A 56309-nucleotide genomic window follows, 5' to 3' on the forward strand; every position below is an offset into this window, starting at 1 on the left:
ACCGTTGGCGAAGATCGTCTGGCCGGTGATCCACCAGCCCTCGGTGACGAGGAAGCGCACGATGGGCGCGATGTCCTCGATGTCGGTCAGGCCCTTCTTCGAGAACTTGCTGAGCGCGGCGGCGCTGCTGTGGTACTCGACGGCTTCCTTGCTCTCCTGGCCGTAGAAGAACGGCGTGTCCATGGGGCCGGGGCCGATGGCGTTGACCGAGATGCCGCGCTCGCCGAACTCCTTCGATGCGGCGCGCGTGTAGTGCTCCACCGCCGCCTTCGAGCCCGGGTAGATCGCATAGAACGGCGTGTAGGCCGCCAGCAGCGAGCTCACCAGCGTGACGATGCTGCCACCGTCGGCCATCGTGCGGCCCGCCTGCTGGATGAAGAAGAAGGCGGCCTTGGCGTTGGCGTCGAAGCTCTTGTCGTAGTCGGCCTCGGTGACGTCGAGGATCGGCTTCTTGATGACCACGCCGGCCGTGTTGATGGCGATGTCGACCTGGCCGAAATGCTTCACCGCCTTGTCGAAGAGGCCGACGCAGTTCTCGACCACCGAGAGATCGCCCTGCACCAGCAGCGTGTCGGCGCCCTTGGCCTTGAGCTCGGCGGCTGTCTTCTCGGCATCGGCGCGCGAGGCGTCGCTGTTGTAGTGGATGGCGATGCCGCGGGCACCGCCGTCGACCAGTTGGTGGCTGATGAGGGCGCCGAGGTTCTTGCCGCCGCCGGCGATGACGGCGACCTTGCTCTTGAGCGTACGTGCGGACATGGAATGCTCTCCTTGGTTGAAGCGTGGATGTGTGACTGGAGCGGCCAGTCTATTGATCGGCATCGGGCAGATAAATAGGACATCCAGGGCTAGACTGTTCAGGAATTCACGAACAATCCGACCTTCTTCCCTTCTTCTCTCCCCCATGGACCGCATCGACCTCCTCCAGGTCTTCGTACGCGTAGCCGAAACCGGCAGCTTCACGCGCGCCGCCGACCGCCTGGGCCTGCCGCGCGCGAGCGTCACCACGGCGGTGCAGCAGCTCGAAACCCGCCTGGGCTCGCGCCTGCTGCACAGGACCACGCGCCGCGTCGGCCTCACGCCCGACGGCGAAGTGACGCTGGAGCGCGCCCGCGCGCTGGTGGCCGACATGGAGGACATGGAGCAGCAGTTCCTGCCCGCGCGCGGCCAGGTGAGCGGCCGCCTGAAGGTCGACGTGCCCAGCCGCATCGCGCGACTGCTGATCGCGCCGGCTCTTCCGGATTTCTTCGCGCTGCATCCGGCCATCGAGCTCGAACTCGGCTCCAGCGACCGCGCCGTGGACCTCGTGCTCGAAGGCATCGACTGCGCGCTGCGCGTAGGCCCCCTGGCCAGCAGCAGCCTGGTGGCGCGGCCCCTGGGGCACTTCACGCTGATCAACTGCGCGAGCCCGGCCTATCTCGAGCGCCACGGCACGCCGCGCACGCCGGCCGACCTGCCGGAGCACATCGCCGTCAACTACGCCTCCCCGACCAGCGGCCGCGCCGCGCCGTGGGAATGGCTGCGCGACGGCGAGATCGCGACACTGCGCATGCGAAGCCAGGTGGCTGCGAACAACGCCGAGACCTACATCGCCTGCGCGCTGGCCGGCCTGGGCCTCATCCAGATTCCAGCCTACGACGTGCGCGAGCACCTCGCTGCCGGCGAGCTGGTCGAGGTGCTGCCCGATGCCCGCGCCGAGCCGCTGCCCGTGCAGCTGGTGTATCCGCACCGGCGCAACCTGTCGCGGCGCATGCAGGCCTTTGCGGGCTGGCTCGAAACGGTGCTGGCCGATTCGCTCGACCGGCCTGCGGCATCGGCATCCGGCCGGCCGCGCAAAGCGCGCTGAAGCGGCGGCTGCAGGCCTCGCTCAGGGCTTCGTGCGGTCCGCGCGACCGTAGGGCACGCTGCGGATGAACCTGAACTTACCGTCGCGCAGTTCGTAGAACTCCACCACGTCCTTGCCGCTGCTGTTCGAGCTGTCGATGTCGCCCGCCTGCACCAGCAGCCGGCTCGACAGCTTGTAGATGAGCTCCTGCCCGTCTTCCTTCTCGTACTGCGGCTTCAGCGGATAGACGCTCATCAGCGCGTTCGGCATGCTGATGGCATGGCCGGTGCTCGCGTCGATCACTGCCCCCACGTTGCAACCGCCCGTGCCGCAGCCCCAGCGCGTGACGATGTAGCGCCCGGCGAAACTGGGCTTGCCGCTGGCGATCGCCTCGCGCAGCCGGGTGCGATAGCTGCGGGCGAAATCGCTGTCGAGCACGAGCGGGTGGTTCTTTCCGGTGTACGGCGCGTCGGCCGGATAGTCCCTGAACTGCGGGACGGCAGGTGGCGTGGGCGGGGTTGGCGTTGTCTGCGCCATGGCAGCCGCGCTGCACAGCAGCGCCAGCAAGGCAGATCGCATCTTCGTCTTCATTCGGCTCCCTCTTCTGTGTTCTTCGGATTGGCGCCCCGCTCGCGCACGAAGGCGATGAAGCGGGCAAGCGCCGGACTGACCGCGCCCTCGGGCCACACCAGGCTGGTCTCGCAGGCAGGCAGCAGGGGCGTATTGCGTCGTCGCGCGGCCGGCGCGAACTCGGAAGCACGCCGGTACACCACTCCCGCGCGGCGGAACTGCGTGACGCTCTCGGGCACCCAGGCCACGCCGATGCCGCCCGAGACGAGGTTCACGATGGTCTGCATCTGGATCGCCTCCTGCCCGAGCTGAGGCGTACGGCCGGCCGCGTGATACAGGTCGAAGATGGCGTCGTGCAGCGAAGGCACGATGCGGCGCGGAAAGATCACCAGCGGCTCGGCCAGCACGTCCGCCAGGAGCAGCCTGTCGGTTCGCGCGAGGGCATGCCGCTCGGGCAGCGCCAGCACCAAAGGCTCCTCCGACACGGCGAGGCGCGCGAGCCCCGGCGGCGCGGCGCCGGGCGAGTGCAGCATCAGCCCGGCGTCGATCTCGCCGCGCGCGAAGGCTTCGAGCTGCACGTCGCCGGTGGCTTCGACAAGTTCCAGCGCCACCTCGGGGCACAGCACGCGGAACTCGCGCACCCAGGCAGGCAACTGCTCGAAGCCCACGGTCGAGACGAAGCCGATCCGCACCCGCCCCACCTGCCCCGCCGCTGCCGCACGGGCCCGTGCCGGGAGAGCCTGCGCGCGCGCCAGCAATTCGCGCACGTCGGGCAACAGCGCCTCGCCGGCAGGCGTGAGCGCCACGCGTCGGCGGGTGCGGTCGAACAGCACCACGCCCAGCGTCTTCTCGAGCTGCGCGATGGCCTGGGTGACCGGCGGCTGGGTCATGTGCAGCCGCAGCGCGGCGCGGCCGAAGTGCAGCTCTTCGGCCACAGCGACGAACTGGCGCCAGGCGCGCAGGTCGATCAGTGCTTCATTCATATGCCGAGCATATCAATCAACGATTGAAAATGGATTGGAAGCAATCAATCAGAAGTCCGATACTTGGGCTCCCCGATCTCCCCACGACTGAAGAGACACCATGGACACCAAGCCAATCCAGATCAACCGCCGCAGCGCCAACATCGTCGAAGGCAAGAGCCGCGCCCCCAACCGCTCGATGTTCTACGCCATGGGCTACGAGGAAGGCGACTTCAAGAAGCCGATGGTCGGCGTCGCCAACGGCCACAGCACCATCACGCCCTGCAACTCGGGCCTGCAGAAGCTGGCCGACGCGGCCATCGCAGGCATCGAGGAAGCCGGCGGCAACGCGCAGGTGTTCGGCACCCCCACCATTTCCGACGGCATGGCCATGGGCACCGAGGGCATGAAGTACTCGCTGGTCAGCCGCGAAGTCATCTCGGACTGCATCGAGACCTGCGTTGGCGGCCAGTGGATGGACGGCGTGCTGGTCGTCGGCGGCTGCGACAAGAACATGCCCGGCGGCCTCATGGGCATGCTGCGCGCCAACGTGCCGGCCATCTACGTGTACGGCGGCACCATCCTCCCGGGGCGCTACAAGGGCCAGGACCTGAACATCGTGAGCGTGTTCGAGGCCGTGGGCCAGAACGCGGCCGGCAACATGAGCGACGAAGACCTGCTCGAGATCGAGAAGCGCGCCATTCCCGGCACCGGCTCCTGCGGCGGCATGTACACGGCGAACACCATGTCGAGCGCATTCGAGGCGCTGGGCATCTCGCTGCCCTACTCGTCGACCATGGCCAACCCGCACGACGAGAAGGCCAACTCGGCCAAGGAATCGGCCAAGGTGCTGATCGAGGCGATCAAGAAGGACCTGAAGCCGCGCGACATCGTGACCAAGAAGGCCATCGAGAACGCCGTGGCCGTCATCATGGCCACCGGCGGCTCGACCAACGCGGTGCTGCACTTCCTGGCCATCGCGCACGCAGCGGGCGTGGAATGGACCATCGACGACTTCGAGCGCATGCGCAAGAAGGTCCCGGTCATCTGCGACCTGAAGCCCTCGGGCAAGTACCTCGCGGTCGACCTGCACCAGGCCGGCGGCATCCCGCAGGTCATGAAGGTGCTGCTGAACGCGGGCCTGCTGCATGGCGACTGCATCACCATCAGCGGCCAGACCATCGCCGAAGTGCTGAAGGACGTGCCCGACGTGCCGCGCGCCGACCAGGACGTGATCCGCCCCATCGACAACCCGATGTACGACGAAGGCCACCTCGCCATCCTGAAGGGCAACCTGTCGCCCGAAGGCGCGGTCGCCAAGATCACCGGCCTGAAGAATCCGGTCATCACCGGCCCGGCCCGTGTGTTCGACGACGAGCAGTCGGCGCTGAAGGCCATCCTCGACGGCAAGATCAAGGCCGGCGACGTGATGGTGCTGCGCTACCTCGGCCCCAAGGGCGGCCCGGGCATGCCCGAGATGCTGGCGCCGACCGGCGCACTGATCGGCGCAGGCCTCGGCGAGAGCGTCGGCCTCATCACCGACGGCCGCTTCTCCGGCGGCACCTGGGGCATGGTGGTCGGCCACGTGGCTCCCGAAGCGGCTGCCGGCGGCACCATCGCCTTCGTGAACGAGGGCGACTCGATCACCATCGACGCGCACCAGCTCAAGCTCGAACTGAACGTGCCCGAAGCCGAGATCGCCAAGCGCCGCGAAGGCTGGAAGGCACCGGCTCCGCGCTACACGCGCGGCGTGCAGGCCAAGTTCGCGTTCAACGCCTCGAGCGCCAGCTCGGGCGCCGTGCTAGACAAGTTCTGAGATCGTTGAAGTCGGTCAGGCCATCATCCACGCGCCGTAGCCGAAGGCAATGAAGCCGAGGCCCACGATCGCGAGGATGCTGCGCGACTGGAAATCCATCGCCGGCGGCAGGCTTTGCACGAGGAAGTGCAGCATGGCGCCGGCGCCGATGGTCATGAAGCCCGCGCCGAACTGCTTCATCGGGCTCGGATCCGGGTAGAGGAACACGAGCGCGAAGCCGGCCAGGAAAACGAGGTTGGCCAGCACGGTGCCGAGCGTGCGCCATCGCTTCTGACCGGGCGTGGGTTCGCGTATCTGCGGCCGCGTGTAGGCGCCCTGCCTTTCGCGCGCGTCCTGCCGCGCCATGCCGATGAAGAACAGGCCGAACATCGCGGGAAAGGCACCGAAGATGCCGAGACCCCAGACGCCGCCCCACATGTTCTGGAAATCGGCCACCAGTGCCTGCGAGGGGTCGGCCACGCGGTATCGCACCTCTACCGGATCGCCCCACTCCTTGTCCGAGAGTCCGCCGCCAAGCCCCTTGACGCGGCGCTTCTGGCCATCGGGCGTGACGTACTCGACGACGGGCGCGCGCGACACCGTGACGCGGCCCTTGCTGTCCTTGCTCTGCTCATCGACGAACTCGACAAGACTGCCCTGCACGCTGACGGTGCCGGCGATCGACTGGTAGCGGCTCCAGCCGAGGGAGGCCGCACCATAGAGGCCGGCGCAGCCGATGAGCAACGCGCCGACGCCCACACCCCAGAAGAAATTCTTGCGCCACCCTACGAGCCCGCCGATGGCCGGACCGAGCAGCAGCGAAAGCCCGAAGACGATCAGCGCGCGGGTGGTGGCTTCCTCGTCCATGGCACGTCTGCGTGTTGCATCCGGTGCGAGGACTTCGGCCCGAGGGAGAAGCGGCTCAGCGGCGCGGGCGCTGCCCGTTGCTGGTCTTCATGCCCATGTTGTTCTTCTGGCGGTCGATGCGCGCCTGCTTGCGGCGGTCTTCCCGCTCGACCACCTTGCGCTTCGTGTAGCCCGACGAATCGGCCCAGGCCCACCAGGCAACCGCCATGGCGAACGGCGAGAGCACGATCCACCAGCTCCAGCCGGCGACCATGCCGACTTCGAAATATTTGAGGGCCAGCGCAAGCAGGCCCAAGCCGAGAAACCACATCGCGAATCCCTCAGGGTTGTATTGGCACCGCATCCGTACGCCGTGCACGGTGCTGCCTAAAATCGCGTTGAGTCGAATGTAACTCAGCCCTTACCAATTACATCCCCATGAAAAGAGTCTTGTTGTCGGCAGCCCTGGGCCTCGGCCTTGCCGGAGCCGCCGCGCCCGCCCTCGCCGACCTGGCGCTGGCGACCTCGAAGAACTGCATGAGCTGCCACGCGGTCGAGCGCAAGGTGCTCGGCCCGTCGTTCAAGGACGTGGCCGCCAAGTACAAGGACGACAAGGGTGCCGTCGACACCCTCGCGAGCAAGATCATGAAGGGCGGCTCCGGCGTATGGGGGCCGGTGCCCATGCCGGCGAACAACCAGGTCAGCGAAGCCGACGCCAAGAAGCTCGCCGCCTGGGTGCTGTCGACGAAGTAGGCCCCGGAGGCCTCAGGCCTGCGGATTGATGTCCGCGGGCACCGGCCGGCGCTCGATGCGGTCCTCGAGCTGGCCGATGTGCGCGGCCATGGTGTTGTCGGTCTGGTCCGAACGCAGGCGGATGGCCGTTTCGAGCTGCTCCAGCCGCGCCAGCACCGCCGACTGGCGATCGGCGTTCTGCGCCATGTGCTTGTTCTCCTGCGCCTCCAGGAAGTTGCGCAGTTCGGTGAAGCGCGACGCCTCCGCCTTGTCGGCCAGGTCGCGCTGGGCCTGCATTTCCTTGGTGTGGCGCTTGGTATCGATCAGCACCGAGCTGTGCAGGTACAGCACGTAGACGAGGAAGAAGGCGGCCAGCACCGTGGTCAGCCCGAGCATGATCAGGCCCAGCGGGGCCGACACGGTCATGAAGCCCAGCCACACGTCGGTGGGCGTGGACAGCGTGCCCCAGTTGAGCGCGGCGAGCGCCACGATCAGCAGCACGACGACGAAAAGAAAAGCGGATCTCACGCCCATTGGAGGCCTCCTTCGACAAGATCGAACACATGGGAAACCCGCGCGCTTCGAGGCGCGCGGTGATCCGATGGTTTTACCTCAGCGAAGAGCCCCGTTCGGCGCAAATGGCCGCATTAACGGCCACGTCCTACAGCACTACTGCTCAGTTGGTCTGAGACAGCTGCTCCAGGATCGCCGGGTTCTCGAGCGTCGAAGTGTCCTGCGTGATCGCCTCGCCCTTGGCGATGCTGCGCAGCAGGCGGCGCATGATCTTGCCGCTGCGGGTCTTGGGCAGGTTGTCGCCGAAGCGGATGTCCTTGGGCTTGGCGATCGGGCCGATTTCCTTGGCGACCCAGTTGCGCAGCTCGTTGGCGATCTGCTTGGCTTCTTCACCGGTCGGGCGTGCGCGCTTAAGCACGACGAAGGCGCACACCGCCTCGCCGGTCACGTCGTCGGGGCGGCCCACCACTGCGGCTTCGGCCACGAGGTCGGTCTTGGCGACCAGCGCCGATTCGATTTCCATGGTGCCCAGGCGGTGGCCCGACACGTTCAGCACGTCGTCGATGCGGCCGGTGATGCGGAAGTAGCCGCGGTCGGCGCTGCGCACCGCGCCGTCGCCGGCGAGATAGATCGTGCCGCCCATCTCCTCGGGGAAGTAGCTCTTCTTGAAGCGCTCGGGGTCGTTCCAGATCGTCCGGATCATCGAGGGCCACGGCCGCTTGATGACCAGCATGCCGCCGGCGCCGTTGGGCAGGTCCTTACCCGTCTCGTCGACGATGGCGGCCATGATGCCCGGCAGCGGCAGCGTGCACGAGCCCGGCACCAGCGGCGTGGCGCCCGGCAGCGGCGTGATGACGTGGCCGCCGGTCTCGGTCTGCCAGAAGGTGTCGACGATGGGGCAGCGCTCGCCGCCCACATTGCGGTGGTACCACATCCATGCCTCGGGATTGATCGGCTCGCCGACCGAACCCAGGATGCGCAGGCTGGTGAGGTCCCAGTTCTTCGGATGCACTTTCTCGTCGCCGTCGGCCGCCTTGATGAGCGAGCGGATCGCGGTGGGCGCCGTGTAGAACACCGACACCTTGTGCTTCTCGATCATCTGCCAGAAGCGGCCCGCGTGCGGGAAGGTGGGGATGCCCTCGAACACCACCTGCGTCGCGCCGGCCGCGAGCGGGCCGTAGGCGACGTAGGTGTGGCCGGTGATCCAGCCGATGTCGGCCGTGCACCAGAACACGTCTTCGGAACGGATGTCGAAAGTCCAGTCCATCGTGAGCTTCGCCCACAGCAGGTAGCCGCCGGTGGAGTGCTGCACGCCCTTGGGCTTGCCGGTGGAACCGGAGGTGTAGAGGATGAAGAGCGGATGCTCGGCATTGACCGGCACGGGCGCGCATTCGGTGCCCTGCCCCTTCAGTGCTTCGGTGAAGCTGATGTCGCGGCCCTCGACGCGATTCCACGCGGTCGGCGTGCGCTCGTACACGAACACGGTCTTGATCGACTCGCAGCCGCCGAGCGCGATGCCGTCGTCCACGATGGCCTTCAGCGGCAGTTCCTTGCCGCCGCGCAGCTGGTAGTTGGCGGTGATGACGGCCACCGCGCCCGCGTCGATGATGCGCTCCTGCAGCGCCTTGGCCGAGAAGCCGCCGAACACCACGCTGTGGGTGGCGCCGATGCGCGCGCAGGCCTGCATGGCGACCACGCCCTCAATGGTCATCGGCATGTAGACGATGACGCGGTCACCCTTCTTGATGCCGCGCGCCTTCAGCGCATTGGCGAACTGGCTCACGCGGGCGAGCAGTTCCTTGTAGGTGACCTTGGTGACCGTGCCGTCGTCGGCTTCGAAGACGATGGCGGTCTTGTTCTCGACCGGGGTGCCGATATGCCGGTCGAGACAGTTGGCGCTGGCGTTGAGTTCGCCGTCGCCGAACCACTGGTAGAACGGCGCGTTCGATTCGTCGAGGGTCTTGGTGAAAGGCTTGGTCCAGTTCAGGTTGTCCTTGGCCAGGCGGGTCCAGAATCCGTCGAAGTCCTGTTCGGCCTCCTTGCACAGGGCCTCGTAGGCAGCCATGCCGGAAATGCGCGCGCCCTGTGTGGCGCGGGCGTCGGGGGGGAACACGCGGTTCTCGACCAGGACGGATTCAATGTTCTTCGATGCGCTGCTGCTCATGCTCTTTGTCTCCAGGATGGGTGCGGCCGTAATGTCGACGGGCCCACTTACGGGTCACTGACGGGTCCGATGTTAGAGCCTGTTCGATAGCCCTCTCGGGGTTATCACGAGTGCGTCACTGGGACACCCCTAGAATTCCCGGTCCTCCACAACCGCCCTGCCGATGTCCGCTCCCGATCCTTTCGACACCCGGAACCCGCCCGTACCGCGCCGTGGTTCGCCGCTTCGCCCCCTGCCCAAGCTGATCTTCGCGAGCCGCTGGCTGCAGCTTCCGCTGTACCTGGGCCTGATCGTGGCGCAGGCCGTGTACGTGGTGCACTTCCTGGTCGAGCTGCTGCACCTGGTGGAGGCTGCATTCGGCAGCAAGGAAGCGCTGAACGCGCTGATCACCAGCATCGGCTACAAGACCACCGCGCCGGTCGGCACGCTGAACGAGACGGTCATCATGCTGGTGGTGCTCGCGCTCATCGACGTGGTGATGATCTCCAACCTGCTCATCATGGTGATCGTGGGCGGCTACGAAACCTTCGTGAGCCGCATGGACCTCGAAGGCCACCGCGACCAGCCCGAGTGGCTGAGCCACGTGAACGCCTCGGTGCTCAAGGTGAAGCTGGCCACCGCCATCATCGGCATCAGCTCCATCCACCTGCTGAAGACCTTCATCAACGCGGACAACTACACCGACCGCGTGCTGATCGCGCAGACCGTGATCCACATCGCGTTCCTGTTCTCGGCGATGGCCATCGCCTACACCGACCGGCTGATGGCGCCTGCCCATCCGCCGGCAGACCCGCACTGAGTTCCTAACCCCGATCCTGGCCGGCCTGCGATGCAATGTCCCAGGCCGGCGGGTCGGTGAAGCGCGCAGCCAGGAAGTCGAGCATCGTGCGCAGCGTGGCCGGCATGTGCTTGCGCGAGGCATACACCGCGTACATGCCCACCACCTGCGGCTCGAAATCCCCGAAGAGCCGCACAAGTTCGCCGGACTGCAGCAGTTGGCATGTGAGATAGGTCGGCAGCATCGCAATGCCGGCCCCTGCCCTCGCCAGGTACATCAGGCTCGCAGCATCGTTGGTCGACACGTTGCCACCCACGGCCACGGAGACCGGCTCCCCGCTCTCCTTGCGCGTGAAGTTCCAGAGGCTGCGCCCGAAGTACGAGTGCGTGAGGCAGTTGCGCTGCGCCAGCTCCTCCACGCTCGACGGCCTGCCGTGCTCCTTCAGGTAGGCCGGTGAAGCGCACACCACCGAGCGGCAATCCGTAAGCCGCCGCGCGATCAGGTTCGGGTCGATCTCCGCCGCCACGCGGATCGCGAGGTCGATGCGCTCGTCGACGAGGTTCACCGCGCGGTCCAGCAGTACCAGGTCGACCGCCACGCCCGGATAGAGCCGCACGTACTCGGCCATTGCGTCGGCCAGTTGGGCCTGCGCGAACGATGTGCTGGCCGTGATGCGTAGCTGCCCGCGCGGCGCCTCGGCCGGATGCCGCACCGCCGCCTGCATGTCGCCCGCGAGCTCCAGCACCTGGCGACAGCGCGGCAGCAGCTCCTCGCCGGCGGCCGTGAGGCTCAGGCGGCGCGTCGTGCGGTGCAGCAGACGCGCGCCGGTCCATTGCTCCAGCTCGGCCACGTAGCGCGTGACCACCGGGCGGGACATGTCGAGCTTGTCGGCGGCGGCGGAAAGGCTGCCCGAATCGACCACCGTCACGAACACGCGCATTGCATTCAATCGGTCCATTCGAACGATTTTAGGAATAAACAAGCGCGCAAATCGAGGTATTTCTTTCGAAACCAGAAACCTAAGATGCGGTTCATCCCTTCCGATCTTTCACAGGAGTCACCATGAGCCACATCGCCATCATCGGCGCCACCGGACGCGCCGGCAGCCAGCTTCTCGAAGAGGCACTGCGCCGCGGCCACACCGTCACCGCCATCGCCCGCAAGGCCAGCGCAAAGCTGGCGGGCCGCGCCAACGTGAAGGCCGTCGACCTCGACGTGCTCGACGGCGCCGCCCTCGAGAAGACGCTGGCCGGCCACGACGCCGTGTTCAGCGCCGCGCACTTCGCCACCGTGCCTCCGGCGGCCATCATCGAGCCGACCAAGCGCGCCGGCGTGAAGCGCCTGCTGGTGGTCGGCGGCGCGGGCAGCCTGTTCGCGGCGCCCGGCCTGAAGGTGATCGACACGCCCAACTTCCCCGACGCATACCGCGCCGAAGCCTCGGCCGGCGGCGTGTTCCTGGACACGCTGCGCAGCGAGAAGGACCTGGACTGGACCTTCCTTTCGCCCTCCGCCGAATTCGTCGAAGGCGAGCGCACCGGCAAGTTCCGCCTGGGCAACAACGACCTGCTCGTGAGCGCCGAAGGCCGCAGCTGGATCAGCTTCGCGGACTACGCGATCGCGTTCATCGACGAACTGGAAAAGCCGGCTCACTCGCGCCAGCGCTACACCATCGGCTACTGAGTCGCAGGCAACAACAAAAAAAGGACCCTCACGGGTCCTTTTTTTGCTTGAGCCGGCCGGATCAGCGACCAGTCATGTTCTCCGGCACCACCCACTGGTCGAATTGCTCGGCCGTCAGGTGGCCCGAGGCGATCGCCGCCTCGCGCAGGCTGGAACCTTCCTTGTGCGCCTTCTTGGCGATGAAGGCGGCCTTGTCGTAGCCGATGTGCGTGTTCAGCGCCGTCACCAGCATCAGCGAACGCTGCACCAGCTCCGTGATGCGCTCGCGGTTGGGCTCGATGCCCACGGCGCAGTGGTCGTTGAAGCTCACCATGCCGTCGGCCAGCAGGCGCACGCTCTGCAGGAAGTTGTGCGCCACCATCGGGCGGAACACGTTCAGCTCGAAGTTGCCCGAGGCGCCGCCGATGTTGATGGCGACGTCGTTGCCGAACACCTGCGCGGCCAGCATCGTCACGGCTTCGCTCTGCGTCGGGTTGACCTTGCCCGGCATGATCGACGAGCCCGGCTCGTTCTCGGGGATGCTCAGTTCGCCGATGCCGCTGCGCGGGCCGCTGGCGAGCCAGCGCACGTCGTTGGCGATCTTGTTCATGCTGGCGGCGAGCGTCTTCAAAGCACCGTGGGCGTGCACCAGCGCATCGACGCTGGCCATGGCCTCGAACTTGTTCGGCGCGGTCACGAAGGGCAGGCCCGTGAGCTTCGCCAGCTCGGCCGCCACCTGCTCCGCATAGCCCTTGGGCGCGTTGAGGCCGGTGCCGACGGCCGTGCCGCCCAGCGCCAGTTCGCACAGGTGCGGCAGCGCGGCGCGCACGTGCGCCTCACCGTGCGCCAGTTGCGCGACGTAGCCCGAGAACTCCTGGCCCAGCGTGAGGGGCGTGGCATCCTGCAGGTGGGTGCGGCCGATCTTCACGATGTCGGCGAAGTCCTTGGACTTCTGCTCCAGCGTGGCGCGCAGCTTGCCGATGGCCGGCAGCAGCTTGTGCGTGATGGCCTCGACTGCCGCCACGTGCATGGCGGTCGGGAACACGTCGTTGCTCGACTGGCTGCGGTTCACGTCGTCGTTGGGGTGAACGAGGCGGCCCTCGCCGCGCTCGCCGCCGAGGATCTCGCTGGCGCGGTTGGCCAGCACCTCGTTGACGTTCATGTTGCTCTGCGTGCCCGAGCCGGTCTGCCAGACCACCAGCGGGAACTCGCCCGGATGCTTGCCGGCGATGACTTCGTCGGCAGCGGCCACGATGGCGCCGGTCTTCTTTTCGTCCTGCAGGCCCAGCGCGTTGTTGACCACCGCGGAAGCGCGCTTGACCTGAGCCAGCGCCTTGATGATCTCGCGCGGCTGCTGCTCGCCGGAGATGTCGAAGTTCTGCAGCGAGCGCTGCGTCTGCGCGCCCCACAGCTTGTCGGCCGGCACGTCGATCGGTCCGAAGGTATCGCGCTCGGCACGGGTCTTGGGGGAAGTCGTCATGAGAAAAAGCTCCGCAGGATCATGAAAGGTCGCGCCGCTTTCCGGCGCGCTTCGGAGTATCGCCCCAATGAGAGTAGCTCTCATCTGACGAGGGCATTGCGCCGCCGCCGACAGAGGCGCCCAGCCGCTCGCCTTGACCTCATCATGTCAAAAAGTTATAATCGACAGCTTCTGACGACCAACTAGTCATGATGATGACACCGTTGGTCAAGCCTTCACTACTCGCGGATCTCCGAATCCCGTCGCGGTGCAAGGTGCTCCCGCCGGGCACTGCCCGGCAAACCGGCCGGATCTTTCCAGCCCCATTGCCACGTCAAGCTCATCCAGTCGGCGCCCCTCGACCAGGCCCGTCGCGCTGCGAATGAAGCATCCGGCGGGCACTGGCTTCGTCGCCCTGTCGTCTTCAGTGCCTGTCGGCAGCCCCTCCATCTGACGGGCTGGGGCGTGGTCGCGTCGCCCTTTCTGAGCTTTCGGAGGGTGGCGATCTGTCAACCCTTCACCCAAGGAGCCCCGACGTATGGCCAAAGGAATTCTCATCGACCATGTCTTCAAGGTGTTCGGCGACGAGCCCGAACAAGCACTGGAGCTGGTCCGGCAAGGACTTTCCAAGAAGGAGATCCTGGCGCGCACCGGCCAGTCGATCGGCGTGTTCGACGCCACCTTCGAGATCCAGGCCGGAGAAATCTTCGTCATCATGGGCCTCTCGGGCTCGGGCAAATCGACGCTGGTGCGGCTGCTGAACCGCCTCATCGAGCCGACCGCGGGCCGCATCGTGATCGACGGTGCCGACATCAACGAGCACTCCGACGTCAAGCTGCGCGCGCTGCGCCGCAAGGACATCAGCATGGTGTTCCAGTCGTTCGCGCTGATGCCGCACATGACGGTGCGCGAGAACACCGCCTTCGGCCTCGAGCTCTCGGGCACCGGCAAGAAGGAACGCCTCGCGCAGGCCGACAAGGCGCTCGCCCAGGTGGGACTGGCCGGCTGGGGCGACAGCTACCCCGACGAGCTCTCCGGCGGCATGCAGCAGCGCGTGGGCCTGGCGCGCGCGCTGGCCTCCGACCCGTCGATCCTGCTGATGGACGAGGCCTTCTCGGCGCTCGACCCGATCATCCGCACCGAGATGCAGTCGGAGCTGCTGCGCCTGCAGCAGGAGCAGCGCCGCACCATCGTCTTCATCTCGCACGACCTCGACGAGGCCATGCGTATCGGCGACCGCATCGCGATCATGAAGGACGGCCAGGTGATCCAGGTCGGCACGCCCGACGAGATCCTGCGCAGCCCCGCCAACGACTACGTGCGCAGCTTCGTGCGCGGCGTGGACGCGGCGGCCGTGTTCAAGGCCGGCGACATCGCGCGCAAGCAGCTCACCGTGGTCTGCGAGCACCCCGAGCGCGGTGCGCGCGCGGCGCTCAAGCAGCTGGAAGACCAGGACCGCGACTTCGCCTACGTGACCAGCCCCAACAGGCGCTACCTGGGCACCGTGTCGGCCGACACGCTGCGCGCCGCGCTCGACGGGCATTCCGGCCCGCTGGGCCTGCGCCACGCCTTCCTGAACGACCTCGGCACCATCGACGCCGATGCGCCCGTGGCCGGCCTCTTCGGCCAGGTGGCCCAGGCGCCGTGCGCGATGCCGGTGGTCGCGGCCGACGGCCGCTTCTGCGGCGCGATCAGCAAGACAACGCTGCTGAAGTTCCTCGACCGCGACACGCCGCCGATCGACCCGGCGCACCAGCCCCAGCAACCCGCTGCCGCAGCCGCCATCTGAACGAACTCGAAGGACACAACCGATGAACGACACCGCACTGCCCTCCGAACTCGCACCGCTGAACGACGCCGCGACGATGCTGGCGACGCCCGCCCCTGCCCCCACTCCGGTCGACCCGTGGGAAGCCCTGTCCGCCGCGCCCGACGCCTCCGCGACCAGCGCCTGGCTCGACGCACCCGCGCAGCTCGACACCGCCCACCAGCTGGCCGGCAACGCCGATGCCGCCACCAACGGCTTCCAGTTGCACCGCCTCTGGGACGGCTCGCTTCCGATCGAATCGTGGATCAACAGCGGCCTGGGCTGGGTGGTCGAGCACTTCCGCCCTTTCTTCCAGACAGTGCGACTACCCATCGACAGCACGCTCAACTGGGTGCAGAGCCTGCTCACCGGCCTGCCGACGCTCGCGATGATCGCGCTCATCGGCCTGCTGGCCTGGCAGTTCGCCGGCCGCGCGCTGGCCATCGGCACCACGGTGGCGCTGCTGCTGGTGGCCATGCTGGGCATCTGGCCCGAGGCGATGGTGACGCTGTCGCTGGTGCTGACCTCGCTGGTCTTCTGCATGGTGATCGGCCTGCCGCTGGGCGTGCTGCTGGCCAGCAGCGACCGGGCGCAGCGGGTCATGCGACCGGTGCTCGACGCGATGCAGACCACGCCGGCCTTCGTTTACCTGGTCCCGGTGGTGATGCTGTTCGGCATCGGCAACGTGCCGGGCGTGATCGTCACGATCATCTTCGCGCTGGCACCGCTGGTGCGCCTGACCAACCTCGGCCTGCGCCAGGTGCGCCCCGACCTGATCGAGGCCGCGCGCGCCTATGGCGCCTCGCCGTGGCAGATGCTGGTGAAGGTGCAGCTGCCGCTGGCCATGCCCTCGATCATGGCGGGCATCAACCAGGCGCTGATGCTGTCGCTGTCGATGGTGGTCATCGCCTCGATGATCGCCGTGGGCGGCCTGGGCCAGATGGTGCTGCGCGGCATCGGCCGGCTCGACATGGGCCTGGCGACCGTGGGCGGCCTGGGCATCGTGCTGCTGGCGATCTCGCTGGACCGCCTGACGCAGGCCATGGGCAAGTCGCGCCGCGCTGGCGGCCGCCGCTGGTGGCACACGGGGCCGGTGGGCCTCGCACTGCGGACGCTGCAGCGCGCCGTGGCACCCGGCCGCGCCGACGCCGAGCCGGCGCCCGCCCTTTCCGCCCAGGCCCGATGAACGGAGGACCCCGCCACATGAACAGCACGAACAAGAAGACCCGATTCATCGCACGCGGCCTGCTCGCCCTCGCCTTCTTGGCCTCGGGCATGGCCGCCCAGGCCGCCAGCGAGCTGCCCGGCAAGGGCATCACCGTGCAGCCGCTGAAGAGCTCGCTCGCCGAGGAAGCCTTCCAAACGCTGCTGGTGATGCGCGGCCTCGAGAAGCTGGGCTACAAGGTCGAGCCCATGAAGGACCTGGAGCCCGCCACCGAGCATCTGGCCATCGCCAACGGCGACGCCACCTTCATGGCCCACCACTGGAGCCTGCTGCACGCCGACTTCTACAGGAACAGCGGCGGCGACGCCAGGCTGTGGCGCAAGGGCGTGTACTCCGAAGGCGCGGTGCAGGGCTACCTGATCGACCGCAAGACGGCCGAGCAATACGGCATCACCAACATCGCGCAGCTGAAGGACCCGGCCATCGCGAAGCTGTTCGACATCGACGGCGACGGCAAGGCCGACCTGACGGGTTGCAACCCCGGCTGGGGCTGCGAACTGGCCATCGAGAACCACCTGACGGCCTACCAGCTGCGCGACACCGTCACGCACAAGCAGGGCAGCTACGCCGCGCTGATGGCCGACACCATCGCCCGCTTCAAGCAGGACAAGCCGGTGCTTTACTACACGTGGACGCCGTACTGGGTCAGCGCCGTGCTGCGCCCGGGGGCGGACGTGGTGTGGCTGCAGGTGCCCTTCTCTTCCTCGCAGGGTGATGGTGCCAACGGCGGCAACGTAGACACGAAGCTGCCCAATGGCAAGAACTACGGCTTCCAGGCCAACGAGGAGCAGATCGTGGCCAACCGGGCCTTCGTCGAGAAGAACCCGGCGGCGGGCAAGCTTTTCGAGGTGATGAAGCTGCCGATCGGCGACATCAATGCCCAGAACCTGCGCATGAGCCAGGGCGCCAACACGCAGCAGGACGTGGAGCGCCACGCCGACGGGTGGATCCGGGCGCACCAGCAGCTGTTCGACGGCTGGGTGGAGCAAGCCCGGGCCGCCGCAAGGTAAGCGGGGTAGGCGCGGCGGCTGAGATAATCGGGGGGCGTTTCCACACTCCTATAAAGCCCCCCACCATGACGACCACGATCCAGCAGGCCGACCTGATCGAATCGATCAGCGCCGCGCTGCAGTACATCAGCTACTACCACCCCGCCGACTACATCTCCCACCTGGCCCGCGCCTACGAGCGCGAGCAGAGCCCCGCGGCCAAGGACGCCATTGCGCAGATCCTGACCAACAGCAAGATGAGCGCCACGGGCCAGCGCCCGATCTGCCAGGACACCGGCATCGTCAACGTGTTCCTCAAGGTGGGCATGGACGTGCGCTGGGGCGGCTTCACCGGCAGTCTGGACGACGCCATCAACGAAGGCGTACGCCGGGGCTACAACCACCCCGACAACACGCTGCGCGCCTCGGTCGTGGCCGATCCGCAGTTCGACCGCAAGAACACCAAGGACAACACGCCCGCGGTGATCTTCACGGAGATCGTTCCGGGCGACAAGCTCGAGGTCACGGTCGCGGCCAAGGGCGGCGGCAGCGAGAACAAGAGCAAGCTGGTCATGCTCAACCCCGGCGACAGCGTGGTTGACTGGGTGCTCAAGACCGTGCCGACCATGGGCGCCGGCTGGTGCCCGCCGGGCATGCTGGGCATCGGTATCGGCGGCACCGCCGAGAAGGCCGCGCTGATGGCCAAGGAAAGCCTGATGGACGACCTCGACATGCACGAGCTGCTGGCCAAGAAGAACTCGGGCGCAGAGCTGAGCAAGGTCGAGGCGCTGCGCGTCGAGCTGTACGAGAAGGTCAATGCGCTGGGCATCGGCGCGCAGGGCCTGGGCGGCCTGGCCACCGTGCTCGACGTCAAGATCCAGATGTACCCCACGCACGCGGCGAGCAAGCCCGTGGCGATGATCCCCAACTGCGCGGCCACGCGCCACGCGCACTTCACGATGGACGGCAGCGGCCCGGTCTACCTCGAGGCGCCCTCGCTCGACCTGTGGCCCGACGTGAACTGGGCCCCCGACGAGAAGAAGAGCAAGCGCGTCGACCTCGACCAGCTCACGCCCGCCGAAGTGGCGAGCTGGAAGCCGGGCGACACGCTGCTGCTCAACGGCAAGATGCTCACCGGCCGCGACGCCGCCCACAAGCGCATCCAGGGCATGCTGGCCAAGGGCGAGAAGCTGCCGGTGGACTTCACCAACCGCGTCATCTACTACGTCGGCCCGGTCGACCCGGTGAAGGACGAGGCCGTGGGCCCCGCAGGCCCCACTACCGCCACGCGCATGGACGGCTTCACCGAGATGATGCTGGCGCAGACCGGCCTGATCGCCATGATCGGCAAGGCCGAGCGCGGCCCGGTCGCCATCGAGGCCATCAAGAAGCACAAGAGCGCCTACCTCATGGCCGTGGGCGGCGCCGCCTACCTGGTGAGCAAGGCGATCAAGACCGCCAAGGTGGTGGGCTTCGAGGACCTGGGCATGGAAGCCATCTACGAATTCGACGTGGTCGACATGCCCGTGACGGTGGCGGTCGACGCCGGCGGCACCAGCGCGCACATCACCGGCCCGGCCGAGTGGCAGAAGCGCATTGCCACGGGCGAGTTCAAGACCATCATGATGGAAGAAGCTTGAACCCGGTAGGCGTCTTCGACAGCGGCGTCGGCGGGCTCAGCGTGCTGGCCGCGCTGAGGGCCGAGCTGCCGCACGAGAACTTCGTCTATTTCGCCGACACGGCCTATGCGCCGTACGGCGAACGCGGAGACGCCTACGTGATCGAGCGCTCGCGCGCGGTGGTCGAACACCTGCTGCGCGAGCACGGAATCAAGGCGCTGGTGGTGGCCTGCAACACGGCCACCACCGCCGCCATCCACCTGCTTCGGGCGGATCACCCCGACCTGCCGATCGTGGGCCTGGAGCCCGGCCTCAAGCCCGCCGTGGCCGCGAGCCGCACGGGGCGCATCTCGGTGCTCGCCACGCGCGGCACGCTGGCAAGCGCGAAGTACGCAACCCTGCGCGCCTCCTTCGCCGGATCGGCCGACGTCAGGCCGGTGCCTTGCGACGGCCTGGTGAAGGCCATCGAAGGCTTCGACGCGGCCGGCATCGCGGCGCTGAGCGAGCGCTACATGGCCGAGGCCGGCCCCTTCGGCGACGGGCCCGGCGAAGTCGACACGGTGGTGCTCGGCTGCACCCACTATCCGCTGGTGAAGGACGAGCTGGGCAAGCATGCGCCGGCCACGCTGCGCTTCATCGACACGGGCGTGCCGGTCGCGCAGCAGACGCGGCGCCTGCTCGCGTCCGCAGGGCGGCTTGCCGACGGCACGGGCGCTACCGGCAGCCTCCTGCTGCAGAGCAGCGGCAACGTCGCCGTGCTCGAAGCTGCGGCCGCCAAGTGGCTCGGGCTTTCCGCGGCCGCCACGGCCTGAACCCAGCCATGCGCCTGCTGCTGCGCCACGCCGCCCTCTTCCTCCTGGGCCTCTCGGCCGCGGGCCTGAGCCATGCGGCCTGCGAAAGCGGCCTTGCAGAGCGCATGCATGCCAAGCTGCACCCCAACCGCCAGCTCGACGAGCGGCTCGCGGCCTGCAAGGTGTGGCCGGCCTTTCCGGGGCGCAGCATCGTCGTGCTGCCGATGCCACGCGAAACCACCGACCGCGGCGCCAAGGTGTTCGACCTCGAGATCCTGCTGATCCAGCGCCCCGACAACGGCAACACCGACCGCGACAGCGTGATCGGCCGGCTGCTGCAGTCCGAGGCGCTCGACGAGGACGCCACCACGTCGATCCAGGACATCCGCATCGACACCTCGCGCTACGTGCTGTCGCCCGAGGCGCGCGCCTTCGGGCTGCGCGTGCGCTACAGGGGCAGCAACGGCCCCGGCAGCCCGCTGGCGAGCGAGACGGTGCGACTCTACGTGCACCACGGCAAGCAGCTGCGCCAGGTGCTGCAGGAGATCGAGCTCGACCACGACCACGGCGGATGGGACTCCACCTGTACGGGGCACTTCGAGAAGCTGCGCTCGATGCTGTCGATCGGCAAGGGCAGCAGCAGCGGCTTTGCCGACCTGCAGCTGTCGCGCACGCTGCTGCAAAGCCGCGCGCAGGAGGTCGAAGACCAGGGCTGTGTCGAGAAGGCGCTGTCCCCGAAGTTCAACACCGTCACGCTGCGCTACGACGGCGAGCGCTTCAAGGTGCCGAAGTCGCTCCAGCAGCAAGTCCCCTGACGGGAGCCTGATCTGCGGCCCGTTTTTCACCGGGCCGTCACACAAAAGTACCAGCATGCGCGGTTTGTCAAAAAGTATTGCCGCGCACAATGAACTCATCTTCCCAAGCCCGCATTCCCTTCAAGCCCCTGATGCTCGCCGGCGCGCTCGCGCTGGCACTGAGTGCCTGCGGAGGCGGAGGTGGCGGCTCCGGTTTCGGCGCGATCTTTCCGCCGGCCAGCTCCGCACCGCCGGCCGCACAGCCGCCGGCACAACCGCCCGCCGCGCAGCCTGAGCCGGACCAGCTCGTCTCCAAGGCGCGATTCACGCCCAATGCGGGCACCACCAAGGGTTCTTCCGACGCATCGACCGCCCTCGCGCTGCCCGACAACTTCATGATCGTGGCGGACGACGAGGCCAACGTGCTGCGCGTCTACCCGCGCGGCGGCGGCGCCGCGGTGAAGGAATGGAGCTACGAGCTCGAAGGCCCCAAGCTGACCAAGGAGCTCGACCTCGAGGCCGGCACCCGCGTCGGCGACACGCTGTACTTCACCGGCTCCAACAGCAACAAGAAAGACGGCGCCGACGCGGCGGCCGACCGCTCGCACCTGTTCGCGGTCAAGGTCACCGGCACGGGCGCGGCAACCACGTTCAGCTACGTCGGCCAGTTCGCGCTGCTCGAGGCCCAGCTCATCGCCTGGGACTCCGGCAACGCGCACGGCCTCGGAGCCAACCGCTTCGGCTTCGCCGTATCGGCGGCCGCCGGCATCGTGCCCGAGCGGGTCGACGGCTTCTCCATCGAAGGCATGACCAGCTCGCCGGGCGACACCGCGCTGTGGCTCGGCTTCCGCGCACCGCAGACGGGCACCACGGTGCGCTCCAAGGCGCTGATCGTGCCGGTGCAGAACTACGCGGCGCTGGTCGCGGGCACCGCCACGCAGGCCACCTTCGGCGCACCCATTGAGCTCGAACTGGGCGGCCGCGGCATCCGCTCGATCGACAAGGGCACCGACGGCAACTACCTGATCGTTGCAGGCCCCGCGGGCGCCGCGAGCCCGGACGTGGACCGCAACTTCGCGCTGTTCGCGTGGGATGGCAATCCGAACAGCGCGCCGGTCGAGCTGTCGAACAACCTCGATGCGCTGGCCAAGGAAACCGGCGGCAGCTTCGAGTCCGTCGTCGAGGTGCCGGGCCCGGTGAAGGCCGGCACGCAGGTCCAGCTGCTGCTGGACAACGGCGACACCAAGTGGGACGGCAAGACGGCCTCCAAGGACTTGCCCGCCGCCGACCAGAAGTTCGACGGCTTTGTGGTGCGCCTCGGCGCGCCGCTGGTGGACACCACCGCGCCGCTGCTGAAGAAGGCTTCGCCGGCCGGCCTCGTGGGCGTCAACCTCGACGCCTCGATCACGCTCTCGTTCAACGAGGCCGTGCGCCTGGGCTCGGGCAGCATCGTGCTGCACAAGGCCGACGGCAGCGTGGTCGAGACCTTCCACGCCAACAGCCCCAGCACCCGCCTGCAGGTGGCCTTCAACAAGCTGAAGCTGATCCCGACGGCACCACTCGCAGCCAGCAGCGGCTACTACGTCACGATCGACGGCAACGCCATCACCGACCCTGCCGGCAACGCCTTCGCCGGCATCAGCGACGCGACGAAGCTGAGCTTCACTACGACCGACGGAGCCTCGACGCTCGTGGCCGGCGACCTGCTTTTCATGGCAGCCAATGCCGAGGCGCCCGACGCCTACGCCTTTGTGCTGCTGAAGGCGGTGAACGGCGGCACGAAGGTGCTCTTCACCGACCGCGACCGCAAGTCGGGCACGAACGAGTTCACGGGCATCACCAACGAGACGGCCTTCTTCTGGACCGCCGACCGCAACCTGCCGGCCGGCACCATCGTGACGATCCAGACCGACGTGACGGGCAATCCGATCGCGGACAAGGGCTTCACGCTCGGGTCGCCGGGCGGCATCGGCAAGTCGGAAACCGTCTATGCCATCGCGGGCGGCACCATCGCCGGCCTGGGCGACGGCGTGGCGGGGCAGATCACCGCCGTTGGGGACTACCTTGCGACCATCACGCTGGGTGGCACCGCGGGCACGATTCCCGACGCAGTCACCACCGCCGGCACCGCCTTCAGCTTTACGGTGAGCCCCGCCAACCAGACCAACGCGATCTACACCGGCTCGCTCGACCGTTCGGACCTGACCGCCTTCGCAGCCCGCGTGAAGAACCCGGCGAACTGGACAATCCGCTACGCGCCGGAGGTCGGCTGGCCGCTGACCAACGACAGCCTGTTCGGCGACAAGCTGCCCTGAGCGAGAGCGGCTAGGCGCGCAGCGCGGCCTGACGGCCGCGCTGCATGTCGATCGGCAGCAGCAGCAACAGCCCCGCCACGAACAGCACAGTGGTCGAAAGGATCGCGATGCGCTGGTTGCCGCCGGTCATCCAGGTGATGGCGCCGAAGCTCAGCGGACCGACGATGCTCGCCAGCCGTGTCGCGAAGGTCCATAGACCGAAGAACTCGGCGAGCTGGCGCGGCGGCGCAAGGTAGCCTGTCATCGCGCGGCCGGCCGACTGGCTCGATCCCATGGCCAGTCCGGCGATGGTCGCGGCCCACCAGAAGCCGCCTTTGGTCGTGACCATCGCGGCGATCACGCAGACCGCGATCCACGCGACCAGCGTGCCGGCCAGCGAGATCTTGTGGCCGATGCGGTCCTGCACGTAGCCGAACCCGAAAGCGCCCAGCGAGGCCGCGATGTTGAGCACGAAGATCAGCACCATCGTCTCGCTCGCCACGAAGCCGATCACCTGCTCCGCATAGATGGCTGCGAGCGTGATGGCCACCGCCACGCCACCCTGGTAGCAGACCGTGCAGGCCAGCAGCCACATGAAGTCGCGATACGCCCGCGCCTGTCGGTAAGTGGCAAGCAGCTGCTGCCAGGCGCCGAGCTCTGCATTTGTGGTCCGGGGCTGCGCACGCTCGGGCAGCAACGCGAAAGTGGCGCAGGCAGCGAGCCCGTAGATGGCGGCCGTGATCAGCATCGTGACCGGCACGAAGTGCGCCGCCGGCAGGCCCCTGGATTGAGACCACAGCACGTAGGCCAGGCAGATGCCCAGCGCCAGCATGCCGCCGACGTAGCCGAAGGCCCAGCCCCATCCGCTCACCTTGCCCATGCCCTCGGCCGTGGCGAGCTCGGGCAGGAAGGCGCCCGTGAGGGACTCGCCGTAGGAATAGAAGGCGTTGGAGACGACGATCAGCGCCATCGCGAGGGCAACGCCGCCGGAGCCGGTGAAGCTGGGGGTGACGGCAAGCGCCGCCGTCGCGAGGACGCAGCCCAGCGTCGCGAGAACCAGCACCCGTTTCTTGGCCGCGCGCAGGTCGGCCCATGCGCCGATGGCAGGCATCGTGAGCATCACGATGGCGTAGGAGGTGCTCAGCGCGGCCGTCCAGGCGAAAGCGGCCCATGGCGCGCCCTTGGCGATGCCGCCCACGAAGTAGGCGGCGAACACCGCAGTGATGACAACGGTGGTGTAGCCCGAGTTGGCGAAGTCGTACATCGCCCAGCCGAACACCTCGCGCTTGCGCACGCCCGGCTGCAGCGCGGAGGCGGGAAACAAGGCCATGCGCGAAGCCGGGGGCTGCAGCCGAATCGGCGTCGGCCGCTCAGTGCAGGTGGCGTGGACGGCGGCCGCCGCCGTGGCCACCGCCGCTGCCCCCGCTACCCGGACCACCGGTGCCGCGCGGGCGCTTGCCGATTTCGAGCGAGTTCACGAGTGCATCGAAACGGTCGCTGAAGAGACGATCGATCTCGGCGACCACGCCGCCCAGCTCGGAGCCGTCGAAGTGACGCTCCATGAGGTTGACGACGTCTTCCACGAGCAGGTCGCGTTGCACCTGCATGATCGCGGCCGGGTTCGGACCGACGAACAGCATGATGAAGTCGTCGCGCGATTCCTCTTCGGGGTCGCCCTCTTCCTCGTCGAAGTCGGTGTCGTAGAAGGTGACCTCGATGGCTGCACCGCGCTCGGAGAGCTCGTTCAGGCCCATGCACATCTCGTCGAGCGCCTGGCGGAAGTCTTCATCGCCGGCCACGGTCCAGCACATCTGGAGCATGTGGTCCTTCTGCTCGTAGCGGATGCCGGGTTCTTCCTCGTAGGAGCTGGTCGCACCGTCGGCCAGCGACTTGGCGCCGGCGTATTTCCACAGCGGCTTGAGCGCTTCCTGGATCTGCTCGAAGCTCACGTCCGAACGCAGCGGCACGTCGCCATGCACATGAATTTCAAATGGAGCGTTGTAGCGAGGCATCTAATGCTCCCTTGTAAGTTGGTACCCGGAACGGGGGTCGAACCCGTATGCCCCGATTAAGGAAGCGGCGGATTTTAAGTCCGATGTGTCTACCAATTTCACCATCCGGGCGTCAGGTTGGACATCGACGATAACCCAAACAAAACAAGCCCCGGCAACGTTGGTTGGCGGGGCTTGGTGTTCGGGGTCGAATCTGTTGAACCGAGAGAGTGGAGGCGCGATCCGGAGTCGAACCGGACTAGACGGATTTGCAATCCGTTGCATAACCGCTTTGCTATCGCGCCACGCAGAAATACGAAATCGAACTAGCGAAAAAAAGGGAAGCTGGAGCTTCCCTTTTTCAAAACTGGAGCGGGAAAAGAGTCTCGAACTCTCGACCTCAACCTTGGCAAGGTTGCGCTCTACCAACTGAGCTATTCCCGCGTTTCGAGCCTTGAAGTATATACCAATTTTTCAAGGTCCCGCAACTTCTGCAATGTTCGATCAGTGCTTGACCGAACCTTCGGAAGCCGGCGAACTGCCGCGCTGCTTGGCCAGTTCGGCCATTGCAGCGGCGGATGCAGCCACTTCTTCATCGGACAGCGGCTCAGGCGTTTTCTCGAGAGCGATCTCGAGCACCTTGTCGATCCACTTCACGGGCACGATCTCGAGGCCGTTCTTCACGTTCTCGGGAATGTCCTGCAGGTCCTTGGCGTTCTCTTCCGGGATCAGCACCGTCTTGATGCCGCCACGCAGGGCCGCCAGCAGCTTTTCCTTCAGGCCGCCGATGGCCGTGACCTCGCCTCGCAGCGTGATCTCGCCCGTCATCGCGACGTCGCCGCGCACCGGAATGCCCGTGAGCGCCGACACGAAGGCCGTCGTCATCGCAGCGCCCGCGCTCGGGCCGTCCTTCGGCGTCGCGCCATCGGGCACGTGGATGTGGATGTCGCGCTTCTCGAACACCTCGTCCTTGATGCCCAGGCGGCGCGAGCGGCTGCGCACCACCGTGCGCGCGGCCTCGACCGATTCCTTCATCACGTCGCCCAGCGAACCGGTGCGGCTGATCACGCCCTTGCCCGGCATGGTGACCGCTTCGATCGTCAGCAGGTCGCCGCCGACTTCGGTCCACGCGAGGCCGACCACCTGGCCCACCTGGTTCTGCTTCTCGGCAAGGCCGAAGGTGAACTTGCGCACACCGAGGAAGTCGTTGAGGTTCGCGCCGGTGACCGTGACCTTCGGCGTGAGCTGCTTGAGCAGCAGGCCCTTCACCACCTTGCGGCAGATCTTCGACAGCTCGCGCTCGAGCGAACGAACGCCCGCTTCACGCGTGTAGTAGCGCACGATGTCGCGCACGGCCTCTTCGGTGACGGCGAGCTCGTCGTCCTTCACGCCGTTGTTCTTCATCTGCTTGGGCAGCAGGTACTTGATCGCGATGTTGGTCTTCTCGTCCTCGGTGTAGCCCGAGAGGCGGATGACTTCCATGCGATCCAGCAGCGCCGGCGGGATGTTCATCGAGTTCGAGGTGGCGACGAACATCACGTCGCTCAGGTCGAAGTCGACTTCCACGTAGTGATCGCCGAAGGTGTGGTTCTGCTCGGGGTCGAGCACCTCGAGCAGAGCGCTCGACGGGTCGCCGCGGAAGTCCGTGCCCAGCTTGTCGATCTCGTCGAGCAGGAACAGCGGATTGCGCGTGCCGATCTTGCTCAGCCCCTGCAGCACCTTGCCCGGCAGCGCGCCGATGTAGGTGCGGCGATGGCCGCGGATCTCGGCTTCGTCGCGCATGCCGCCCAGCGCCATGCGGGTGTACTTGCGGCCGGTCGCCTTGGCGATCGACTGCCCCAGCGAGGTCTTGCCCACGCCCGGAGGCCCCACGAGGCACAGGATCGGCGCCTTGACCTTGTCCACGCGCTGCTGCACCGCGAGATATTCGAGGATGCGGTCCTTGACCTTCTCCAGGCCGTAGTGGTCTGCGTTGAGCACCGCCTCGGCATTGGCCAGGTCGTGCTTGATCTTGGTCTTCTTGCTCCAGGGCAGGCCGATCAGCACGTCGATGTAGTTGCGCACCACGGTGGCCTCGGCCGACATGGGCGACATGAGCTTGAGCTTCTTGAGCTCGCCCTCGGCCTTCTTCAGGCCTTCCTTGGACATCTTCGCGAGCTTGATCTTTTTCTCGATCTCCTCGATGTCCGCGCCCTCTTCGCCTTCGCCGAGCTCCTTCTGGATGGCCTTGACCTGCTCGTTGAGGTAGAAGTCGCGCTGGTTCTTCTCCATCTGGCGCTTCACGCGCCCACGGATCTTCTTGTCGACGTTCAGGATGTCGACTTCGCGCTCGAGCTGGCCGAACAGGTTTTCCAGGCGCGCCTTGACGTCGTCGAGGTCGAGCACGGCCTGCTTGTTGTCGAGCTTGAGCGGCAGGTGAGCGGCGATGGTGTCCGCGAGGCGACCCGGGTCGTCGATGCTCGAGATCGAGGTGAGGATCTCGGGCGGGATCTTCTTGTTCAGCTTGACGTACTGGTCGAACTGCTGCATCACCGCGCGGCGCAGCGCCTCGACCTCGGTGCCCTTCTCGCCGCCTTCGGTCGCCTCGACCGGCGTCACGTTGGCCGAGAAATGGGTCTCGCCGTCATCGATGCGGTTCACGCGGGCGCGCTGCTGACCCTCGACCAGCACCTTCACCGTGCCGTCAGGCAGCTTGAGCATCTGCAGGATGGTCGAGACGCAGCCGACCTCGAACATGTCCTCGACGGAGGGCTCGTCCTTGGCCGCGGCCTTCTGGGCCACCAGCATGATGCGGCGCTCGGCCTCCATGGCCAGCTCGAGCGCCTTGATGCTCTTGGGGCGACCCACGAACAGTGGAATCACCATGTGGGGAAACACCACGACGTCGCGCAGCGGCAGCAGCGGCAGGTCGAGGGCTTCGGGGGGCAAGGGGGTGTGGCCAGACATGCAAATCCTTCGCGTCTTTGGCTTTAAGCCTTTTTCGCCGCTTCGCGGTACACGAGCAGCGGGGGCTTGTTTTCGTCGATGGTCGATTCCTCGACCACCACCTTGTCGACATTGGTCGCGTTCGGCAACTCGAACATGGTGTCGATCAGCGACTGTTCAAGGATCGAACGCAAACCGCGCGCGCCGGTCTTGCGGGCCAGCGCCTTGCGGGCAATGGCCTTGAGCGCCGCCGGACGGATCTCGAGGTCCACGCCTTCCATCTGCAGCAGCTTGGTGAACTGCTTCACCACGGCGTTCTTGGGCTCGGTCAGGATCTGGACCAGCGCATCCTCGCTGAGTTCCGCGAGCGACGCGACCACGGGCATGCGGCCCACGAGTTCGGGAATCAGGCCGAACTTGATCAGGTCTTCGGGTTCGACTTCGCGGAACACCTCGGTGATGCTGCGCTGCTGCTTGCTCTTGACCGATGCACCGAAGCCGATGCCCGAGGCCTCGGTGCGGTTTTCGATGACTTTCTCGAGGCCGGCGAAGGCGCCGCCGCAGATGAACAGGATGTTGGTCGTGTCGATCTGCAGGAAGTCCTGGTTCGGGTGCTTGCGCCCGCCCTGCGGCGGCACGCTGGCCATGGTGCCTTCGATGAGCTTCAGCAGCGCCTGCTGCACGCCCTCGCCCGACACGTCGCGGGTGATCGAGGGGTTGTCCGACTTGCGCGAGATCTTGTCGATTTCGTCGATGTAGACGATGCCGCGCTGGGCGCGCTCGACCTCGTAGTTGCAGCTCTGCAGCAGCTTCTGGATGATGTTCTCGACGTCCTCGCCCACGTAGCCGGCTTCAGTCAGCGTGGTGGCGTCGGCCATCACGAAAGGCACGTCGAGCATGCGCGCCAGCGTCTGCGCCAGCAGCGTCTTGCCCGAGCCCGTGGGGCCGATCAGCAGGATGTTGCTCTTGCTGAGCTCCACATCGTCGCCCTTGGCCTTTTCCTTGTGGCGCAGGCGCTTGTAGTGGTTGTAGACGGCCACCGACAACATGCGCTTGGCCGGCTCCTGGCCGATCACGTAGTTGTCGAGGTTGGTCTTGATTTCGAGCGGCGTCGGCAGGTCGCTGCGTGCCTCGCGCGCTTCTTCACCCGCCGGGAGTTCGTCGCGGATGATCTCGTTGCAAAGGTCGATGCACTCGTCGCAGATGAAGACCGAAGGGCCCGCGATCAGCTTCTTGACCTCGTGCTGGCTCTTGCCGCAGAACGAGCAATAAAGCGTTTTTTCGCTGGAGGAGCCTTTTTTATCGGCCATGGACTTTTGCCTCGTTACAGGGTAGGGACAATGATAACTAAACAAAAACGGCGTTTCCCGTGTGGAAAACGCCGTTTTTTGCCATTTGGCGCCCTCGGCGCCGGCGTTCAACCGCGCTTGGCGACGACCTGGTCCACGAGGCCGTAGTCCTTGGCCTCGTCGGCCGTGAGGAAATAGTCGCGTTCGGTGTCGGCCTTGACCTTCTCCAGCGGCTGGCCGGTGCGCTCGGCCAGGATGCGGTTCATCTGGTCCTTGGTGCGCAGGATGTCGCGCGCGTGGATCTCGATGTCGGTGGCCTGGCCGCGTGCGCCGCCGAGCACCTGGTGGATCATGATCTTCGAGTTGGGCAGCGAGAAGCGCTTGCCCTTCTCGCCGGCCGCCAGCAGGAAGGCGCCCATGCTGGCCGCGAAGCCCAGGCACATGGTCGACACGTCGGGCTTGATGAACTGCATGGTGTCGTAGATGGCCATGCCGGCGCTCACGCTGCCGCCCGGGGAATTGATGTAGAAGGAAATGTCCTTATCCGGGTTCTCGCTCTCGAGGAAGAGCAACTGGGCCACCACGAGGTTGGCGGTCTGGTCGTTGACCTCGCCCACCAGGAAAATGATGCGCTCCTTGAGGAGACGCGAATAGATGTCATAAGACCGCTCGCCGCGGCCCGATTGCTCGATGACCATCGGGATCATGCCGAGGGCCTGGGTTTCCTGTGCGCTCATGAATTTGCTCTCCGAGAAATGGGATCGTTCGCTGTTTATGAACTGTACGCCTGAGTGAAATGGGGCTCGTGCCGCAAAGCACAAGCCCCATCGGCGTAGCGGGCGGAGACGGAAATCAGCCCTGCTGCTGAGCCATCAGTTCGTCGAACGACACCGACTTTTCGTTGACCTTGGCCTTGCCGAGGACGAAATCGGTCACGTTGTTCTCGATGACCACGGCTTCGACTTCAGCCAGGCGGTTGTTGTCGCTGAAGTACCAGCGCACCACGTCGGCCGGCTTTTCGTAGCTGGCGGCCAGCTCGTCGATGTGGGCCTTGATCTGCTCGGGCTTGGCTTGCAGGTTGTTGGCACGCACCAGCTCGGCCACCACCAGGCCCAGGCGCACGCGGCGCTCGGCTTGCGGACGGAACACTTCGTCGGGGATCGGGGCCTTGTCGGCGTCCTTGATACCGCGCTGCTTCAGTTCGGCGCGGGCGCCTTCGACCATGCGGCTGACTTCCGACTGCACGCTGGCGTTCGGCAGGTCGAGCTCGGCGTTGGCCACCAGGGCGTCCATCACGGCGTTCTTGTTGCGGGCCAGCAGGCGGAACTTCACTTCGCGCTCGAGGTTGCGCTTGATGTCGGCGCGCAGGCCTTCGACAGTGGCTTCGGCGATGCCGAGCGACTTGGCGAGCTGCTCGTTGACTTCGGGCAGGTGCGAGGCTTCGATCTTCTTCACGGTCACGAGGAAGTCGGCCTGCTTGCCGGCCACGTCCTTGCCGTGGTAGTCGGCCGGGAACGACAGCGGGAAGGTGCGGCTGTCGCCCGACTTCATGCCGCGCACGGCGTCTTCGAATTCCTTGAGCATCTGGCCTTCGCCGACGACGAACTGGAAGTCTTCGGCCTTGCCGCCCTGGAAGGGCTCGCCGTCGATCTTGCCTTCGAAGTCGACCGTCACGCGGTCGCCGTCCTGGGCCACGGCGTCTTGCGCGCGCTGGGCGAAGGTGCGGCGCTGCTTGCGCAGGATGTCCAGGGTCTTGTCGATGGCGTCTTCGCCGACTTCGGCCGAGAGCTTCTCGACTTCGGCGCCCGACAGGTCGTTGATCTTGACGTCGGGGAACACTTCGAAGATCGCGTCGAAGGCCAGTTCGCCTTCGGGCGCATCTTCCTTCTCGGTGATGCGGGGCTGGCCGGCAACGCGCAGCTTGGCTTCGTTGGCGGCTTGCGAGAAGGCCTCGCCGACCTTGTCGTTCATGACTTCGTAGTGCACCGAGTAGCCGTAGCGCTGGGCCACGACGTTCATCGGCACCTTGCCGGGACGGAAGCCGTCCATCTTGACGGTGCGCGCGAGCTTCTTGAGGCGCGAATCGACTTCGGACTGGATGGTGCCGACCGGCAGGGTCAGCGTGATCTTGCGTTCGAGCTTCTCGAGAGTTTCAACGTTCACGGTCATGATGTCTTCCTTGTGAGGGGGCTGTTGCGCGGGGCCTGCGTCTTTTTACCGATACAGATCAAGGACTTGCACGCGCTAGCGGGATTTATGCGGAGGCACACGCGTGCCGCCTGCAAAACTGGGCAACCCATGATTCTAATCGGCTGGAAGCGCCCGTTTTGAGCGGGCCGGCGACCGGCTGCAGCAGAGATTGCGCACCACGCCCGGATTCATGGCCGATTTCGCCTTTACAGTGGCTGCGATTCGACATTTCCCCAAGGAACGAATGCCCATCCTCTTCCAGCGACTGCTCGCCGCCCTCACCCTCGCCTTCGCCCTGGTCCTCGTGTTCGGCATGCCTTCGCCCGCGCTGGCCAAGACCACCGCGGCACCGGCCGCAGCGGCGAAGGAGCCGACCATCCAGCAGATCTACGAAGCGGCAAGCAACGGCAGGATGGCCGATGCCGACGCGATGATCGCGAAGGTGCTGAAGAACCATCCGAAGAGCGCGAAGGCCCGCTACGTGCACGCCGAGCTTCTTGCAATGAAGGGCGAGCTCGACGATGCCAGGGACGAACTGGCAATGGCCAAGGAGCTGTCGCCCGGACTCAAGTTCGCGAAGGCCGAGTCGGTCGCCAAGCTCGAGCGCAAGCTGGAGAAACCGGTCGAGACCAAACCCGAACCACCGCCCGCGCCGAGCCCGGCTGCAGCACTGGCATCCGGCAAGACGGACACGGGCTCGTCGTCCGGCCCGATCCCCTGGGGGCCGATCGGCATCGTGGCGCTGTTCGTCGTCGCCTATGTGGTCTTCCAGCAGCGCCGCCGCGCCACCACCTTCGAGGCGCCTGTCCCCGCCGGGAGCGGAACCAGGTTCGCCAGGCCCACCAGCGATTCGTCGATGGGCTACGGCAGGACGGACGACTACAGAGACCACGGCTCCGCCCCTCCCGCCCCCAGCCAAGGCCCCGGCATCGGCGGTGCACTGGCCGCGGGCGCCGCGGCGGGCGTAGGCGCGGTGGTCGCGGGCGAGCTGCTGCGCCACATGCTGAGCGACCGCTCCGACGAGCACCGGGGCAGCACGACCAACATCTTCAACAACCACCGCAGCCACGACAGCGGCAACGACAGGATGGGCAGCAGCCTGTGGCCTTCGTCCGACCCGGAGCCGGAGCGGCAGGTCGACCGCAGCTTCGTGGACAACAACTTCGGCATCAGCGACACGAGCTCGTGGGACGACTCGAGCAGCAGCAGCTCCGACAGCGGAAGCAGCGACAGCAGTAGCAGCAGCGACTGGTAGAGCGGGAAAAAGGAAAAGAAAAAGCCCCGCTCCTTGCGGAACGGGGCTTCATTGCTGCTCGATAGAACGGGCTACGTGCAGGGCTGGTGCGCGGGGCCGGACTCGAACCGGCACGTTCTTGCGAACGTCAGGACCTAAACCTGGTGCGTCTACCAATTTCGCCACCCGCGCGATGCCAATCTTTTTTCAGGTGAATGCAAAAGCGGACGGGCTTTTCGCGCCACGGATTCCCGTGGGCCAAAGACCATCCGCTTGAAATCGGTCAGCCAGCGATTTTAGACGCTAATCGGCTGCGTTTCCGGCTCGCGCTTCACACGGAATGCAGCGGCGTACATCGCGGGCAAGGCAAGCAGGGTCAACACCGTTGCCACGATCAGTCCGCCCATGATGGCGACGGCCATCGGCCCCCAGAACACGCTGCGCGACAGCGGGATCATCGCCAGCACCGCCGCTGCCGCCGTCAGCACGATCGGCCGCAGGCGCCGCACCGCCGATTCGACGATCGCGTCCCATGCCGGCACGCCCGCCGCGCGGTCGAGCTCGATCTGGTCGATCAGGATCACGGCGTTACGCTGGATCATGCCCATCAGCGCGATCACGCCAAGCAGCGCGACGAAGCCGAACGGCCGGTTCAGCACCAGCAGCGCGCCGGCCACGCCGGCAATGCCCATCGGGCCGGTGATGAACACCAGCAGCGAGCGGCTGAAGCTGTGCAGCTGCAGCATCAGCAGCGTGAACACCAGGAACAGCATGATCGGCACGCCCGCCACGATGGACGCCGAGCCCTTGCTGCTTTCCTCCACCGCACCCGCCACCTCGATGCGGTAGGCGCCCTGCCCCGCGGCGACCCAGCCGGCTTCCAGCTCGCGCAGCTTCGGCAGAAGCTGCGCGGTCACGGTCGCGCCCTGCAAGCCCTCGACCACGTCGCCCTGCACGGTGATGGCGTAGTCGCGGTTCTCGCGCCACATCACGCCCGGCTCCCAGGTGAACACCGGCTTGGCGATCTGCGTGAGCGGGATCGAACGGCCCGAGGTCGTCGGGATGTATGCATTGCCGATGTCCGAGATGGCCTGGCGCTCGTCGGGCGCCTGGCGCAGCACGATGTCGATCAGCAGGTCGTTCTCGCGGTACTGGCCCACGGTGGTGCCGCTGAACATGGTCTTGGAAGCCTGCGCGATGGCCTGGCTGGTGACGCCGAGCGCGCGCGCCTTGGCCTGGTCGATCTCCAGGCGGATCACCTTCACCGACTCGTTCCAGTTGTCGTTCACGCCGCGCATGTTGGCGTTGTCGCGCAGCACGGCCTTCACCTCGTCGGCATGGCCGCGCAGCAGCGCCGGGTCAGGCCCGATCACGCGGAACTGCACCGGGTACGGCACCGGTGGGCCGTTGGGCAGCAGCTTGACGCGGCCGCGCACCTCGGGGAATTCCTGCGCCAGCACCTGCGGCAGCTTGATGCGCAGGATCTCGCGCACCTTCAGGTCCTTGGCGAGCACGATCAGCTGCGACACGTTGGTCTGCGGGAACACCTGGTCCAGCGGCAAATAGAAGCGCGGCACGCCGGAGCCGATCCAGGTACTGACGGTGCTCACGCCGGCCTCCTGCATGAGGCGTTTCTCGACGCGCTTGGCCACTTCCTCGTTCGCGGCGAACGAGGTGCCTTCGGGAAACCATATGTCGACCAGGATCTCCGGCCGGCTCGAATCCGGGAAGAACTGCTGCTGCACCTTGCCCATGCCGAAGATGCCCAGCGCGAAGATCAGCACCGTGGCGCCGATGGTCGTCCAGCGATGCTGCACGCACCAGTTCACAGAGCGCCGGAAGGCGTTGTAGAACGGCGTGTCGAACAGCTCGTGCGGCGGCGCATCGGGGTCGTGCGGCTTCACCTTGAGCAGCAGCGTGCCGAGGTACGGCACGAAATACACGGAGACGATCCACGACAGCACCAGCGCGATCACCGTCACGGCAAAGATGGCAAAGGTGTACTCGCCGGTCACCGACTTGGCGATGCCGATCGGCAGGAAGCCCGCCGCGGTGATGAGCGTGCCCGTGAGCATCGGCTTGGCCGTCACGTCGTAGGCGAAAGTGGCGGCGCGGACCTTGTCGTAGCCCTCCTCCATCTTCCGCACCATCATCTCGACCGCGATGATGGCGTCGTCCACCAGCAGGCCCAGCGCAATGATGAGCGAGCCCAGCGATATCTTGTGCAGCCCGATGCCGAAGTAGTTCATGGCCAGGAAGGTCACGGCCAGCACCAGCGGGATGGTGATGGCCACCACCAGCCCGGGGCGCATGTCGATGTACCAGCCGAAGCGACCGCCCTTGTGCAGGCCCAGCGAGATGATGCTCACGGCCAGCACGATGGCCACGGCCTCGATCAGCACGCCCACGAACTCGTTGACCGAGCTCGCCACCGCCACCGGCTGGTCCTGCACCTGCGCCAGCTTCACGCCGGCCGGCAGGCGCTGCTCGATGGTGACAGCGGTGGCCTTCAGCGCCTTGCCCAGCGCGATGATGTCGCCACCCTTGGCCATCGACACGCCCAGGCCGATCACTTCCTTGCCCTGATGGTGCATCTTGACCGTGGGCGGATCGACGTAGCCGCGGTGGATGTCGGCGATGTCGCCCAACTTGAGCTGGTTGCCCGAGCTGCCGCGGATGGGCATCTCGCGCAGCTGGTCGACGCTGGTGAACTGGCCGGCGACGCGCACCTGCACCACGTCCAGCGGCGACTGGATCGTGCCCGCGCTTTCGATCGCGTTCTGCGAGCCGAGCTGCGAGAGCACCGCGTTGAAGTCGAGCCCCAACTGCGCCAGGCGCTTCTGCGAGATCTCGATGTAGACCTTCTCGTCCTGCACGCCGAACTGGTCGACCTTGGCCACGTCCTTCACGCGCAGCAGTTGCTGGCGCACGTCGTCGGCCAGTGTCTTGAGCTCGGCGTAGCTGAAGCCTTCGCTCTCCAGCGCGTAGATCACGCCGTAGACATCGCCGAAGTCGTCATTGAAGAACGGCCCCTGCACGCCGGCGGGCAAGGTGGCCCGCATGTCGCCGATCTTCTTGCGCACCGTGTACCAGACATTGGCAACCTCGGTGGACTTCGACGAGTCCTTGATGTTGAAGATGATCTGCGACTCGCCGGGCTTCGAGTAGCTGCGGATCTTGTCGGCGTACGGCGCTTCCTGCAGCGTGCGTTCGAGCTTGTCGGTGACCTGCTCGGCCACCTGCTGCGCGGTGGCGCCGGGCCAGTAGGTGCGCACCACCATCGCGCGGAAGGTGAACGGCGGGTCTTCGTCCTGTCCGAGCTGGAAGTACGCGAACGCGCCCAGCACCATCAGCACCACCATCAGGTAGCGCGTGAGGGGCGCGTGGTCCAGCGCCCATTTGGAGAGGTTGAAGCCTGAGGGCTTGTCGTTGGAGTTCGCCGCGCCGCCGCTCATTTGGCGGCACCCGCTGCGATCTCCTTGTTCGTCGCCGCAACAGCCGTGACGGGCTGCGCCGACTCCTTGGCACCTGCGTTGGCGGCGGCCGCGGCCGCTTCACGGGACTGGTAGACCGTGACCTTCTGTCCGGGCGACAGCACATGCACGCCCGCGGCCACGACCATCATGCCGGGAGAGATGCCGCCGGCGATCACGGCCTCGTTGCCGTCTGCCGTGGCCACCTGCACGGACTGCGAGCGCACCGTCATGCTCGACTTGTCGAGCACCCAGACGGCCGTGCCCTTGCCTTCCTGGCGCAGCGCGCTGGTCGGCAGCTTCATCACAGTGGCGCCGGAATGCGCCAGCGCCTGCGGGCGGGCGTAGACCGTGGCGCCCAGCGGCGGCGCGGCGGCTGCATCGATGGCAACCTTGACGGAGTAGGTGCGCGTGACCGCATCGGCGCTGGCGGCCACCTCGCGCACCTGGCCCTGCAGCTCGTTGCCGCCGGACCAGCCGCGCACCGTCACGGGCGAGCCGGTCTTGATCAGCGTGGCGCGGTCTTCCGGCACCGCGAACACCACGTCGCGCGCGCCGTCCTGTGCGATGCGCACGACCGGCGTGCCAGCCTGCACGACCTGGCCGGGCTCGGCCTCGATGGCGGTGACGATGCCGGCCACGTCGGCGACCAGCGTCGTGTAGTTGGCCTGGTTGCCCTGCGAGGCGAGTTGCGCCTGTGCCTGCTCGAGTTGGGCCTGCGCGGCCTTCCAGGTGGTTTCGCGGCGCTCCAACTCTGCGCCGCTGATGAAGTTCTGCGACCGCAACTCGGTGTAGCGCTTGAGGTCGGCAGCAGCCAGGTCGCGATTGGTCAGCGCGGCGGCCTGCTGGGCACGTGCCGCCTCTGCGGCGAGACGATAGTCCTGCGGATCGAGCTGGGCCAGCACTTGCCCGGCCTGCACGTGCTGGCCGAGTTCGGCCTGCCGCTTGGTGATCTTGCCGCCGACGCGGAAGCCCAGTCGAGATTCGACGCGCGCCCGCACCTCGGCCGAGAACTCGGGCTGGGCGTCGAATTCGCTCGCCCCCACGGTCACGAACTTGACCGCGCGGACCGGGTCCTCGGCTGCGGGTTTAGGCGAACAGCCAGCCAGAAAAATGGCGGGAAGCAGCAGCCAGGCGGCGCTGCGGAGGCGGGACGGGAAGACGGCGGAAGCGGTCATGAGACACCCTGGAAAGGACGAACCGGGCCATTACTGACCCACTGGTTAGTAATCTAGGGTAAACGTGAACCAGTGTCAATGACCCGTTGGTCACTAGGGCCTGTCGGCCTCCGAATCTAGGTGCGCTGGCCCATCTCCACGAGGCGGTTGTCGGGCAGTTCGAAGTAGTCCGAGGCCCGCCCCGCATTGCGCTGCAGCCAGCCGAAGAGCGCGCGCCGGATCGGGTTCATGCCCGGCAGGTTCTCCTCGCCCACCGAGGCGCGCGACACGAAGTACGACGTCTTCATCGAGTCGATCGCCAGTGTCTTCTGGTAGGCCAGGATTCGGATGAATTCCGGCACGTCGGGCCGCTCCATGAAGCCGTGGCGCGCCGTGACCATCCAGATGCCCTCCATCAGCTGCTCGGCCTCGATGCGGATGCGCGCGTCGACGCGCGGCGTGTCGCAGGCCAGCACGCGCAGCACGATCACCTGCTCGTGCAGCACCTGGTTGTGCTTGAGGTTGTGCAGCAGCGCATGCGGCACCGCCGTGGCGTCGGGGTTCAGGAACACGGCCGTGCCGCTCACACGGTGCGGCATGTGCTGCGCCAGAGATTCGACGAAAGGCCGCAGCGGCAGGCTCTCCGCCGCGGCCGCTTCCAGCCCCAGCCGGCGCCCCTTCGACCAGGTGGTGAAGAGCACCATCACCACGGCAGCCACCGCCAGCGTGAGCCAGCCGCCCTCGGCCACCTTCAGGCTGTTGGCGATCACGAAGGTCAGGTCGACCACCGCGAAGGCCGCCACGCCGATCACCACCGCCACCTTGTTCCAGCGCCACAGCCCCCAGGCCACGATGCCGGCCAGCAGCGTGGTCGTCACCATCGTGATCGACACCGCGATGCCGTAGGCCGCCGACAGCGCCCCGGAGCTGCGGAAGCCCAGCACCAGCAGCAGCACGCCCACCATCAGCAGCCAGTTGACGGCCGGCACGTAGATCTGCCCGATGGCCGCGCCGGATGTCTGAATGACCCGCATGCGCGGCAGGTAGCCCATGCGCATGGCGTGCGCCGTGAGCGAGAAGGCACCCGAAATCACCGCCTGCGAAGCGATCACCGTGGCCATCGCCGCCAGCACCACCATCGGCAGCACGCCCCACGAGGGAAAGAGCCGGAAGAACGGGTTGTCGATGGCGGCCGGGTTCGCCAGCACCAGCGCCCCCTGCCCGAAGTAGTTCAGCACCAGCCCCGGCAGCGCGATGAAGAGCCACGCCAGCCGGATCGGCTTGGCGCCGAAGTGCCCCATGTCGGCGTAGAGCGCCTCGCCGCCCGTGAAAGCCAGGAACACCGCGCCCAGCACCGCCAGCGACTGCGCCCGGTGCTCGATCAGGAAACCGAGGGCGCGCCGCGGATCGAGCGCCGCCAGCACCTGCGGCTGCTGCAGCACCTGCCACGCACCGGCCGCCGCCAGCACGATGAACCACAGCAGCATGACCGGCCCGAAGATCTTGCCCACCGTGCCCGTGCCCTTCTTCTGCACCATGAAGAGCGCGATCAGGATCGCCACCGTGATCGGCAGCACCGCGCGCTGCAGCACGGGCGCCTGCACCTCCAGCCCCTCGACCGCCGACAGCACGGAAATGGCCGGCGTGATCAGGCTGTCGCCGTAGAACATGGCCGCCCCCACCAGGCCCAGCAGCCCGATGACGTTCCAGACCCACGGCTTCGTCTTCGGCCCCGCGACGGCGCTTCGCGCGAGCGCCTGCAGCGCCAGGATGCCGCCCTCGCCGTCGTGGTCGGCGCGCAGCACGAACACCACGTACTTCAGCGTCACCACGAACATCAGCCCCCAGAAGATCAGCGAGAGCAGCCCCAGCACCGAGTCGGGCGTGAACGGCACGCCGTGCTCCGGGTTCATCGTTTCCTTGAAGGCGTACAGCGGCGAGGTGCCGATGTCGCCGAAGACGACGCCCAGCGCCGCGACCATGAGCGCCGGCCCCGCCGGATGCGCCGCCTCGCCGTACGCTGAAACCTGGGACCCGGAAGCCGGAGCGGATGCTTTCATGAAGCGGGGAGTTCGTAGTGGCGACGCTGCGAGCATAGTGCCGGGGCATTGCGTCGTGGCTGACAATCGTGGCGTGTCCGCCACTCCCCACCTCGCAGCGCCGCCGGCGCACTACGAAAACTTCCCCGTAGCCTCGTGGCTATGCCCGCCGCATCTGCGCCCGCCGATCGCGGCGATCTACCACTTCGCGCGCACCGCGGACGACATCGCCGACGAAGGCAGCGCCTCGCCCGCCGAGCGCCTGGCCGAACTGCGTGCCTACCGCGAAGAACTCGCCGCAGCCGCCCACGGCGAAGTCGCCCCGGAGTCGCGCTGGCCCCATGTTTTCGGCCCGCTGGCCCACAGCATCGCCCGCCACGGCCTGCCCGAAGACCTGCTCGCCGACCTGCTGAGCGCCTTCATGCAGGACATCGAGAAAACCCGCGACCGCGGCAGCTACGCCGACCGCGCCGAACTGCTCGACTATTGCCGTCGCTCCGCCAATCCGGTGGGCCGCCTGCTGCTGCACCTCTACGGCGTGCACGACGCCGAGGCCCTGGCGCAGAGCGACGCCATCTGCAGTGCGCTGCAGCTCATCAATTTCTGGCAGGACCCGAGCGTCGACCTGCCGCGCGGCCGCTTCTACTTTCCGCTGACCGACTGCGACCGGCGCGGCCTCACGCCCGAGAACTTCAAGGTCTTCGCGCCGCTCTCCCGCGCGGAGCCTCCGCAGGAAGCTATCAATCTGATAGCAGTCGTGTCGCACTGGGCGCGCGAGCTCATGACCGAGGGCGCGCCTCTCGTGCATCGCCTGCCCGGGCGCGCCGGCTGGGAGCTGCGCTTCGTGGTGCAAGGCGGCCTGCGCATCCTCGACAAGATCCAGGACCTGGGCTTCGACACCTTCACGCAGCGCCCCGCCATCGGCAAGCTCGACGCGCCGGTGCTGCTCTGGAAGGCCGTGCGGATGCGGAGACAATCACGGCCCATGAAAGCAGCGCCTCCCCGATGACCCCCGAGCAATACGTGCAAGACAAGGCCGCCGCCTCGGGCAGCAGTTTCTATTACGCCTTCCTGTTCCTTCCCAAGCCGCGCCGCGCCGCGATCACGGCCTTCTATGCCTTCTGCCGCGAAGTCGACGATGTGGTCGACGAGGTCAGCGACCCCGGCGTGGCCGCCACCAAGCTCGCCTGGTGGCGCACCGAGGTGTCGCAGGCCTTCGCGGGCACGCCGCGCCATCCGGTGATGCAGGCGCTGATGCCGCACGCCGCGGCCTATGGCATCGAGGCGCGCCAGCTCAACGAGGTGATCGACGGCTGCCAGATGGACCTCGAACAGACCCGTTATCTCGACTTCCAGGGCCTATCGCGCTACTGCCACCTGGTGGCCGGCGTGGTCGGCGAGGTCGCGGCCCGCATCTTCGGCCAGACCGACCCGCAGACCACCGCCTACGCCCACAAGCTGGGACTGGCGCTGCAGCTCACCAACATCCTGCGCGACGTGGGCGAAGACGCCCTGCGCGGACGCATCTACCTGCCGGTCAACGAACTGCAGAAGTTCGACGTGAAGGCGCACGAGCTCCTGAACCGCGTGCACTCCGACCGTTTTGTCGAACTCATGAAGTTCCAGGCCGCGCGCGCCCACGCCGCCTACGACGAAGCGCTCGCCCTGCTCCCGCTGGCCGACCGCCGCTCGCAGAAACCCGGCCTGATGATGGCCAGCATCTATCGCACCCTGCTGCGCGAGATAGAGCGCGACAACTTCCAGGTGCTGAACCAGCGCGTGAGCCTGACGCCGGTGCGCAAGTTCTGGTTGGCGTGGAAGGTCCAAGCGCTGGGGCGGATATGACTCGCCCCCAGGCTCCGCGCACTTCGTGTCGCTTCGCCAACCCCCTACCGGGGGCAACACCTGAGGCCCGGCAAAGCCGGTTCCTCGGTGTTTCTGGAAGTGGGGCCGCATCACCGTCGCGTCGCGGGGCTGAGGGCGACGATCGCGGCTGCTTCATCGCCGCGTACCTGCATTCATGAGAGTCGCCGTCATCGGCGCCGGCTGGGCCGGCCTCGCCTGCGCGGTGGAGGCCACGCGCCTCGGCCATGCCGTCACGCTGTTCGAGGCCGCGCACATGCCGGGCGGCCGGGCGCGGCGGGTCGACAACATGCATGGGCTGGCGTTGGACAACGGCCAGCACATCCTGATCGGCGCATACACCGCCACGCTCCAGCTGATGCGCGATGTTGGCGTGAATGTCGAAGGTGCGCTGCTGCGACTGCCTCTCTCGCTGCGTTTTGCCGATGGCGGCGGACTCAAGCTGCCTCGCCTGCCCGCGCCGCTCGACCTGCTGGCGGGCATCTTCACGGCGCGCGGCTGGACCTGGCGCGACAAGTCTTCACTGCTTCGCACCGCGATCGGCTGGCGACTCTCGGGCTTTCGCTGCACCAGCGGCACGACGGTCGCGGATCTCTGCGCCGGCCTCACGCCGCGCGTGATGCGGGAGCTGATCGAGCCGCTGTGCGTTTCCGCGCTCAACACGCCCGTGGCGCAGTCGAGCGGTGAAGTCTTCCTGCGCGTGCTGAAGGACGCGCTTTTCAGCGGCAGCGGCGGCGCCGACCTGCTGTTGCCGCGCGCCGACCTCGGCGTCCTGCTGCCCGACGCCGCCATCCGGTGGCTGGTGCAGCGCGGCGCCACCGTGCGCATCGGCACCCGCGCCCGCGCTATCGCATCCGAAGCCGGGCGGTGGCTGGTCGATGGAGAAGCCTTCGATCAGGTCGTGCTGGCCTGTGCGCCGTGGGATGCCGCGCGGCTGGTCCGCGCGTCCGGCCTGCCTGCGGCCCCTTGGTGCGAGACCACCGAGGCCCTGCGCTTCGAGGCCATCGCCACCATCTACGTGCGCGGCGCAACGCCGCTCGCCGAACCGATGCTCGCGCTGCGCAGCGATCCGGCCACGGCACCGGCCCAATTCGCGTTCGACAGGAGCCAGCTCGGCGGCCTGCAAGGCGTGCTCGCGATGGTCGTGAGCGCGAACGAGGCGTCGCGCGAAGTGCTGGAAGAACAGGTCATCGCGCAAGCCGCCGCTCAGTTGGGCCAGTCGAACCTGCAGCTCGTGCAGACCGTGGTCGAGAAGCGAGCCACCTTCGCCTGCACGCCGGGCCTCTCGCGGCCGCCTTCGACCATCGCACCGGGCCTGCAGGCCTGCGGCGACTATGTCGAAGGCCCTTACCCCGCCACCCTCGAAGGCGCTGTCCTCAGCGGACTGGCAGCCGCCAAGGCATTCGCCCCATGACGACCGAACTGCGCTACCTCGACTTCGACTACAGCGAAGACACCGAAGGCCACGGCACCTTCGATGCGATGGCATCGACCCCGCCGGACAGGACGCCCGAAGTGCGGGCCGAAGTCGCCCGGGTGCTGGCCTGGGCCGAGGCCACGTTTCCCGATGGGTGCGGCGCCCTCGACGAAGGCGCCACGTGGGACTGCGACCTGCAGGAATCGAGCGAGGACAACCCTCGCTACGACACCATCACCCTCTCGATCAGCGGCACCGCCGACTTCTGCGCGGCGCTGCGGGAGCGCTTCGGGCTCGACTGAAGAGAGAAAAGCGGAATCAGGCCGTCTTGTTGCGCAGCCGCAGCAGGCTCAGCCCCAGCAGCACGAAGGCTCCGCCCGAGACCTTGTTGAAGATGCGAGTGCGGCGTGGATCGGAGAGCTGCTTGCGCAGCAGGCGGGCCAGCAGCACGTAGAACGAATGCGCGACCACCGAGGCCGCGGCGAAGGTGCCGGTCAGCACCGCGAACTGCGTGAGCATGGGCGCATCCTGCGTGAGGAACTGCGGGAACAGCGCCGAGAAGAAAAGAATGCCCTTGGGGTTGGTCAACGCCACCGTCATCCCATGGCCGAACAGACGCCAGCTCGAACGCGGCGCCGCGGCGCCCTGGCTTCCCTGCACGTCGGCAAACACGCTGCCCTGGCTGCGCCATTGCTTGATGCCCAGGTAGATCAGGTAGGCGGCGCCGGCCAGCTTCAGCACCATGAAGGCATGGGCCGAAGTGGAGAGCACCACGCCCAGCCCGGCCATCGCGGCGGCGGACACCATGAAGAGCCCTGCCGCGTTGCCCAGCGAACTGATCATCGCCCGTCGCGGGCCCACGCTCATCGAATTCGAGACCGCGAGCAGCACGGCCGGACCCGGGGTGAAGACGACGAGCAGCGTGACGCTGCAGAAGATGAGCCAGTTGGAGAGATGCACTTCGGGTTTCCTGCCCGGCGCGGGGCCGCAAGAGAGATGGGGGTGGACGGGAAACTATAGTCAGCCCGGCGCCTCGCCGCTGGCGCCGCGCCAATACCCCTGCGCTCCCCTCAACCCCACCAACCGGAACCCACCGAACCGCCATGGTCACCTGCTACCTGCGCTACATCGTCGACCCCTACAAACTCAAGGAATTCGAGCACTACGGCCGGCTCTGGATTCCGCTGGTCGAGAAGTTCGGCGGCCAGCACCACGGCTACTTCCTGCCGTCGGAGGGCACGAACAACGTGGCGCTGGCGATGTTCAGCTTTCCGAGCCTGGCAGCCTACGAGAAGTACCGCGCCGACTCGATGCAGGATGCGGAATGCCAGGCCGCATTCAAGTACGCGGAAGAGACCCGCTGCATCGTCAGCTACGAACGCAGCTTTTTCCGCCCGGTATTCAGGTAGGGCCTCAGCCGCCCAACGCCATGCACAACGCGTGCAGGTTGGGCACGATCAGCTGCGGCCGCGCACCGTGCACCCAGGGCCGCTCATCGCGCACCAGCCATGCCGCCTGCATGCCGGCGTTGAGCGCGCCGACCACATCGAGCTCGGCGTCGTCGCCCACGTGCAGCACGTCCTTGGGCAGCAGACCGACCGATGCCGCGGCCGCGCGGAAGATGGGTGCATGCGGCTTGCCGCTGCCGAACGCGCGCGCATTGAAGGCGGTGCGGAACCAGCGGCCCACGCCCGTCTTCTGGATGTCGGCGTTGCCGTTCGAGATCGCCACCAGCGGATAGCGTTCGCTGAGCCATTTCAGCGCCGGCAATGCGTCGTCGTAAAGCGTCACGCGCTGGCGCTCGGCGAAGAAGGCATCGAAGGCCGGTTCGGCCAGCGCCGGGTCTTCGCCGGCGCGCACGAGTGCCGTACGGATCGACTCGCGGCGCAGCGCGCTCAGGTCGTGCGCGAGATCGGAGCGCTCCTTGGCAGTGGCTTCGCGCAGCTCGCGCAGGATGCCCGGCGTCATCAGCAAGGTGGCCGTCTTGGGCGCCTCGCGCAGCAGCCACTGGTGCAGCACGGCCTCGGCGCGTTCGATGGTCGGCCAGATCGGCCATAGGGTGTCGTCGAGGTCCAGGGAGATCGCCGAGATGCGCTTGAGATCGAGAGGCGCGGCGCCCGCAGGCACCGGGGAAGCGGAAGTCATGCCCGAGAATATCGCATGCCTTCGACCCAAGAGAACGCCTCCCCGAGTACCCCGCGCACGGCAGTGCTCTGGTGCAACCTGGGCTCACCCGACGCCCCCACCGCGGCCGCCGTGCGCCCCTACCTCACCGACTTCCTGGGCGACCCGCGCGTGGTCGAGATTCCGAAGGCGGTCTGGGCGCCGATCCTGCACGGCATCATCCTGCGCACGCGCCCGCCCAAGTCGGCCGCCAAGTACGCGAGCATCTGGATGCCAGAAGGCTCGCCGCTCAAGGTGTGGACTCAGAAGCAGGCGACGCTGCTGGCCGGCTGGCTCGGCGAGCGCGGCCACCGCCTGACGGTGCGCGACGCGATGCGCTATGCCAGCCCCTCCATCGCCTCCCGGCTCGACGCGCTGCAGGCCGAAGGCGCCACCCGTGTGCTGGTGCTGCAGGCCTATCCGCAGTACTCGGGCACCACCACCGCGAGCGTGATCGACGCGGTGAACGCCTGGAGCCGCAAGCAGCGCCGCGTGCCCGAGTTCCGCTTCGTCAACGACTACCACGACGACCCGGCCTACATCGACGCGCTGGCCCTGGGCATAGAGAAGCACTGGAAGACCGAGGCTCGCGGCGAGGTGCTGCTGATGAGCTTCCACGGCATCCCCGCGCGCAACATCGCGCTGGGCGATCCGTACCAGGCGCAGTGCCTCGAAACCGCGCGCCTGCTCGCGGCGCGGCTGGGTCTTTCGAACGCGCAGTACCGCGTGACCTTCCAGTCGCGCTTCGGCAAGGCCAAGTGGCTGGAACCGTACACCGAGCCCACGCTGCGCGAACTCGGCGCATCAGGCGTGAAGCGCGTGGACGTGGTTTGCCCCGGCTTTCCGGCCGACTGTCTCGAAACGCTGGAAGAAATCGCCATGGAAGGCCGCGAAGCTTTCCTGCATGCGGGCGGCGAGGCCTTCAGCTACATCCCCTGTCTCAACGACAGCCCGGCATGGATCACCGCGCTCGCTGGCATCGCCGAGCGCAACCTGGCGGGCTGGCCCACCCAAAGAGCATCCACCACATGAAGCAGGATCTGCACGAAGCCAACCGGCTCTCGTGGAACGCGGCCACCGTCGCGCACAACAGCCACAAGGGCGACCAGGCCGCCTTCTTCCGCAAGGGCGGCTCCACCCTCTTCCCCGAGGAAGCCGGCCTGCTCGGCAACGTGAAGGGCCTTCGCGTGCTGCACCTGCAGTGCAACGCGGGTCAGGACAGCCTGAGCATCGCGCGCCTCGGCGCCGAAGTGACGGGCGTCGATATCTCCGATGAAGCCGTCGACTTCGCGACGCGGCTCTCGCAGCAGTCGGGCACTGCGGCGCGCTTCGTGCGCTCGGACGTCTACGACTACTTCCGCGACGCGCAGGTACGCGGCGAGAAGCACCACATCGTCTTCTGTTCGTACGGCACGCTGTGCTGGCTGTCCGACATCGGCGCCTGGGCACGCGGCGTGGCGCAGATGCTCGAGCCCGGCGGGCGCTTCGTCTTCATCGAGTTCCATCCCTTCGCGCTGGTCTTCGATCCGGCCTGGAAGTTCCACTACGACTACTTCAACGAAGCCCCCGTGCCCGAGGAAGGTGTTGGCGACTACGTGGCCGAATCCGGCGACGGCCTCGTGCGCGAAGGCTACGAGCGCGGCGTGGAGAGCTTCGCGAACCCCCACCCGAGCTTCGAGTTCACATGGGGCGTGGGTCAGGTGACGACCGCGCTGTCGCAGGCCGGCCTCGTCATCGAGCGGCTCGACGAGTACCCGTACGCCAACGGCTGGAAGCCCTTCGAAGGCATGCGCGACATCGGCGGCCGCCGCATGGCGCCGCCAGAGGGCATGCCGCGCATTCCGCTCATGTATTCGATCTCCGCACGCAAGCCATGACGAAACATCTTCGCGCCCGATGCCTCGGTGGCCTTGTCCTGCTGCTGCCGCTCCTGGCACATGCCGCCGGTACCGTCGATGTGCCCAAGGGCGTATGGGAAGGCACGCTCGGCACCAAGGCCATCGTGGCCTGCTTCAACTCCGACTATCCGAGCGGCAGCTACTTCTACAAGCAGTACAAGAAGGCGATCGCGCTGGGCCGCTCCGACAAGGACAGTTTCTGGCGCGAAGGCGGCGAAACCGGCCTGTGGGCGCTGGACCCCGTCAAAGGCACCACGCTCTCAGGCACCTGGAAGAGCGTGAAAGGCACGCCCACCACGCTGCCGATCCAGTTGAACCTGACCGATGCGACGGGCGGCGACAAGGCCTGCGCAAGCGACGGCTACGCAGGCCAGCTCGAAGCACCGCCGAAGATCGAGATCGGGAAGAAAGAGGAATACGCGACCGGCCGCAGCTTCCGCCGCCTGCGCTTCGCGGGGCAGGAAACCATCGAGCTCTCCGGCCCCGAGCCCACGCTCGCGGCCATCAACCGCGAACTCCGCCGCGACTTCGACACCGGCCAGGAAACGGTCAAGGAGTATTTCGACAAGCGCCGCCAGTTCCTCGGCCAGGTCGGCGTGCCGGCCGAAGACGAGAACACCGCCGATCCGTCCTACTGGACCTCGCAGTGGCTCAGCATCCGCAACTACACCTGGGCGGCCGGCACGGGCCGCGCCGGCATCTCGTGGTTCTACCGCACGTGGGACCTGCAGACGGGCAAGCAGGTCGACCCGTGGTCATGGTTCGGCCCGCGCCCGCAGCCTCAGCCGCAGAAAGCGCCGGGGCAGATCGCCGGCACCGAAAGCGGCCCGATGCCGCCGAAGCTGCGCCGCTTCCTGTTCAAGTACGCGGGCATCCAGCCGTCGAAGGCCGAGGAAAACTGCAAGTCCAACTACGACGAAGGCGCCCACTACGACCTGACATTGGAAGCCAAGGGCATGCGCTTCTCGCAGCCCGAATACGGCACCGGCTGTGAGATCGCCATCGAAGTGCCCTACGCCGACCTGGCCCCGGTGCTCACGCCGGCGGGCAAGGCGGCGGTGCGGCGCATTCTCGAATCGGCGAAGTAGCGCTGCCGGTTCAGGCAGGCTGCCGGCGCGCCAGCAGCGCCTCGATCGCGGCCTCCATCTCGGCGTACTCGCCCTCGCCGAAATGCTGCCGCATCACCTGGCCCCTGCTGTCGGCCAGGTAGAACGCGGGCCAGTACTGGTTGTTGTAGGCCTTCCAGGTGGCGAAGCCGTTGTCCTGCGCCACCGGATAGCGGATGCCGAAGCGCTCTATCGCGTCCTGCACGTTGCACATCGACTTCTCGTAGGCGAACTCGGGCGAATGCACGCCCACCACCACGAAGCCCTGGTCCTTGTACTTCTCGTACCAGCGGACCACGTAAGGTAGCGTGCGGATGCAGTTGATGCAGGAGTAGGTCCAGAAATCGACCAGCACCACCTTGCCGGCCAGCCCCTGCATGGTGAGCGGCTCCGAGTTGAGCCACTTGTCGATGCCCGTGAATTCCGGCGCCTTGCCGTAGTCGCGCAGGCCCGGCGACACGGCCAGCGCGCTGCGCACCGGCCACGCACCGCCCACGGCGGCCGCGAGCGCGGAGGAGCCGGCGGCAAGCCCCGAGAACGCCCTTCTGGACAACATCTTCATGATCGCGAACCTCGCTCGAATGCCAGACCGAAAGCGGTCAGGCGCGATTGTTCGCGGCGCACGCCGGGCGTGCGCATGTGTCACGGCAATTTGAAGATTGTCCCGGCGGCGTGAAGAGCCGCCTGGATCAGAACTTGCCCAGATAGTCCATCTTGCCGATCGGCATGCCCTTGTGGCGCAGCACGTCGTAGGCGGTGGTCACGTGGAAGAAGAAGTTGGGCAGCGCGAACTGCAGCAGGTAGCGCTGCGCGGTGAAGGTCGCTTCGCCTTCGCGGGTCTTGATGGTCACGGCGCGGTCCTCGTGGCCGTCGATCAGCGCGCGGTCGACGCTCGCCAGGAAGTCCTGCGTCTTCGCGATGCGCGCGACCAGGTCGTCCCAGGTCTTTTCCTCGTCGGGAAAGCTCGGCGCGGTGACGCCGGCGATGCGGGCCGTGCCGAGCTTGGAGGCATCGCTCGCGCGCTGGATCTGGCCGACCAGCGTGAGCATGTCGGGCGCGAGGCGCGCGTCCACCAGCGTGGCCGGATCGATGCCGTTGGCCTTGGCATGCGCCAGGCTCTTTTCGAGCAGATGGGTGAGTTGGCCGAGTCCGCGCGTGAAGACGGGCACGGACAGGTCGTACATCGAGAGCGCCATGATGGTGTTCGGGGCCTTGTCGCGGCCCTGTGGTTGAGGTGGGCGGCGATTGTCCCGCCGCCGCAGCCTCAGCGACCGGCCGCGCGGATAAACCCCTCGATGGGCTCAAGTTGTTCGGGCACGTTGAGCGCGGGAGCGTGACCGCAGGCAGGAACTTCGATCACCTGCAGCCTGCCGGCCGCGCCAGGGCCCCGGCGCTTCATTTCCTCGACCACGCCGGGCAGCACCAGGTCGGACTCGACGCCGCGCAGACACAGCACCGGCACCTCGATCGCGTCGTAGTGCGGCCAGATCAGGTAGTCGTTGTCGTGGGCGCTGAACTGCCGGACCATGGCCGGGTCGTAATGCGGCGTGACGCGGCCGTCTGGCAGACGGCGCGTGGAGGTCTCGGTCAGCCGGCGCCATTGCGCGTCGCTGAGCCAGCCGTAGGGCTTGTAGACCGTGCGGAAGAAGGCTTCCAGCTCGGCCACCGTGTCGAAGGCAGGCGGATTGCCCGCATAGGCGCGGATGCGCTCGATGGCCGGCTGCGCCAGTTCGGGCGCGTTGTCGTTGAGCACCAGGCTCGCGATGCGCGCCTTCATGCGCGGCTCGAAAAGGCCCGACGCGCAGACCGTGCCGATGGCACCACCCATCGAGGTGCCGACCCAGTGCACGCGCCCCAGCCGCAGTTCGTCGCACAGCGCGTTGGCGATGCGCGCATAGAACGCGAGCGTGTATTCCTCGTCGGGCAGCGGGCTCCACTGGCTCAGGCCCCGGCCGATGGTGTCGGGGCAGATCACGCGGAATCCACGCGATGCGAAGTGCTGCGCCAGCTCGTCCATGTCGCGCCCGGTGCGTGCCAGGCCGTGCCAGGCGATGACCACGGGCGCCTCGGGCGAGCCCCATTCGAGCCAGTGGATCTCGCGGCCCGCGAGCTGCGCGTAACGCGAGAGTGGAATCAGATTGTTGTGGTTGTCGCTCATCGCGCCGCTCTCGCTCGCAGTTTTCCGACGATGCCGGTGGGGAAGTAATAGACGGAAAGAACGAAGAGCACGCCCAGCCACAGCAGCCAGCGGTCGGGCGACAGCAGCGCCGCCAGCCATGGCAAGCCGCTCGTAGCCTCGTTGGCGATGCGCAGCAGGTCCTGCAGGTAGCTCTGCGCAACCACGAAGAGCACCGCGCCGATGGCCGCACCGTAGATGGTGCCCATGCCGCCGATCACCACGATCAGCAGCACGTCGATCATGATCTCGAAGCTCAGCGAGGTGTCGGGGCCGTTGTAGCGCAGCCAGATCGCGAGCATCGCGCCGGCCAGCGTGGCGAAGAGCGCTGACAGCACGGCGGCCGTGGTGCGGTAGACCACGACGCGGTAGCCGATGGCCTCGGCGCGGAACTCGTTCTCGCGAATGGCCTGCAGCACGCGGCCGAATGGCGAGTTCACGATGCGCAGCAGCGCAAGCACCAGCAACACGGCCGCCACGAACAGCAGGTAGTAGCAAAGCAGCCGCCCGTCGAGCGAGACGCCGAGGAAAGGCTCTTCGGCGAACTCGAAGCTCGGAGAGATCAGCTCGGGCAGCTTGAAGGTCAGGCCGTCCTCGCCGCCAGTGAAGTCCGACAGCTGCGAGGCCAGCGTCTGGAAGGCCGAGGCCACGGCCAGCGTGATCATCGCGAAGAAGATCGCGCGCACCCGCAGCGAGAACAGGCCGATGGCGAACGAGAGCACCAGCGAGATCGCCAGCGACGCGCCCAGCCCCGCCAGCACCGCGCCCCAGTTGGGCCCGAGCCGGGAGGCGGAGATGGCGATGCCGTAGGCCCCGATGCCGAAGAACATGGTGTGCGCGAAGCTCACGATGCCGGTGTAGCCCAGCAGCAGGTCGAAGCTGGCCACCAGCACCACGAACACCAGGATCTTGGCCGCGACGCTGAGCGCCTTCACGCCCGGGAAGATGAAAGGCGCGAAGGCCAGTGCGATGAACACCGCGAGCAGCAGCAGCGCAAGCAGCCGGCTGCGGGGCATGTCGTTGGAGAGGAGTCGTTTCAGGAACATGTCTTCGCCCTCCTCTTCAGCGGTTGGCCACCGGGTACACGCCCTGCGGGCGCCACAGCAGCACGGCCACCATCAGGAAGATGCTCGCGAACTGGGTGAGCGTGGGCAGCAGGAAGCCCACGTAGTTGGTCATCAGCCCCACCAGCAGCGCGCCGATGAGCGCCCCGCCCGTCGAGCCCAGCCCGCCGATGATGATGACGATGAAGATCAGCACGTTGACCTGCGCGCCCATCTGCGGCACCAGGTTCTGCTGGAACAGGCCCCACATCACGCCGCCCAGGCCGGCCAGCGCGCTGCCCACCACGAACACGCCGACGAAGAGTCGCCCGATGCGGTAACCCAGCGACTCGACCATCTCGCGGTCCTGCACGCCCGCACGAATGAGCAGGCCGATCTTGGTGCGCCCCAGCGTCCATGCAAGCACGCCGAACACGACCACGCCCACGGCCACCGCGAGCAGGCGGTATTTGCTGATGGCCGCGTCGCCCACCAGCAGCGAACCGCGCAGCGCCTCGGGCAGCGGCAGCGGAATCTGCGCCGGGCCCCAGATCACCTTGATGAGCTCCTCGCCGATGATCATGCCGCCCATCGTGATGAGGATCTGCTTCAGGTGCTGGCCGTACACGGGCCGCACGATGAAGCGCTCGAAAGCCAGCCCCACGGCGCCGGCCACGGCCATGGCGACCAGCATCGCCGGGAACACCGCCACGAGGTTGCGCCACAGCTCGCCCGAGCCGGTCCAGTCGCCCATCAGGCCGAGCACGCTGCTGGCCACGAAGGCGCCCAGCGCGATGAACACACCGTGGCCGAAGTTCAGCACGTCCATCAGGCCGAACACCAGCGTGAGGCCCGAGGCGATGATGAAGATGATCATGCCCATGGCCAGCCCCGCCACGGTGAGCGTGAGCCAGGTGGAGAAGGAGCCGGTCAGCGGCAGCGCGACCAGCGCGAGCACCGGTGCGAGCAGCAGCGGCCGCCAGTCGAATTCGAGTTTCATAGTAGTACCCCCACGCTCGCCATTTCATGTGCTGCGCTGCCCCCCGAGGGGGCGCGAGCTTGTTTGGGACGGCCCGGCACTGCGCTCATAGAGCCAGTCCGAGCAGCGATTGCTGAAGTTGCGCGTCGGCGGAGAACTCCGCCATGGAGCCGGCGTGCACCACGCGGCCGTTGTCCATCACCGCGACGGTGTCGCCCAGCCGCTGGGCGAAGTTGATGTTCTGCTCCACCAGCAGGATGGTCACGCCGCTGCGCTTGAGCTCGGCGAAGGCGTCGATCATGTTGTTGATCATCACGGGCGCCAGGCCCTTGCTGGGCTCGTCGATGATTAGCAGCTCGCGCGGCTCCACGATGGCGCGCGAGACGGCCAGCATCTGCTTCTGCCCGCCCGAGAGCTTGCCCGCCGGGTGGTTCCAGAACTTCTCGACCGCGGGAAAGAGCTTGAAGATCCACTTCAGCCGCGTGTCGTCGATCTGCGCCGCGTTCTTCGCGCCGCGCGCGGCCAGCAGCATGTTCTCCTTCACCGTGAGGTCGGAGAAGATGCCCATGTTCTCGGGCACGTAGGCGATGCCCAGGCCGGCGATCTGCGGCGTGTGCTGCGTGGTGATCTCCTTGTCACCGAAGCGCACCCTGCCCTGCGACGCATGCCACAGGCCCATGATGGTTCGCAGCGTGGTCGTCTTGCCCGCGCCGTTGCGCCCCAGCAGCATGGTGAGCTGGCCGCGCGGCACGGCGAGGTCCACGCCGTGGAGGATGTGATACGCCCCGATGTGCGTGTGCACGCCCTCGAGGGTCAGCAGATTGTTCGTGCTCATGCGGCCTCCTTCGATACGCCCAGGTAGGCCTCCTGCACCACCGGCGAGGCGATCACCTCGGCTGGTTCGCCGTCGGCCACCAGCGTGCCGTTGTGCAGCACGATGATGCGATCGGCGAGCTCGCGCACCACGTCCATCTTGTGCTCGACCAGCAGGATGGTCTTGGTCTTGTCCTTCTTCAGCTTGCGGATCAGGTCGAGGATGACGGGCGCCTCGGCCGCGTTCATGCCGGCCGTGGGTTCGTCGAACATGAAGACCTTGGGCTCCAGCGCCATCAGCAAGGCCACCTCGAGCTTGCGCTGGTCGCCGTGCGGCAGGCTCGCCACCGTGGCGTGCTCGCGCGACTTGAGCGCCACGTCGGCCAGGATCTGGTCGGCGCGCTCGGTCAGGGCCTTGTGGTCGCTCCAGATGCTCCACAGGTTGAGCCCGCGCCGGTGCGCGCCCTCGCGCGTGGCCTGCACCGCGAGGCGCACGTTCTCCAGCACCGTGAGGTTGGGAAAGAGATTGGTGAGCTGGAAGGCCCGCCCCAGCCCCGCATGCGTGCGCGCGGAGGGGGACAGGCCCGACAACGAATGCCCGTCGAGCGACACGGTGCCCGCGCTCGCCTTGAGCTGGCCCGAGATCAGGTTGAAGTAGGTTGTCTTGCCCGCGCCGTTGGGGCCCACGATGGCCGTCAGCGTGCCCGGCGCGAAGGCGCAGCTCACACTGTTGACGGCCACATGCCCACCGAAGCGGATGGTCAGATCTCGGGTCTCAAGCATCGTTGTTGGTCATTGCGAATCGGAAAACAGGAATGAAGACCGGCCTGCCTCAACAGGTGCCGATCACGTAGTAGTTCGGGCCCGTCTGCTTCAGCGTGGTCGTCACGTAGATGTTCCACAGGCCCATCGACTGGTTCGAGCCGTACGCATAGGTCAGGCCATACAAGGCATAGGCGCGCCCGGCGATGGTGTGGGTGTAGTTGCTGGCGGTATAGCAGGTGCCGCCGCTGCCGCCCCCGGTGGTGGTGCCGGTGGCGGCCGACGACATGGTGCCTTCGACGTTGCTCGCGTTCAGCGCGGCCACGGTCCAGCTGTAGGTGGTCGACGCGGCCAGGCCGCTGTCGGTGTAGCTGGTGGCGGTCACCGGCGAGGCGTTGACCTTGCTGCCGCCGCGGTACACGTTGTAGCCGCTGGCGCCGCTCACGGCGTTCCAGGCGATCACCATGCTGCTGGCGGTGGCGCCCGAGGTGCCCACGCCGGTGGGCGCCGGAAGGCCGCTGCCGCCCGAGGAGCCGGTGACACGGTCGATCATCGCCTTCATCGCCGCCATCTGCGGGCCGGACTTCTTCGCGTAGTTGGCGTTGTCGTAGCCCCACCAGTCCCAGCAGCTGTTGGTGGCCGCCGTGCTGGTCTGCGGGTAGATCAGCACGATGTTGTTGGTGTCGGCCCAGCGGTTGTAGCCGGTCTTGCGAACGTACTGGTCGCTCACGTCGGTGTAGTTCTGCTTGCAGCCGTGCAGCACCAGGTGCACGCGGCACGAGGTGGTGGTGCAGGCCTGCGGCACGTAGATCCAGCCGGTGGCGGCCATGCCGTGGCCGCTGATGAACTCCGACTGGTTGAACTCGGTGAAGGTGCCGCCCAGCGTGCCGTTGTTGCGCGGGTTCAGCGGGCCATACAGCTGCGTGAGGATCTCGCCCGCGAGGTCGAAGCCGCAGTTGTTGATGTACGGGGCGGCCGTGGTGCTGCAGGCGCTGCCGTAGTCGTCGGTGACCATCGCGTGGCCCGCGCCGATGTTGTTCTTGTAGACGACGTTGGCCGCGGGCACGAAGCTCTGGTAGTAGGTCTTGAGGTCGTCCATCACCGCCTGCTTGACGGTGTTGTCCGAGGTGCCCGAGAACATGTAGACCTTGGAGTTGCTCATGTTCGACACCGGGTCGATCGCGCCGCTGGAGGCCCAGCTGTTGGTGGTGCTCACGAGCGAGGACACCGGGATGCTGGTGCTGTGCGTCATGCAGCGCCCCGTGGCGTTGAGCACCGAACCCTCGGCGCAGTAGTACGGGCCGCCCGCCACCACGCCCGCGCCGCGCTTGAAGGTGGCCGAATAGGCCACGTGCAATTGCACCGCCATGAAGCCGCCGGCCGACAGGCCCGACACGCTCACCTCCGCCGGGTTGGCACCGAGCGCGGGCAGCGGCACCGCCGCCTGCGCGGCATGCGCCGCCACCGTCATTGCCGCGGCCGCGGCAAGTCCCTTCCAGTTCTTCCATTTCATCGCTGGCATCGCTGTCTCCTTGTGTTGTGGGTATCGAACGCTTGCTTTGCTGACTGACGAATCGAATCGGCCGTGGGAACAACACGCCGCCGCGAAAAGCGCAGGCTGGCGCTTCGCCCGGCGGCCATCCGGGGCGAAACTGAAATTAATTCGAGGAACACCGCGGAACCGGCTTTGCCGGGCCGCAGGTGTTGCCCCCGGTAGGGGGGTTGGCGTAGCGACACGAAGTGCGCGTAGCCTGGGGGCGAGTTCTTACCTTTTGTTCTTGATCGGGATGTCCATCTCTTCGGGCTTGATCTCGTGCACCAGCTCCGGCACGCCCCAGGCGAACGCCGGGTCGACCTTGATCTTGAAGTGGTACATCGACTGCATCGCCTGGTGGTCTTCCTTGCGGAAGGTCATCTTGCCCTTGGGGGTGTCGAAGCTCATGCCTTCCATGGTGCTGATGAGCTTGTTGGTGTTGGTGTCGCCGTTGGTCTTCTTCAGCGCCGTCACCACAGCCATCGCTGCCGAGAAGCCACCTGCCGTGAAGAAGTCCGGCGGCGTCTTGAATTCCTTGTAGTGCGCCGACACCATCGCCTCGTTCACCGGGTTCTTCGGGATGCCGAAGTAGTAGTAGGCCGCGCCTTCCATGCCCGGCAGCGCCTTGTAGGCGGCCATGGCCGGCAGGATGTTGCCGCCGGTGGCGATCTCGATGCCGTAGCGCTTGAGGTCGAGGTCGACGATCTTGAACGGGTTGCCCGCGCCGGCCCAGACGATCCAGATGATCTTGCGGCCCGGCTGGTCCTTCAGCTTGTCGATCAGGCGCTGCGCGCCCGCGGTGAAGTCGGTGGTGGCGGGCGGCAGGTATTCCTCGTGGACCAGCTTGGCCTTCTTGAGCGCGGCACCGAAGGCCTTCACGCCGTCGCGGCCGAAGGCGTTGTCCTGGGCCAGCGTGGCGACGGTCACGCCGGGCTTGTCGACGGCCACCGCGTTGGAGATCGCGTCCTGGCTCGAGTTGCGGCCGGTGCGGAAGATGTACTTGTTCCACTTGTCGCCGGTGATCGAGTCGGCCACCGCGGGCTCGACGATCAGGATCTTCTTGTACTCCTCGGCCACGGGCAGCATCGCGAGCGCGACGCCCGAGGCGGTCGGGCCGACGGCCAGCGCGGCCTTGTCGTCGGAGTACGCGGCTGCCAGCAGCGACTTGCCGAGGTCGGGCTTGCCCTGGTCGTCCTTCTCGATGACGACGAGCTTCTTGCCGTTGATCGTCATCGTGCCGCCGGTGGCGTAGTCCAGGCCCATCATGAAGCCGGTCTGGGTCTGCTTGCCATAGGCTTCCAGCGCGCCGGTCTTGCTGTAGATGTGGGCGATGCGGATTTCGTTGGACTGCGCCCAGACGGGAGCGGTGGCTGCGGCGCAGGCGGCGAGCGCGGCCAGGGCGACGAGGTGGCGACGGTTCATTCTTTGTCTCCTGAAA

Annotated in this window: 50 protein-coding genes and 4 tRNA genes (1 of these 54 running past the window's edge); 21 read left to right on the top strand and 33 right to left on the bottom strand. The window is 67.0% G+C overall.

The window, feature by feature from the left end:
* A protein-coding gene (locus tag SFB74_RS18210; protein WP_432725630.1) for an SDR family oxidoreductase crosses the window boundary here: on the bottom strand, positions 1–756 show its 5' portion. Its footprint begins 18 nt before the window's first position; only the first 756 of its 774 coding nucleotides appear in the window; its start codon is at positions 754–756; its stop codon lies beyond the left edge, outside the window.
* A gap of 145 nt (positions 757–901) precedes the next feature.
* Between SFB74_RS18210 and SFB74_RS18215 the strand changes: the two genes are divergently transcribed.
* Complete coding sequence (locus SFB74_RS18215) at positions 902–1843, top strand: LysR family transcriptional regulator (RefSeq protein WP_432725632.1); 942 nt, start codon at positions 902–904, stop codon at positions 1841–1843.
* Between the two features lie 21 nt (positions 1844–1864).
* Here SFB74_RS18215 and SFB74_RS18220 read toward each other — a convergent pair whose 3' ends face one another.
* Both SFB74_RS18220 and SFB74_RS18225 read right to left on the bottom strand, forming a co-directional pair.
* Positions 1865–2413 carry a hypothetical protein gene (locus tag SFB74_RS18220; RefSeq protein ID WP_432725634.1) on the bottom strand — a complete coding sequence of 183 codons (549 nt, stop codon included), beginning with the start codon at positions 2411–2413 and terminating at the stop codon, positions 1865–1867.
* Positions 2410–3375: a LysR family transcriptional regulator gene (locus SFB74_RS18225; RefSeq protein WP_432725636.1), complete on the bottom strand. Its 966-nt coding sequence runs from the start codon at positions 3373–3375 to the stop codon at positions 2410–2412. Before SFB74_RS18225 ends, SFB74_RS18220 begins: the two co-directional genes overlap by 4 nt.
* A 100-nt stretch (positions 3376–3475) precedes the next feature.
* On the opposite strand from SFB74_RS18225, the gene ilvD reads away from it, so the two are divergent.
* Positions 3476–5170 (top strand): dihydroxy-acid dehydratase, encoded by a 1695-nt coding sequence (ilvD, locus tag SFB74_RS18230; protein ID WP_432725637.1) that lies wholly within the window; start codon positions 3476–3478, stop codon positions 5168–5170.
* Positions 5171–5185: 15 nt separating this feature from the next.
* Here the strand turns inward: ilvD and SFB74_RS18235 are convergent, their stop codons facing one another.
* Together SFB74_RS18235 and SFB74_RS18240 are read right to left on the bottom strand one after the other, a co-directional pair.
* Positions 5186–6016 carry a DUF3592 domain-containing protein gene (locus tag SFB74_RS18235; protein ID WP_432725638.1) on the bottom strand — a complete coding sequence of 277 codons (831 nt, stop codon included), beginning with the start codon at positions 6014–6016 and terminating at the stop codon, positions 5186–5188.
* A gap of 55 nt (positions 6017–6071) precedes the next feature.
* A complete protein-coding gene (locus tag SFB74_RS18240) occupies positions 6072–6326 on the bottom strand; it encodes a TIGR04438 family Trp-rich protein (RefSeq protein WP_432725639.1) in 255 nt (84 codons plus the stop codon).
* 107 nt (positions 6327–6433) lie between these two features.
* On the opposite strand from SFB74_RS18240, the gene SFB74_RS18245 reads away from it, so the two are divergent.
* Positions 6434–6748 carry a c-type cytochrome gene (locus SFB74_RS18245; RefSeq protein ID WP_093202538.1) on the top strand — a complete coding sequence of 105 codons (315 nt, stop codon included), beginning with the start codon at positions 6434–6436 and terminating at the stop codon, positions 6746–6748.
* Positions 6749–6760: 12 nt separating this feature from the next.
* Here SFB74_RS18245 and SFB74_RS18250 read toward each other — a convergent pair whose 3' ends face one another.
* Positions 6761–7261, bottom strand: coding sequence for a LapA family protein (locus tag SFB74_RS18250; RefSeq protein WP_432725640.1), 501 nt, complete (start codon positions 7259–7261; stop codon positions 6761–6763).
* A gap of 142 nt (positions 7262–7403) precedes the next feature.
* Entirely contained in the window at positions 7404–9404 is a 2001-nt protein-coding gene (gene acs / locus SFB74_RS18255; RefSeq protein ID WP_432725641.1) for an acetate--CoA ligase, read from the bottom strand.
* Positions 9405–9567: 163 nt separating this feature from the next.
* On the opposite strand from acs, the gene SFB74_RS18260 reads away from it, so the two are divergent.
* Entirely contained in the window at positions 9568–10203 is a 636-nt protein-coding gene (locus tag SFB74_RS18260; RefSeq protein WP_432725642.1) for a YqhA family protein, read from the top strand.
* A 4-nt stretch (positions 10204–10207) separates the two neighbouring features.
* Here SFB74_RS18260 and SFB74_RS18265 read toward each other — a convergent pair whose 3' ends face one another.
* The gene (locus tag SFB74_RS18265; protein WP_432725644.1) at positions 10208–11140 is read right to left on the bottom strand and encodes a LysR family transcriptional regulator; all 933 of its coding nucleotides are present in this window, start codon (positions 11138–11140) and stop codon (positions 10208–10210) included.
* Positions 11141–11244: 104 nt separating this feature from the next.
* Between SFB74_RS18265 and SFB74_RS18270 the strand changes: the two genes are divergently transcribed.
* The gene (locus tag SFB74_RS18270) at positions 11245–11862 is read left to right on the top strand and encodes an NAD(P)-dependent oxidoreductase (RefSeq protein ID WP_432725645.1); all 618 of its coding nucleotides are present in this window, start codon (positions 11245–11247) and stop codon (positions 11860–11862) included.
* A gap of 61 nt (positions 11863–11923) precedes the next feature.
* Here the strand turns inward: SFB74_RS18270 and fumC are convergent, their stop codons facing one another.
* Positions 11924–13321, bottom strand: coding sequence for a class II fumarate hydratase (gene fumC, locus SFB74_RS18275; RefSeq protein WP_093202553.1), 1398 nt, complete (start codon positions 13319–13321; stop codon positions 11924–11926).
* 517 nt (positions 13322–13838) lie between these two features.
* Here fumC and proV point away from each other — a divergent pair.
* The 7 genes from proV (at position 13839) to SFB74_RS18310 (ending at position 22840) form a co-directional block, all read left to right on the top strand.
* Entirely contained in the window at positions 13839–15089 is a 1251-nt protein-coding gene (gene proV / locus SFB74_RS18280) for a glycine betaine/L-proline ABC transporter ATP-binding protein ProV (protein WP_432725646.1), read from the top strand.
* A 22-nt stretch (positions 15090–15111) separates the two neighbouring features.
* Positions 15112–16293: a glycine betaine/L-proline ABC transporter permease ProW gene (gene proW / locus SFB74_RS18285; RefSeq protein ID WP_432725648.1), complete on the top strand. Its 1182-nt coding sequence runs from the start codon at positions 15112–15114 to the stop codon at positions 16291–16293.
* 89 nt (positions 16294–16382) lie between these two features.
* Positions 16383–17342, top strand: a complete 960-nt coding sequence (proX, locus tag SFB74_RS18290) for a glycine betaine/L-proline ABC transporter substrate-binding protein ProX (RefSeq protein ID WP_432731963.1) — start codon at positions 16383–16385, stop codon at positions 17340–17342.
* A 65-nt stretch (positions 17343–17407) separates the two neighbouring features.
* Positions 17408–18961, top strand: a complete 1554-nt coding sequence (locus SFB74_RS18295) for a fumarate hydratase (RefSeq protein ID WP_432725649.1) — start codon at positions 17408–17410, stop codon at positions 18959–18961.
* A complete protein-coding gene (gene murI / locus SFB74_RS18300; RefSeq protein ID WP_432725650.1) occupies positions 18958–19752 on the top strand; it encodes a glutamate racemase in 795 nt (264 codons plus the stop codon). Before SFB74_RS18295 ends, murI begins: the two co-directional genes overlap by 4 nt.
* An 8-nt stretch (positions 19753–19760) precedes the next feature.
* Positions 19761–20546 carry a hypothetical protein gene (locus SFB74_RS18305; protein WP_432725651.1) on the top strand — a complete coding sequence of 262 codons (786 nt, stop codon included), beginning with the start codon at positions 19761–19763 and terminating at the stop codon, positions 20544–20546.
* 89 nt (positions 20547–20635) lie between these two features.
* The gene (locus SFB74_RS18310; RefSeq protein WP_432725652.1) at positions 20636–22840 is read left to right on the top strand and encodes an Ig-like domain-containing protein; all 2205 of its coding nucleotides are present in this window, start codon (positions 20636–20638) and stop codon (positions 22838–22840) included.
* Between the two features lie 10 nt (positions 22841–22850).
* Here the strand turns inward: SFB74_RS18310 and SFB74_RS18315 are convergent, their stop codons facing one another.
* The 9 genes from SFB74_RS18315 to tig form a co-directional block, all read right to left on the bottom strand.
* On the bottom strand, positions 22851–24149 hold the full coding sequence (locus tag SFB74_RS18315) for an MFS transporter (RefSeq protein ID WP_432725653.1): 1299 nt from the start codon (positions 24147–24149) through the stop codon (positions 22851–22853).
* 40 nt (positions 24150–24189) lie between these two features.
* Positions 24190–24831 carry a DUF6806 family protein gene (locus SFB74_RS18320; RefSeq protein ID WP_432725654.1) on the bottom strand — a complete coding sequence of 214 codons (642 nt, stop codon included), beginning with the start codon at positions 24829–24831 and terminating at the stop codon, positions 24190–24192.
* Positions 24832–24850: 19 nt separating this feature from the next.
* Positions 24851–24942 (bottom strand) — tRNA-Leu (locus SFB74_RS18325).
* Between the two features lie 99 nt (positions 24943–25041).
* Positions 25042–25115 (bottom strand) — tRNA-Cys (locus SFB74_RS18330).
* Positions 25116–25178: 63 nt separating this feature from the next.
* Positions 25179–25254: transfer RNA gene (locus SFB74_RS18335), tRNA-Gly, on the bottom strand.
* Positions 25255–25314: 60 nt separating this feature from the next.
* Positions 25315–27756 carry an endopeptidase La gene (lon, locus tag SFB74_RS18340; RefSeq protein WP_432725655.1) on the bottom strand — a complete coding sequence of 814 codons (2442 nt, stop codon included), beginning with the start codon at positions 27754–27756 and terminating at the stop codon, positions 25315–25317.
* Positions 27757–27779: 23 nt separating this feature from the next.
* A complete protein-coding gene (gene clpX / locus SFB74_RS18345; RefSeq protein WP_432725656.1) occupies positions 27780–29045 on the bottom strand; it encodes an ATP-dependent Clp protease ATP-binding subunit ClpX in 1266 nt (421 codons plus the stop codon).
* A 107-nt stretch (positions 29046–29152) separates the two neighbouring features.
* Entirely contained in the window at positions 29153–29761 is a 609-nt protein-coding gene (gene clpP / locus SFB74_RS18350) for an ATP-dependent Clp endopeptidase proteolytic subunit ClpP (protein WP_126023915.1), read from the bottom strand.
* Between the two features lie 115 nt (positions 29762–29876).
* Positions 29877–31193 (bottom strand): trigger factor, encoded by a 1317-nt coding sequence (gene tig, locus SFB74_RS18355; protein WP_432725657.1) that lies wholly within the window; start codon positions 31191–31193, stop codon positions 29877–29879.
* Positions 31194–31458: 265 nt separating this feature from the next.
* On the opposite strand from tig, the gene SFB74_RS18360 reads away from it, so the two are divergent.
* Positions 31459–32469, top strand: coding sequence for a tetratricopeptide repeat protein (locus tag SFB74_RS18360; RefSeq protein ID WP_432725658.1), 1011 nt, complete (start codon positions 31459–31461; stop codon positions 32467–32469).
* Positions 32470–32553: 84 nt separating this feature from the next.
* Here the strand turns inward: SFB74_RS18360 and SFB74_RS18365 are convergent.
* The 4 genes from SFB74_RS18365 to SFB74_RS18380 all read right to left on the bottom strand — a co-directional run bounded on the left by SFB74_RS18365 (position 32554) and on the right by SFB74_RS18380 (position 39060).
* Positions 32554–32640 (bottom strand) — tRNA-Leu (locus tag SFB74_RS18365).
* Positions 32641–32744: 104 nt separating this feature from the next.
* Complete coding sequence (locus tag SFB74_RS18370) at positions 32745–35903, bottom strand: efflux RND transporter permease subunit (RefSeq protein ID WP_432725659.1); 3159 nt, start codon at positions 35901–35903, stop codon at positions 32745–32747.
* Positions 35900–37099, bottom strand: a complete 1200-nt coding sequence (locus SFB74_RS18375) for an efflux RND transporter periplasmic adaptor subunit (protein ID WP_432725660.1) — start codon at positions 37097–37099, stop codon at positions 35900–35902. Before SFB74_RS18375 ends, SFB74_RS18370 begins: the two co-directional genes overlap by 4 nt.
* Positions 37100–37215: 116 nt before the next feature.
* Positions 37216–39060, bottom strand: a complete 1845-nt coding sequence (locus tag SFB74_RS18380) for a potassium transporter Kup (RefSeq protein ID WP_432731964.1) — start codon at positions 39058–39060, stop codon at positions 37216–37218.
* A 151-nt stretch (positions 39061–39211) separates the two neighbouring features.
* Between SFB74_RS18380 and hpnC the strand changes: the two genes are divergently transcribed.
* The 4 genes from hpnC (at position 39212) to SFB74_RS18400 (ending at position 42699) form a co-directional block, all read left to right on the top strand.
* Positions 39212–40126: a squalene synthase HpnC gene (gene hpnC, locus SFB74_RS18385; RefSeq protein WP_432725661.1), complete on the top strand. Its 915-nt coding sequence runs from the start codon at positions 39212–39214 to the stop codon at positions 40124–40126.
* Positions 40123–40962, top strand: a complete 840-nt coding sequence (gene hpnD / locus SFB74_RS18390) for a presqualene diphosphate synthase HpnD (protein ID WP_432725662.1) — start codon at positions 40123–40125, stop codon at positions 40960–40962. Before hpnC ends, hpnD begins: the two co-directional genes overlap by 4 nt.
* Positions 40963–41137: 175 nt before the next feature.
* The gene (gene hpnE / locus SFB74_RS18395) at positions 41138–42394 is read left to right on the top strand and encodes a hydroxysqualene dehydroxylase HpnE (protein WP_432725663.1); all 1257 of its coding nucleotides are present in this window, start codon (positions 41138–41140) and stop codon (positions 42392–42394) included.
* Complete coding sequence (locus SFB74_RS18400) at positions 42391–42699, top strand: hypothetical protein (RefSeq protein WP_432725664.1); 309 nt, start codon at positions 42391–42393, stop codon at positions 42697–42699. The genes hpnE and SFB74_RS18400 overlap by 4 nt, the downstream gene beginning before the upstream one ends.
* Before the next feature lie 16 nt (positions 42700–42715).
* Here the strand turns inward: SFB74_RS18400 and SFB74_RS18405 are convergent, their stop codons facing one another.
* Positions 42716–43357, bottom strand: a complete 642-nt coding sequence (locus SFB74_RS18405; RefSeq protein ID WP_093202607.1) for a LysE family translocator — start codon at positions 43355–43357, stop codon at positions 42716–42718.
* 143 nt (positions 43358–43500) lie between these two features.
* Between SFB74_RS18405 and SFB74_RS18410 the strand changes: the two genes are divergently transcribed.
* Entirely contained in the window at positions 43501–43806 is a 306-nt protein-coding gene (locus tag SFB74_RS18410) for an NIPSNAP family protein (protein WP_432725665.1), read from the top strand.
* Positions 43807–43810: 4 nt separating this feature from the next.
* Here the strand turns inward: SFB74_RS18410 and SFB74_RS18415 are convergent, their stop codons facing one another.
* Positions 43811–44542, bottom strand: coding sequence for an HAD family hydrolase (locus tag SFB74_RS18415; protein WP_432725667.1), 732 nt, complete (start codon positions 44540–44542; stop codon positions 43811–43813).
* 15 nt (positions 44543–44557) lie between these two features.
* Between SFB74_RS18415 and hemH the strand changes: the two genes are divergently transcribed.
* From hemH to SFB74_RS18430, 3 genes are read left to right on the top strand one after another with little or no spacing between them, the layout of a single operon-like run.
* The gene (gene hemH / locus SFB74_RS18420; protein ID WP_432725668.1) at positions 44558–45592 is read left to right on the top strand and encodes a ferrochelatase; all 1035 of its coding nucleotides are present in this window, start codon (positions 44558–44560) and stop codon (positions 45590–45592) included.
* Entirely contained in the window at positions 45589–46437 is an 849-nt protein-coding gene (locus SFB74_RS18425) for a class I SAM-dependent methyltransferase (RefSeq protein WP_432725669.1), read from the top strand. The genes hemH and SFB74_RS18425 overlap by 4 nt, the downstream gene beginning before the upstream one ends.
* The gene (locus tag SFB74_RS18430; RefSeq protein WP_432725670.1) at positions 46434–47546 is read left to right on the top strand and encodes a hypothetical protein; all 1113 of its coding nucleotides are present in this window, start codon (positions 46434–46436) and stop codon (positions 47544–47546) included. Before SFB74_RS18425 ends, SFB74_RS18430 begins: the two co-directional genes overlap by 4 nt.
* 10 nt (positions 47547–47556) lie before the next feature.
* On the opposite strand, the gene SFB74_RS18435 is transcribed toward SFB74_RS18430, so the two are convergent.
* The 9 genes from SFB74_RS18435 to SFB74_RS18475 form a co-directional block, all read right to left on the bottom strand.
* Positions 47557–48120, bottom strand: a complete 564-nt coding sequence (locus SFB74_RS18435) for a thioredoxin family protein (protein WP_432731965.1) — start codon at positions 48118–48120, stop codon at positions 47557–47559.
* Positions 48121–48253: 133 nt separating this feature from the next.
* The gene (locus SFB74_RS18440) at positions 48254–48760 is read right to left on the bottom strand and encodes a DUF1993 domain-containing protein (protein WP_432725671.1); all 507 of its coding nucleotides are present in this window, start codon (positions 48758–48760) and stop codon (positions 48254–48256) included.
* 68 nt (positions 48761–48828) lie between these two features.
* Positions 48829–49722 carry an alpha/beta fold hydrolase gene (locus SFB74_RS18445; RefSeq protein WP_432725672.1) on the bottom strand — a complete coding sequence of 298 codons (894 nt, stop codon included), beginning with the start codon at positions 49720–49722 and terminating at the stop codon, positions 48829–48831.
* Positions 49719–50786: a branched-chain amino acid ABC transporter permease gene (locus tag SFB74_RS18450; protein WP_432725673.1), complete on the bottom strand. Its 1068-nt coding sequence runs from the start codon at positions 50784–50786 to the stop codon at positions 49719–49721. The genes SFB74_RS18445 and SFB74_RS18450 overlap by 4 nt, the downstream gene beginning before the upstream one ends.
* Positions 50787–50802: 16 nt before the next feature.
* Entirely contained in the window at positions 50803–51783 is a 981-nt protein-coding gene (locus SFB74_RS18455) for a branched-chain amino acid ABC transporter permease (RefSeq protein ID WP_432725674.1), read from the bottom strand.
* Between the two features lie 85 nt (positions 51784–51868).
* Positions 51869–52597: an ABC transporter ATP-binding protein gene (locus tag SFB74_RS18460; protein ID WP_432725675.1), complete on the bottom strand. Its 729-nt coding sequence runs from the start codon at positions 52595–52597 to the stop codon at positions 51869–51871.
* Positions 52594–53358 (bottom strand): ABC transporter ATP-binding protein, encoded by a 765-nt coding sequence (locus SFB74_RS18465; protein WP_432725677.1) that lies wholly within the window; start codon positions 53356–53358, stop codon positions 52594–52596. The genes SFB74_RS18460 and SFB74_RS18465 overlap by 4 nt, the downstream gene beginning before the upstream one ends.
* A gap of 49 nt (positions 53359–53407) precedes the next feature.
* A complete protein-coding gene (locus SFB74_RS18470) occupies positions 53408–54859 on the bottom strand; it encodes an extracellular catalytic domain type 2 short-chain-length polyhydroxyalkanoate depolymerase (RefSeq protein ID WP_432725678.1) in 1452 nt (483 codons plus the stop codon).
* 243 nt (positions 54860–55102) lie between these two features.
* Positions 55103–56293, bottom strand: a complete 1191-nt coding sequence (locus tag SFB74_RS18475; protein WP_432725680.1) for a substrate-binding domain-containing protein — start codon at positions 56291–56293, stop codon at positions 55103–55105.
* Positions 56294–56309 lie beyond the last annotated feature (16 nt).

Source organism: Variovorax xiamenensis (genome assembly GCF_050916385.1).
Taxonomy (GTDB): domain Bacteria; phylum Pseudomonadota; class Gammaproteobacteria; order Burkholderiales; family Burkholderiaceae_C; genus Variovorax.

Coding starts and splice junctions, on each gene's coding strand:
- SFB74_RS18465 (WP_432725677.1), bottom strand. CDS start 53,358: ATGCTTGAGACCCGAGATCTGACCATCCGCTTCGGTGGGCATGTGGCC.
- SFB74_RS18310 (WP_432725652.1), top strand. CDS start 20,636: ATGAACTCATCTTCCCAAGCCCGCATTCCCTTCAAGCCCCTGATGCTC.
- SFB74_RS18225 (WP_432725636.1), bottom strand. CDS start 3,375: ATGAATGAAGCACTGATCGACCTGCGCGCCTGGCGCCAGTTCGTCGCT.
- SFB74_RS18445 (WP_432725672.1), bottom strand. CDS start 49,722: ATGAGCGACAACCACAACAATCTGATTCCACTCTCGCGTTACGCGCAG.
- SFB74_RS18410 (WP_432725665.1), top strand. CDS start 43,501: ATGGTCACCTGCTACCTGCGCTACATCGTCGACCCCTACAAACTCAAG.
- acs (WP_432725641.1), bottom strand. CDS start 9,404: ATGAGCAGCAGCGCATCGAAGAACATTGAATCCGTCCTGGTCGAGAAC.
- SFB74_RS18295 (WP_432725649.1), top strand. CDS start 17,408: ATGACGACCACGATCCAGCAGGCCGACCTGATCGAATCGATCAGCGCC.
- SFB74_RS18240 (WP_432725639.1), bottom strand. CDS start 6,326: ATGTGGTTTCTCGGCTTGGGCCTGCTTGCGCTGGCCCTCAAATATTTC.
- fumC (WP_093202553.1), bottom strand. CDS start 13,321: ATGACGACTTCCCCCAAGACCCGTGCCGAGCGCGATACCTTCGGACCG.
- tig (WP_432725657.1), bottom strand. CDS start 31,193: ATGACCGTGAACGTTGAAACTCTCGAGAAGCTCGAACGCAAGATCACG.
- SFB74_RS18215 (WP_432725632.1), top strand. CDS start 902: ATGGACCGCATCGACCTCCTCCAGGTCTTCGTACGCGTAGCCGAAACC.
- SFB74_RS18305 (WP_432725651.1), top strand. CDS start 19,761: ATGCGCCTGCTGCTGCGCCACGCCGCCCTCTTCCTCCTGGGCCTCTCG.
- SFB74_RS18245 (WP_093202538.1), top strand. CDS start 6,434: ATGAAAAGAGTCTTGTTGTCGGCAGCCCTGGGCCTCGGCCTTGCCGGA.
- proV (WP_432725646.1), top strand. CDS start 13,839: ATGGCCAAAGGAATTCTCATCGACCATGTCTTCAAGGTGTTCGGCGAC.
- SFB74_RS18235 (WP_432725638.1), bottom strand. CDS start 6,016: ATGGACGAGGAAGCCACCACCCGCGCGCTGATCGTCTTCGGGCTTTCG.
- ilvD (WP_432725637.1), top strand. CDS start 3,476: ATGGACACCAAGCCAATCCAGATCAACCGCCGCAGCGCCAACATCGTC.
- SFB74_RS18415 (WP_432725667.1), bottom strand. CDS start 44,542: ATGACTTCCGCTTCCCCGGTGCCTGCGGGCGCCGCGCCTCTCGATCTC.
- SFB74_RS18270 (WP_432725645.1), top strand. CDS start 11,245: ATGAGCCACATCGCCATCATCGGCGCCACCGGACGCGCCGGCAGCCAG.
- SFB74_RS18460 (WP_432725675.1), bottom strand. CDS start 52,597: ATGAGCACGAACAATCTGCTGACCCTCGAGGGCGTGCACACGCACATC.
- proX (WP_432731963.1), top strand. CDS start 16,383: ATGGCCGCCCAGGCCGCCAGCGAGCTGCCCGGCAAGGGCATCACCGTG.
- SFB74_RS18315 (WP_432725653.1), bottom strand. CDS start 24,149: ATGGCCTTGTTTCCCGCCTCCGCGCTGCAGCCGGGCGTGCGCAAGCGC.
- SFB74_RS18425 (WP_432725669.1), top strand. CDS start 45,589: ATGAAGCAGGATCTGCACGAAGCCAACCGGCTCTCGTGGAACGCGGCC.
- SFB74_RS18470 (WP_432725678.1), bottom strand. CDS start 54,859: ATGCCAGCGATGAAATGGAAGAACTGGAAGGGACTTGCCGCGGCCGCG.
- lon (WP_432725655.1), bottom strand. CDS start 27,756: ATGTCTGGCCACACCCCCTTGCCCCCCGAAGCCCTCGACCTGCCGCTG.
- SFB74_RS18400 (WP_432725664.1), top strand. CDS start 42,391: ATGACGACCGAACTGCGCTACCTCGACTTCGACTACAGCGAAGACACC.
- clpX (WP_432725656.1), bottom strand. CDS start 29,045: ATGGCCGATAAAAAAGGCTCCTCCAGCGAAAAAACGCTTTATTGCTCG.
- SFB74_RS18370 (WP_432725659.1), bottom strand. CDS start 35,903: ATGAGCGGCGGCGCGGCGAACTCCAACGACAAGCCCTCAGGCTTCAAC.
- SFB74_RS18250 (WP_432725640.1), bottom strand. CDS start 7,261: ATGGGCGTGAGATCCGCTTTTCTTTTCGTCGTCGTGCTGCTGATCGTG.
- SFB74_RS18380 (WP_432731964.1), bottom strand. CDS start 39,060: ATGGTCGCGGCGCTGGGCGTCGTCTTCGGCGACATCGGCACCTCGCCG.
- SFB74_RS18260 (WP_432725642.1), top strand. CDS start 9,568: ATGTCCGCTCCCGATCCTTTCGACACCCGGAACCCGCCCGTACCGCGC.
- hemH (WP_432725668.1), top strand. CDS start 44,558: ATGCCTTCGACCCAAGAGAACGCCTCCCCGAGTACCCCGCGCACGGCA.
- proW (WP_432725648.1), top strand. CDS start 15,112: ATGAACGACACCGCACTGCCCTCCGAACTCGCACCGCTGAACGACGCC.
- SFB74_RS18440 (WP_432725671.1), bottom strand. CDS start 48,760: ATGGCGCTCTCGATGTACGACCTGTCCGTGCCCGTCTTCACGCGCGGA.
- SFB74_RS18450 (WP_432725673.1), bottom strand. CDS start 50,786: ATGTTCCTGAAACGACTCCTCTCCAACGACATGCCCCGCAGCCGGCTG.
- SFB74_RS18320 (WP_432725654.1), bottom strand. CDS start 24,831: ATGCCTCGCTACAACGCTCCATTTGAAATTCATGTGCATGGCGACGTG.
- SFB74_RS18475 (WP_432725680.1), bottom strand. CDS start 56,293: ATGAACCGTCGCCACCTCGTCGCCCTGGCCGCGCTCGCCGCCTGCGCC.
- hpnE (WP_432725663.1), top strand. CDS start 41,138: ATGAGAGTCGCCGTCATCGGCGCCGGCTGGGCCGGCCTCGCCTGCGCG.
- hpnD (WP_432725662.1), top strand. CDS start 40,123: ATGACCCCCGAGCAATACGTGCAAGACAAGGCCGCCGCCTCGGGCAGC.
- SFB74_RS18455 (WP_432725674.1), bottom strand. CDS start 51,783: ATGAAACTCGAATTCGACTGGCGGCCGCTGCTGCTCGCACCGGTGCTC.
- SFB74_RS18435 (WP_432731965.1), bottom strand. CDS start 48,120: ATGTTGTCCAGAAGGGCGTTCTCGGGGCTTGCCGCCGGCTCCTCCGCG.
- SFB74_RS18265 (WP_432725644.1), bottom strand. CDS start 11,140: ATGGACCGATTGAATGCAATGCGCGTGTTCGTGACGGTGGTCGATTCG.
- SFB74_RS18430 (WP_432725670.1), top strand. CDS start 46,434: ATGACGAAACATCTTCGCGCCCGATGCCTCGGTGGCCTTGTCCTGCTG.
- SFB74_RS18360 (WP_432725658.1), top strand. CDS start 31,459: ATGCCCATCCTCTTCCAGCGACTGCTCGCCGCCCTCACCCTCGCCTTC.
- SFB74_RS18375 (WP_432725660.1), bottom strand. CDS start 37,099: ATGACCGCTTCCGCCGTCTTCCCGTCCCGCCTCCGCAGCGCCGCCTGG.
- clpP (WP_126023915.1), bottom strand. CDS start 29,761: ATGAGCGCACAGGAAACCCAGGCCCTCGGCATGATCCCGATGGTCATC.
- SFB74_RS18220 (WP_432725634.1), bottom strand. CDS start 2,413: ATGAAGACGAAGATGCGATCTGCCTTGCTGGCGCTGCTGTGCAGCGCG.